Annotated in this window: 47 protein-coding genes and 7 pseudogenes (1 of these 54 only partly in view); 39 read left to right on the top strand and 15 right to left on the bottom strand. The window is 70.1% G+C overall.

Annotated elements, in window-relative coordinates:
• The first annotated feature begins 15 nt into the window (after positions 1-15).
• The 4 genes from ACKTSN_RS17090 (at position 16) to ACKTSN_RS17075 (ending at position 2,848) form a co-directional block, all read left to right on the top strand.
• Entirely contained in the window at positions 16-528 is a 513-nt protein-coding gene (locus ACKTSN_RS17090; protein WP_356656940.1) for a hypothetical protein, read from the top strand.
• A gap of 185 nt (positions 529-713) precedes the next feature.
• Complete coding sequence (locus ACKTSN_RS17085; protein ID WP_409469914.1) at positions 714-1,766, top strand: hypothetical protein; 1,053 nt, start codon at positions 714-716, stop codon at positions 1,764-1,766.
• A gap of 37 nt (positions 1,767-1,803) precedes the next feature.
• Positions 1,804-2,229: a hypothetical protein gene (locus tag ACKTSN_RS17080; RefSeq protein ID WP_409469913.1), complete on the top strand. Its 426-nt coding sequence runs from the start codon at positions 1,804-1,806 to the stop codon at positions 2,227-2,229.
• Positions 2,222-2,848, top strand: coding sequence for a hypothetical protein (locus ACKTSN_RS17075; RefSeq protein ID WP_409469912.1), 627 nt, complete (start codon positions 2,222-2,224; stop codon positions 2,846-2,848). Before ACKTSN_RS17080 ends, ACKTSN_RS17075 begins: the two co-directional genes overlap by 8 nt.
• 84 nt (positions 2,849-2,932) lie before the next feature.
• On the opposite strand, the gene ACKTSN_RS17070 is transcribed toward ACKTSN_RS17075, so the two are convergent.
• From ACKTSN_RS17070 to ACKTSN_RS17050, 5 genes and pseudogenes are all read right to left on the bottom strand, one after another.
• Positions 2,933-3,322, bottom strand: a complete 390-nt coding sequence (locus tag ACKTSN_RS17070) for a hypothetical protein (protein ID WP_409469911.1) — start codon at positions 3,320-3,322, stop codon at positions 2,933-2,935.
• The gene (locus ACKTSN_RS17065; RefSeq protein WP_356656928.1) at positions 3,319-3,570 is read right to left on the bottom strand and encodes a hypothetical protein; all 252 of its coding nucleotides are present in this window, start codon (positions 3,568-3,570) and stop codon (positions 3,319-3,321) included. Before ACKTSN_RS17065 ends, ACKTSN_RS17070 begins: the two co-directional genes overlap by 4 nt.
• Positions 3,571-3,740: 170 nt before the next feature.
• The gene (locus ACKTSN_RS17060; RefSeq protein WP_409469910.1) at positions 3,741-4,442 is read right to left on the bottom strand and encodes an AbiV family abortive infection protein; all 702 of its coding nucleotides are present in this window, start codon (positions 4,440-4,442) and stop codon (positions 3,741-3,743) included.
• Between the two features lie 350 nt (positions 4,443-4,792).
• Positions 4,793-5,029, bottom strand: a pseudogene (locus ACKTSN_RS17055) (DNA-binding protein); the annotation flags it as partial.
• Entirely contained in the window at positions 5,029-5,280 is a 252-nt protein-coding gene (locus tag ACKTSN_RS17050) for a hypothetical protein (RefSeq protein ID WP_409469909.1), read from the bottom strand. The gene ACKTSN_RS17050 and the pseudogene ACKTSN_RS17055, both read right to left, overlap by 1 nt.
• Positions 5,281-5,536: 256 nt before the next feature.
• Here ACKTSN_RS17050 and ACKTSN_RS17045 point away from each other — a divergent pair, with 256 nt between their 5' ends.
• The 5 genes from ACKTSN_RS17045 to ACKTSN_RS17025 are packed head-to-tail and all read left to right on the top strand — an operon-like array spanning position 5,537 to position 11,778.
• Positions 5,537-6,010 carry a hypothetical protein gene (locus ACKTSN_RS17045; RefSeq protein ID WP_409469908.1) on the top strand — a complete coding sequence of 158 codons (474 nt, stop codon included), beginning with the start codon at positions 5,537-5,539 and terminating at the stop codon, positions 6,008-6,010.
• The gene (locus ACKTSN_RS17040) at positions 6,007-6,666 is read left to right on the top strand and encodes a hypothetical protein (protein ID WP_409474850.1); all 660 of its coding nucleotides are present in this window, start codon (positions 6,007-6,009) and stop codon (positions 6,664-6,666) included. Before ACKTSN_RS17045 ends, ACKTSN_RS17040 begins: the two co-directional genes overlap by 4 nt.
• Before the next feature lie 3 nt (positions 6,667-6,669).
• Positions 6,670-7,482, top strand: a complete 813-nt coding sequence (locus ACKTSN_RS17035) for a putative T7SS-secreted protein (protein WP_409469907.1) — start codon at positions 6,670-6,672, stop codon at positions 7,480-7,482.
• Positions 7,371-11,375, top strand: a complete 4,005-nt coding sequence (locus ACKTSN_RS17030; protein WP_409474849.1) for an RHS repeat-associated core domain-containing protein — start codon at positions 7,371-7,373, stop codon at positions 11,373-11,375. The genes ACKTSN_RS17035 and ACKTSN_RS17030 overlap by 112 nt, the downstream gene beginning before the upstream one ends.
• A 4-nt stretch (positions 11,376-11,379) precedes the next feature.
• A complete protein-coding gene (locus ACKTSN_RS17025; protein ID WP_409469906.1) occupies positions 11,380-11,778 on the top strand; it encodes an Imm7 family immunity protein in 399 nt (132 codons plus the stop codon).
• Here ACKTSN_RS17025 and ACKTSN_RS17020 read toward each other — a convergent pair.
• Positions 11,705-12,091: an AAA family ATPase gene (locus tag ACKTSN_RS17020; protein WP_409474848.1), complete on the bottom strand. Its 387-nt coding sequence runs from the start codon at positions 12,089-12,091 to the stop codon at positions 11,705-11,707. The genes ACKTSN_RS17025 and ACKTSN_RS17020 overlap by 74 nt on opposite strands.
• A gap of 456 nt (positions 12,092-12,547) precedes the next feature.
• Here ACKTSN_RS17020 and ACKTSN_RS17015 point away from each other — a divergent pair, with 456 nt between their 5' ends.
• From ACKTSN_RS17015 to ACKTSN_RS16995, 5 genes and pseudogenes are all read left to right on the top strand, one after another.
• Positions 12,548-12,850 carry a hypothetical protein gene (locus ACKTSN_RS17015; protein WP_409469905.1) on the top strand — a complete coding sequence of 101 codons (303 nt, stop codon included), beginning with the start codon at positions 12,548-12,550 and terminating at the stop codon, positions 12,848-12,850.
• Positions 12,851-13,202: 352 nt separating this feature from the next.
• Positions 13,203-14,636 carry an ATP-binding protein gene (locus ACKTSN_RS17010; protein WP_409469904.1) on the top strand — a complete coding sequence of 478 codons (1,434 nt, stop codon included), beginning with the start codon at positions 13,203-13,205 and terminating at the stop codon, positions 14,634-14,636.
• Positions 14,637-14,888: 252 nt separating this feature from the next.
• Positions 14,889-15,103, top strand: a pseudogene (locus ACKTSN_RS17005) (hypothetical protein); the annotation flags it as partial.
• Positions 15,104-15,141: 38 nt separating this feature from the next.
• Positions 15,142-16,646: pseudogene (locus tag ACKTSN_RS17000) on the top strand (AAA family ATPase).
• Between the two features lie 224 nt (positions 16,647-16,870).
• On the top strand, positions 16,871-19,045 hold the full coding sequence (locus ACKTSN_RS16995) for a DEAD/DEAH box helicase (RefSeq protein ID WP_409469903.1): 2,175 nt from the start codon (positions 16,871-16,873) through the stop codon (positions 19,043-19,045).
• A gap of 31 nt (positions 19,046-19,076) precedes the next feature.
• On the opposite strand, the gene ACKTSN_RS16990 is transcribed toward ACKTSN_RS16995, so the two are convergent.
• Positions 19,077-20,321 carry a cytochrome P450 family protein gene (locus ACKTSN_RS16990; RefSeq protein ID WP_409469902.1) on the bottom strand — a complete coding sequence of 415 codons (1,245 nt, stop codon included), beginning with the start codon at positions 20,319-20,321 and terminating at the stop codon, positions 19,077-19,079.
• Positions 20,322-20,492: 171 nt separating this feature from the next.
• Between ACKTSN_RS16990 and ACKTSN_RS16985 the strand changes: the two genes are divergently transcribed.
• On the top strand, positions 20,493-21,725 hold the full coding sequence (locus tag ACKTSN_RS16985; protein WP_409469901.1) for an FAD-dependent oxidoreductase: 1,233 nt from the start codon (positions 20,493-20,495) through the stop codon (positions 21,723-21,725).
• A gap of 14 nt (positions 21,726-21,739) precedes the next feature.
• Here the strand turns inward: ACKTSN_RS16985 and ACKTSN_RS16980 are convergent.
• Positions 21,740-22,035, bottom strand: a pseudogene (locus ACKTSN_RS16980) (TetR family transcriptional regulator); the annotation flags it as partial.
• Here ACKTSN_RS16980 and ACKTSN_RS16975 point away from each other — a divergent pair.
• The 11 genes and pseudogenes from ACKTSN_RS16975 to ACKTSN_RS16925 form a co-directional block, all read left to right on the top strand.
• A pseudogene (locus ACKTSN_RS16975) lies at positions 22,029-22,754 on the top strand (SDR family NAD(P)-dependent oxidoreductase); the annotation flags it as partial. The pseudogenes ACKTSN_RS16980 and ACKTSN_RS16975 sit on opposite strands and share 7 nt — an antisense overlap.
• A pseudogene (locus ACKTSN_RS16970) lies at positions 22,751-22,963 on the top strand (thioesterase II family protein); the annotation flags it as partial. The pseudogenes ACKTSN_RS16975 and ACKTSN_RS16970, both read left to right, overlap by 4 nt.
• A gap of 4 nt (positions 22,964-22,967) precedes the next feature.
• Positions 22,968-23,180 (top strand): hypothetical protein, encoded by a 213-nt coding sequence (locus ACKTSN_RS16965; RefSeq protein ID WP_409469900.1) that lies wholly within the window; start codon positions 22,968-22,970, stop codon positions 23,178-23,180.
• An 87-nt stretch (positions 23,181-23,267) separates the two neighbouring features.
• A pseudogene (locus tag ACKTSN_RS16960) lies at positions 23,268-23,828 on the top strand (SDR family NAD(P)-dependent oxidoreductase); the annotation flags it as partial.
• A 228-nt stretch (positions 23,829-24,056) separates the two neighbouring features.
• On the top strand, positions 24,057-25,628 hold the full coding sequence (locus ACKTSN_RS16955; protein WP_409469899.1) for a S8 family peptidase: 1,572 nt from the start codon (positions 24,057-24,059) through the stop codon (positions 25,626-25,628).
• Positions 25,629-25,846: 218 nt separating this feature from the next.
• Positions 25,847-26,992, top strand: a complete 1,146-nt coding sequence (locus ACKTSN_RS16950; protein ID WP_409469898.1) for a DUF4190 domain-containing protein — start codon at positions 25,847-25,849, stop codon at positions 26,990-26,992.
• A gap of 170 nt (positions 26,993-27,162) precedes the next feature.
• On the top strand, positions 27,163-27,915 hold the full coding sequence (locus tag ACKTSN_RS16945) for a GntR family transcriptional regulator (protein WP_409469897.1): 753 nt from the start codon (positions 27,163-27,165) through the stop codon (positions 27,913-27,915).
• 333 nt (positions 27,916-28,248) lie between these two features.
• Positions 28,249-28,437: an SPOR domain-containing protein gene (locus ACKTSN_RS16940; RefSeq protein ID WP_409469896.1), complete on the top strand. Its 189-nt coding sequence runs from the start codon at positions 28,249-28,251 to the stop codon at positions 28,435-28,437.
• 41 nt (positions 28,438-28,478) lie between these two features.
• The gene (locus ACKTSN_RS16935; protein WP_385264820.1) at positions 28,479-28,880 is read left to right on the top strand and encodes a (deoxy)nucleoside triphosphate pyrophosphohydrolase; all 402 of its coding nucleotides are present in this window, start codon (positions 28,479-28,481) and stop codon (positions 28,878-28,880) included.
• 104 nt (positions 28,881-28,984) lie between these two features.
• Positions 28,985-29,446: an ATP-binding protein gene (locus ACKTSN_RS16930; RefSeq protein WP_409469895.1), complete on the top strand. Its 462-nt coding sequence runs from the start codon at positions 28,985-28,987 to the stop codon at positions 29,444-29,446.
• 426 nt (positions 29,447-29,872) lie between these two features.
• Positions 29,873-32,476 carry a SpoIIE family protein phosphatase gene (locus ACKTSN_RS16925; protein WP_409469894.1) on the top strand — a complete coding sequence of 868 codons (2,604 nt, stop codon included), beginning with the start codon at positions 29,873-29,875 and terminating at the stop codon, positions 32,474-32,476.
• Between the two features lie 86 nt (positions 32,477-32,562).
• Here ACKTSN_RS16925 and ACKTSN_RS16920 read toward each other — a convergent pair whose 3' ends face one another.
• Positions 32,563-34,137, bottom strand: coding sequence for a hypothetical protein (locus ACKTSN_RS16920; RefSeq protein ID WP_409469893.1), 1,575 nt, complete (start codon positions 34,135-34,137; stop codon positions 32,563-32,565).
• Between the two features lie 177 nt (positions 34,138-34,314).
• Between ACKTSN_RS16920 and ACKTSN_RS16915 the strand changes: the two genes are divergently transcribed.
• Positions 34,315-35,232, top strand: coding sequence for a class I SAM-dependent methyltransferase (locus tag ACKTSN_RS16915; protein ID WP_409469892.1), 918 nt, complete (start codon positions 34,315-34,317; stop codon positions 35,230-35,232).
• Here ACKTSN_RS16915 and ACKTSN_RS16910 read toward each other — a convergent pair.
• The 4 genes from ACKTSN_RS16910 to ACKTSN_RS16895 are packed head-to-tail and all read right to left on the bottom strand — an operon-like array spanning position 35,224 to position 39,137.
• A complete protein-coding gene (locus tag ACKTSN_RS16910) occupies positions 35,224-36,000 on the bottom strand; it encodes a succinate dehydrogenase/fumarate reductase iron-sulfur subunit (RefSeq protein ID WP_224734926.1) in 777 nt (258 codons plus the stop codon). The two genes, ACKTSN_RS16915 and ACKTSN_RS16910, sit on opposite strands and share 9 nt — an antisense overlap.
• A complete protein-coding gene (locus ACKTSN_RS16905; RefSeq protein WP_409469891.1) occupies positions 35,997-37,958 on the bottom strand; it encodes a fumarate reductase/succinate dehydrogenase flavoprotein subunit in 1,962 nt (653 codons plus the stop codon). Before ACKTSN_RS16905 ends, ACKTSN_RS16910 begins: the two co-directional genes overlap by 4 nt.
• A gap of 17 nt (positions 37,959-37,975) precedes the next feature.
• Positions 37,976-38,812 carry a hypothetical protein gene (locus ACKTSN_RS16900; RefSeq protein ID WP_409469890.1) on the bottom strand — a complete coding sequence of 279 codons (837 nt, stop codon included), beginning with the start codon at positions 38,810-38,812 and terminating at the stop codon, positions 37,976-37,978.
• Positions 38,813-38,846: 34 nt separating this feature from the next.
• The gene (locus tag ACKTSN_RS16895; protein ID WP_129801306.1) at positions 38,847-39,137 is read right to left on the bottom strand and encodes a hypothetical protein; all 291 of its coding nucleotides are present in this window, start codon (positions 39,135-39,137) and stop codon (positions 38,847-38,849) included.
• A gap of 297 nt (positions 39,138-39,434) precedes the next feature.
• Here ACKTSN_RS16895 and ACKTSN_RS16890 point away from each other — a divergent pair, with 297 nt between their 5' ends.
• From ACKTSN_RS16890 to ACKTSN_RS16860, 7 genes are all read left to right on the top strand, one after another.
• A complete protein-coding gene (locus ACKTSN_RS16890; RefSeq protein ID WP_409469889.1) occupies positions 39,435-41,678 on the top strand; it encodes an ABC transporter family substrate-binding protein in 2,244 nt (747 codons plus the stop codon).
• A gap of 163 nt (positions 41,679-41,841) precedes the next feature.
• Positions 41,842-43,749: a translational GTPase TypA gene (gene typA, locus ACKTSN_RS16885; protein ID WP_409469888.1), complete on the top strand. Its 1,908-nt coding sequence runs from the start codon at positions 41,842-41,844 to the stop codon at positions 43,747-43,749.
• A gap of 369 nt (positions 43,750-44,118) precedes the next feature.
• Entirely contained in the window at positions 44,119-45,165 is a 1,047-nt protein-coding gene (locus tag ACKTSN_RS16880; protein WP_129801309.1) for an ABC transporter permease, read from the top strand.
• A gap of 101 nt (positions 45,166-45,266) precedes the next feature.
• Complete coding sequence (locus ACKTSN_RS16875) at positions 45,267-47,060, top strand: ABC transporter substrate-binding protein (RefSeq protein WP_409469887.1); 1,794 nt, start codon at positions 45,267-45,269, stop codon at positions 47,058-47,060.
• A gap of 99 nt (positions 47,061-47,159) precedes the next feature.
• Entirely contained in the window at positions 47,160-48,137 is a 978-nt protein-coding gene (locus tag ACKTSN_RS16870; RefSeq protein WP_409469886.1) for an ABC transporter permease, read from the top strand.
• A gap of 15 nt (positions 48,138-48,152) precedes the next feature.
• A complete protein-coding gene (locus ACKTSN_RS16865; protein WP_409469885.1) occupies positions 48,153-49,214 on the top strand; it encodes an ABC transporter ATP-binding protein in 1,062 nt (353 codons plus the stop codon).
• Between the two features lie 14 nt (positions 49,215-49,228).
• The gene (locus ACKTSN_RS16860; protein ID WP_409469884.1) at positions 49,229-50,344 is read left to right on the top strand and encodes an ABC transporter ATP-binding protein; all 1,116 of its coding nucleotides are present in this window, start codon (positions 49,229-49,231) and stop codon (positions 50,342-50,344) included.
• Positions 50,345-50,356: 12 nt separating this feature from the next.
• On the opposite strand, the gene ACKTSN_RS16855 is transcribed toward ACKTSN_RS16860, so the two are convergent.
• The gene (locus tag ACKTSN_RS16855; RefSeq protein ID WP_409469883.1) at positions 50,357-51,094 is read right to left on the bottom strand and encodes a class I SAM-dependent methyltransferase; all 738 of its coding nucleotides are present in this window, start codon (positions 51,092-51,094) and stop codon (positions 50,357-50,359) included.
• Positions 51,095-51,339: 245 nt separating this feature from the next.
• Here ACKTSN_RS16855 and ACKTSN_RS16850 point away from each other — a divergent pair, with 245 nt between their 5' ends.
• From ACKTSN_RS16850 to ACKTSN_RS16830, 5 genes are read left to right on the top strand one after another with little or no spacing between them, the layout of a single operon-like run.
• Positions 51,340-52,968 carry a peptide ABC transporter substrate-binding protein gene (locus ACKTSN_RS16850; protein ID WP_409469882.1) on the top strand — a complete coding sequence of 543 codons (1,629 nt, stop codon included), beginning with the start codon at positions 51,340-51,342 and terminating at the stop codon, positions 52,966-52,968.
• Between the two features lie 9 nt (positions 52,969-52,977).
• Entirely contained in the window at positions 52,978-53,901 is a 924-nt protein-coding gene (locus ACKTSN_RS16845; RefSeq protein WP_409469881.1) for an ABC transporter permease, read from the top strand.
• On the top strand, positions 53,894-54,871 hold the full coding sequence (locus tag ACKTSN_RS16840; protein WP_409469880.1) for an ABC transporter permease: 978 nt from the start codon (positions 53,894-53,896) through the stop codon (positions 54,869-54,871). The genes ACKTSN_RS16845 and ACKTSN_RS16840 overlap by 8 nt, the downstream gene beginning before the upstream one ends.
• A gap of 9 nt (positions 54,872-54,880) precedes the next feature.
• Entirely contained in the window at positions 54,881-55,864 is a 984-nt protein-coding gene (locus tag ACKTSN_RS16835) for an ABC transporter ATP-binding protein (RefSeq protein WP_409469879.1), read from the top strand.
• Positions 55,857-56,894, top strand: coding sequence for an ABC transporter ATP-binding protein (locus tag ACKTSN_RS16830; RefSeq protein ID WP_409469878.1), 1,038 nt, complete (start codon positions 55,857-55,859; stop codon positions 56,892-56,894). Before ACKTSN_RS16835 ends, ACKTSN_RS16830 begins: the two co-directional genes overlap by 8 nt.
• A 122-nt stretch (positions 56,895-57,016) precedes the next feature.
• On the opposite strand, the gene ACKTSN_RS16825 is transcribed toward ACKTSN_RS16830, so the two are convergent.
• On the bottom strand, positions 57,017-57,142 hold the final stretch of the coding sequence (locus ACKTSN_RS16825) for a S9 family peptidase (RefSeq protein ID WP_409469877.1). The gene runs 1,995 nt beyond the window's last position; the window shows 126 of its 2,121 coding nt (coding positions 1,996-2,121); its start codon lies beyond the right edge, outside the window — the gene reads right to left on this strand; the stop codon is at positions 57,017-57,019.

Genomic DNA, 57,142 nt, shown 5'->3' with positions numbered 1-57,142 from the left:
TGGAGGCTCCACGGCATGAAGTACAAGAACGAAGCCGAGATCATGCGCGCGCTCGGGATCGACACCTGGAGGCACCTCTCCAAGGAGAAGACGGTCAGGTTCGCGGCCATGATGCCTGACATGGACACCGAAGTGGCCATGAAGATCGTCGAACAGTTCCCCGAGTTCAGGAAGTTCGCCACGGACGCCTTCGGCGCCATCGAGAAGGCCCACGAGGCCACTCTCGCGGACGGCAGGCACAGCCTGGATCAGGTCTACCAGGCCCTCCGGGAGAACCGGGAGATCTTCGAGCGGGAACTCCGCAGGGACGACCTGACCTGGGAGCAGAGGAAGCACCTCCTCGAACTCATCCAGGAAACGGCAAGACTTGCTTCTCAGAAGGACACCGAGCACAAGCGCCACGTGGACGGTCTGCTGAAGAAGACCATGGTCGGTGTCGGTTCCGCGCTCGCTCTGGGTGTGGTCTTCGTCGGAGGCCGGATCCTGGCCCAAGGCAAGGAAGAACCCAATGACTCCGGGGAGTCGTGAGACCCGGCGGGCGGCGCCGGTCCGTGATCTCGGTGACCGTCTCATCGACCGGGCCGCGCTGGGCTATGACCCGCGCTGAGCGCGGGGGCGTTGTCAGTGGTATGCGTCAGACTCGCAACACGGCACACACCTGTGCCGGCCATCTGTCCACGCACCTCACTCCCCTCCACCCGCAAGGAACGGTCATGGCACATCTGCACAAGCAGTTGGACGACCTGCTCACCCTGATCAACGTAGATCCCGACGTCCTCACGGCGACGCGCGAACGTCTCGCGCTGGCCCGCAAGTTGGCCGAGCAGCACCCCGAGGGCCGTACGTCGTACAGCTCGGGTTCGATCCCCGTTGGCACCCACATTCAGCCGCACGCGGGAGCGGTCAGCGACGGGGACGGCGGGATCATCCTGGACCGTGTCCGGCACCCGGAGCTCGGTCCTGACGGCGAAGGGGAGGCCCCGCATGCCGTCACCGACGAACTCATCGCGTTCATCGGTCCGAAGCTCCGCGACCCGGAGCGCACCCCGTCCTACCCCAAGGCGCGGGTGTGCACGTCCCGGCGGGGCCTCAAGATTCACTTCGGCGCTCCGGTCAACGGCACGGACGTCACGGTCGATCTCATCGTGGCGCTGCGCCGCCGCGAGGGGCGCGGGCTGTGGATCCCCGACCTGGAGCGGGCCCCGGGCTCCAAGAAGGCCTGGAGTGCCAGCGACCCCCAGGGCCACGTGGAGCTGCTGACGTCCGGCGCCGACGCCCTGCGGCGCACCCGGCGCCGCGCCATCCGCATCCTCAAGGCGTGGAATGCTCAGGCCACGAAGCCAGGCTTCTCCTCGCACCAACTCTCCGTGTGGGCCTACGAGTTCGTCGAGCCGAGAATGGGACTCGTCGGCGCGGTCCACGCGGTGCTGCTGGAGGCCGCCCTGCGCCTCCAGCGCGGCGAGCCGACCAAGGATCCGCGCTCCGTCTCGCCCGACCTCAAGCCGCTGATCCCCGACGCGGACGCCGAGCGGCGGCTGCGGGTCGCCGCCGACAAGCTCGCGAAGGCCATCGCCGACCCCGACGACATCGACACGGTGGCGGAGGTCCTGGAGCACCTCTTCCCCAAGACGATGCGTGAACGCGAGCGCGCCTTCTCCGCCGCCTCCACTCCCCTGAGCACCACCGCCAGCCTCGGTCTCGCGGGCGCGAGCCTGCTCCTCCCCAAGACGCGCTCGTGGCGGGAGGACACGGCCGTTGAGCGGTGACCGGCGTCCCGCGCGCCGTCCTTGGTTCGCCCGTCCTATGGCCCGCGCCGAGTTGCTGACCGGGATGCGCTCAACGGGGCTCGACGTGCGCGAGGTGGACAAGCCCGCCGACTTCGCGTCCGGGTTCACCGTCCAGGTGTACCCGCACGTGCGGATCCTGCCCTCGCATAGTCTCCGCATCGTCTTCGCCCCCGGCGATCCGGCGGTCCCCCGCGTCCACGCACGCGGACCCGACTGCCCCGCCCACCGCAACCCCGACGGTTCCCTGTGCCTCTGGTACCCGAAGGACGCGCCCTCGCGCCGCTGGTCGCCCGGTGACGGCGGGCGGCTCCTCGTCGCGATCATCGTCCGCCATCTGCGCTGGGAGTCTGCCTATCGCGCCACCAGCATCTGGCCGGGCTTCGAAGCACCCCACGGCCACGGTTCGCCGGGCCTCGACGAACAGGACCAAATCATTGGCTGACGCGATCAAGGCCTTCGGCCCCTACGCCGCCGTTCTCGCCGCACTCGTGACCGGCCTCATCCTCGGCGTCCAGGCGCGGATCAGCCGCCGCGCCCAGCTGCGGGAGCGGAAGCAGGAACTGTTAGCGAGCGCGTACGAGGTGAGCATCCAGTACGCGGAGATGGCGTACGCCGTGCGGCGCCGCCGCGCGGACGCCGCCGCCGAGGAGCGGGTCCGCCTGTCGGAGCAGCTGCGGGAGATCCAGGCCAGACTGACCTGGCACGAGGCGTGGGTCCGCTTCGAGGCCCCGGAGGTGGGCGCCGCGTATGACGAACTCGTCGCCCGTACGCGGACGGTGGCCGGGCGGAGCATGAAGGATGCGTGGCTCTCGCCCCCAGTGGCGGACGACACGGCGATGGTGATCCCGACGTCGGTCGTCGACCTGCGGGCGCTGGCGGATGTCCGCGAGCGGTACATGGCCGCGGTGGAGGCGCACCTTCGCCCCTGGGGCCGTGCCCGCCGCCTCCTCCCGCGCGTCCCGCGCCCGCGCCGCGCCATGCTACCCCCACCCGTGCCCGCTCCCCCGGCCGTTGGGACGGCCCCCGGTGCTCCCGGCGGCCCCGCGGGCGGCTCGCCGTGACAACTACCCGGTGAATTCCGTGCACTTGGGGAAGTGCTGGGATCACATCCACTGGTGAAGTCCGCCCCAACCCGGGCGGATCGCTCAGGGAGAAAGGTCGAGCACCCGGACGTCGGCCCCGTCCCAGGCCTTGGGCTGGACGGTGGCGACGCGTGCCCCATCCAGGCGCTCGGGGCCGGGCATGGCCACATGGTGGGTGTGGCACCAGCCCAGAGACCGCTCGTGGCCCGAGGCGGCCAAGACGGCGGCGAGATCGAGCGGATGAAAAACCACCTGGTCGAGCATGCCGAGGTGGCCGGCGAGTCCGGTGCGTACCCGGTCCGCTTCGGCGAGTGCGGCCAGCGCGACGTGGACGCGCCAGGCCCCGGTCTCGGCGGCCTGGTACAGAAGGCGGGAGGCCAGGACGTTGCCTGAGCCCAGAGCGAGCAGCGCGCTGTCGTCGAGGACTACATCGACAGGGGCGACAGGGTTCACGCGGCGCTGCCGAGCCGGCGCGTGAGCTCATCGTCCGCTGCGCGGTCCTGCTCGGGATCCGGGGCGTAGCCGGAGAGCGCGTGCAGGACTTCGAGGGTCTTCGCGACCTGCTCGTCCCGCTCGCTCTGCGTGAGGGTGTGGGTGGCGAATTCGCCGACGAGCCCCGCGATCGTGGTGTCCTTCTCGGCGGCCAGGATCGCCAGCCGGTCCCGGATGCTGCTCTCGACCTTGATCGTTGTGTGTGCCATGCCTGACAGAATACATCGGGTATACCCGCCCGGGGAGGTGATTGAGGTAGCTGCTTGCGCCTCCTCGGTCAGGGGCCGAGGGGACGGCCGGTAGGTATGATTTCGCAAGCGCGGCCCGGCAGTCCGACTCCTGAGCGACCTCCCTTCCGCCGGCGTGCGTCCGGTGCCGCTCAGGCCTCTGTACCCTTGAAGTAGTCGCCCCGCCTGAACTTCTCCGACGCCTCGCTCCAGTCCTCGGGGTGGGAAATGGGCAGCAGCCGGTGCTGCTGCTCGTGAGTGCTGTCGTACGGCGTCTGCGCCTCGAGCTTCATCCTGCTGTGGTCCTTGATGAGGAGCATCTCGACGACCTGCGCCGCGGTCTGCAGATCCGCGTCGATGGACCCCGCCGAGATGTCGGCGGGGGAGTGGACTGCGTCGCCGGACCCGTCGAGGTCGACGTAGAACCCGGCCATCTTCTCCTCGTTGGCGCGCCGGCCGGCGGTCTCCGTCTCGCTCTTCTTCTGCGCGAGGAAGGTATTCCAGCCGTCCTGCGACTCGTCCTCCGGGTGCTCGATCGCCCCGTAGTCGCCCCAGAACGCGGTGAGCTCCTGGCCGAAGACGAAGGACTCCATGTACTTCACCGCGTGGTGGCGACCGTCCGACGCGAGCCGCGGCACCTCCCGCGCATCCTCGGATCCGGTGCTCCAGGCCTGCTCGAAACCCTCGTAGATCCAAAGCGCCTTGCCCAGCTCCTCCTGCGCGAGGACCGTGAGCGAGCGGGCCCGGCCGAACGATCCCCGCTCGAGCAGGGCGTGGGCGTCCGCGATCAGCTCGGATGCGTTGTCCATGAGCGCCTTCCAGAAAGTGCGCGCTGTGTTCGGGTGTATTTCCACAGCGCGATTCTCCCGCAGTGCAGCTCTGGTCGGTCACGCATCAAGATGATGCAATCGGCAGGACTCACGAGTTCCGGTTCAACCTTTGATCGAGCAGCGGTCTGACCTGCGAGAACACTCGCTTACGAGCCGATGTGAGGGTCGCTCATGACCGTTACGGCACATGGTGGAGTTCCGCTTCAACGTCTGATTCCTCGTCAAGGAAAGTGCCTGTACTGCCTGTTGGGTGGGCGGGCGCATCTTCTGTCCGTGTGAAGTCCTCGGCTCACCGGGTGCGGTGGCGGTGGCAGGTCTGGGCGGCTGCCTGAGGAGCTGTCTCAGACCTTGACGACCTCTACGGAAGAGCCGCACAGGGCGGCAGCCTGGTCGATGATCTCCCTGGTGACGTCGTGAACGTCGGCACGGGAGAGGACCCACCTGATGCGGGCCGGGTGGATGCGCTCGTAGTCGGCCTCAAGGGTGGTCATGGCGCTGGTGGCCACGCGAATACCCTCTTCTGACGCTGCTTGGACCAGAGCCACGACGGCACGGTCCTTGCGGTAGAGCTTCGAGAGACCTTCGCTGTGGAGCAGGAGGGTGCCAGGCATCAGGCGGCGGCCCCGCCGGCCTGCCGGTGGTCGTGACGCAGCAGCGCGCGGGCGTCCTCGACCTCTTCAAGGGTGAGTGCTTCGTTGTCGGTCTCGAAGTCGGCGACGATCTCCCGGAGCTTGTCCATGGCGACTCGCTGTTCGAGGGCCTCGGCGACGTAGGCGGAGAAGCCGCCGGGGCCGACGTGGGCGCGTACGGCCTCGGCGAGGTCCTCGGGAAGGCTGATCGAATACTTCCTGCTACCGCTCATGGTGCTGATCCTGCCAGCGGTCGTAAGTTGTGGCCGTCCTGCCCAGACCGGACGGGCACCCCTCATGGGCCGGTGGGGGCGGTGGGAGGATGCGGGGACCGTGTGGCCCGGGAGCTTCCGGTGCCGAAGACGCTTCCCGCGTATCCCCTCCCCTGGCCGGGAACGGTATGGGGCAGTGGCCGGGAACCGTCGGATGTGGGTGGGACGTGGTTTCCTGGGAAGGCGCGCTGTCGTCGATGTCGGGGGAGGCAATGAAGTGCGTGACGGGGCTGCGCTCGCCGAGCAGATCGCTGAGCGGCGGGCCGGGACGGGCGATCCGCGGGCGCTCCTCGGGGAGCTGAGGCGGGCCCGGATGCTCGTACCGCTGGACCGGGGCGGGCTGTGGACGGGGCATTTCGGCGGTGTGCGCTGGGTGTTCGCGTTCACCGGCGAGGAGGCCCTCGCCCGCTTCGCGGGGTCGCGGGCGCGGGAGTCCGGGAGCGCCCAGGACAGCGCGCGCCCCTGGGAGTTCGCCGAACTGCTCGGCGCCCGGCTGCTCGACGAGATCATCCCGGCGATGGGCGAGCCCGCGGGCATCGCCGTCGACGTCGCGGACCCCGACGGGTCCATGCTCTTCCCGCCCGCCATGGGCATCGTTCCGGACGAAGCCGCCGTCGACACGCCGGACAAGCTCGTCGGCGGGACCGACGCGACCCTCGGGACCGACAAGACCGCAGGGGGCGCCGCCTGATGGGCGACGGGGCGAAGGATCTCGGTGTCGACCATTACACCGTCCAGCGGCTCACCCAGGGCCTGCGCAACGCGGTCGGTGAGCTGAAGGAGATCGGTACGAGCACCGGAGCGGTGCTCGGCAAGGGCTTCTCCGAACTGGCGATGACCGGCATGGAAGCCGGGCACCACGGCCTGTCCGTGGACTTCGAGGACTTCTGCGAGCGGTGGGAGTGGGGCGTACGAGCGCTGATCCAGGACGCCAACACCATCGCGGCGAAGCTCGGCCTGGCCGCGGGCGTGCTGTGGGAGGAGGACCAGTACGTCCAGAGCGCGCTGAAGTTCGGTGTCAACTCGATCGCCGGCGGCAGCCCGTACGCCTCCGAGGAGGACATCGCCCAGCAGGGCTGGGGCGACGTGTTCACACCGGACGCGCTGAACCCGGACTGGAGCGCCGAGTCGTGGGACCGCGCCGGTGACGAGATGGCCCAGACCTGGAAGGACACCGGGCGCGCGGTGCTCACCGAGGGGCAGGGCGGCGAGCGGTCGCGGATGCTCAACGACCTCCTCGGCATCGACCAGGAACAGTTCGACAAGGCCGTCGACGACACCTTCGGGCCGTCGCCCGAGGAGCGCGCCCAGCAGCAACAGCAGCAGAACGACGGCGGGGGGAACTGACGTATGGGCATCGGGGATTTCGTCAGTGACATCACGCCGGATGTCGTCGAGGACGCGGTCGAGGACGGCGCCGAGTGGGTCGGCAACCGGGTCGAGGACGCCGGCAACTGGACGGCGGACCGGCTCCAGGACGTCGGCTGGGAGTCCGGTGCGGACTGGGTGCGCGAGCAGTCGCGTTCACTGGCGAACCGGATGGGTGCCGAGGTCGACGAGATGGACCTCGGGCAGACCGAGGACAAGACCAAGCTCATCCACGGCTCGCCGGGCAAGCTGCGCTCCACCGCGTCCCACCTGCGTGACTTCACGGATTCGTTCAACGATGTCGGGCTCGGTCTCGAAGGGCTCGACTCGGACTCCCTACAGGGTCAGGCGGCGGACGCGTTCCGCCGGACGGTGAAACTGGAGCCGCCCAAGTGGTACAAGGGCGCGGACGCGTTCGAGGGAGCGGCGAAGGCGCTGGAGTCGTTCGCGGACACGGTGACCTGGGGCAGGGCCAGGCGCAGCTCGCGATCGACAAGTGGAAGGAAGGCACGAAGGCCTCGGCGGACGCCCTGGACGCGCACAACAAGAAGGTCGACGACTACAACAACGCCGTCGACAAGTACAACGCGACGCCCGCCGACAAGCGTGACCCCGCCACACTGCCGCCGAAGCCGGGCGAGTTCTCCGACCCCGGCAAGGCGAAGATGCAGGAGGCGCAGGACATCCTCGCCGAGGCGCGCAGGCAGCGGAACTCCGCCGCCGAGACCGCCCGTAAAGCCGTGCAGGAGGCCCGGGACGCGGCCCCACCCAAGCCTTCCTACGGCGAACAGCTGAAGGACGGGCTCGACGAGCTCGAACTGATGAAGGCCCACTTCACCATGGGCGCGGTCAAGGGCACCGCGGGCATCGTGAACTTCGTCCGGGGCATCAACCCGCTGGACCCGTACAACATCACGCATCCGGCCGAGTACGTCACCAATCTCAACAGCACCGTCGCCGGACTCGTCCAGGTCGCCAACGACCCCTGGGGCACCGGCAAGCAGATGCTGGACAACTTCATGAAGGACCCGGCGGAAGGGCTCGGCACGCTTGTGCCGGACGCGGTCCTCACCGTCGCGACGGGTGGCGCCGGAGCCGCCGTGAAGGGCGTGAGGCTCACGGACGAGCTCGCGGACGCCGCCAAGGCGCGCCGCGCCGACGACCTCAGGGAGACCGTCCGCAGGCCCGACGGCAAGCGGTGCGGCCGTGAGCCCGTCGACTTCGCGACCGGCCGCATGTTCCTGCCGCAGGAGGACGTGCTGCTGCCGGGCAGCCTGCCGCTGCTGTTCCGCAGGGACTTCGAGTCCTCGTACCGGGCGGGCCGCTGGTTCGGCGAGAGCTGGTCATCGACGATCGACCAGCGCCTGACCGTCGACCCGATCGGTGTCGTCTTCCACGGTGAGGACAACCTGCTCGTCCCGTATCCGCACCCCGCCCCCGGCACGCCGGTGCTCCCCGAGGCGGGGCCGCGTTGGCCGCTGGAACGGCACACCGACGGCAGTTACACGCTCACCGATCCGGACACGGGCATCGTCCGGCACTTTCTCGCCCCGCCCGGCGCCGAGCCGGGAGACAACGGCTCCGCACCGCTCGCCGAGATCGCTGACCGCAACGGGCGCACGATCACCGCCGAGTACGACGAGGAGGGCGCCCCGCTCGCCCTCACCCACTCGGGGGGCTACCGCCTCACGTTCACCACGGAGAACCGCCGGATCACCTCGCTGAGCCTCGGCGGCACCGAGATCGCCAGGTACGGATACAGCGAGGAAGGCCATCTCACCGAGGTCACCAAGTCCTCCGGCATCCCCACCCGGTTCGCTTACGACACCGAAGGCCGCATCGTCGCCTGGACCGACACGAACGGCTCCAGCTACAGCTTCGTGTACGACGACAGGGACCGGTGCGTGTCCCAGACCGGCGCCGAGGGACATCTGCGCTCGGAGTTCCACTACAGCGACCCGCACCCCGACACCGGCCTGACCACCACCACGGTCACCGACTCCCTCGGCCACACCTGGCGCTACACGGTCAACCGCCACCTCCAGGTCGTCGCCGAGACCTGGCCCACGGGCGCGACGATCCGGTACGCCTACGACCGCGACGACCGGCTGCTGTCCCGTATCGACCCTCCCCCGCGAGCGGGGGGACCCCCAGGCGCGCGCACCGAGTTCCGCTGGGACGACGAGGGCCGTCTCGTCTCGGTGACCCGCCCCGACGGCAGCGTGCAGACGGCGGCCTACGGCAGCGACGGCCGCCCGGTCGAGCTGGTCCAGCCGGGCGGGCTGCGCTGGAAGCAGGAGTTCGACGAACGCGGCAACCGGGTCGCGGTCACCAACCCCGCCGGGCGCACCACCCGCTACACCCACGACGCGCTCGGCCACGTCACCTCGGTCACCGACCCTCCCCCGCGAGCGGGGGGACCCCCAGGCGCCACGACCCTGCTGCGCCACAATGCCGCGGGCCTTCTCATGGCCCAGACGGCCCCGGACGGCGGTACGACGTCGTACGTGCGGGACGCCTTCGGCCGGATCACCGAGCGCACCGGACCGAGCGGCGGCACCGCCCGCTTCGAGTGGACCCCTGAGGGCCGGCTCGCGCGGTTCACGGGCCCGGACGGCGCCGTGGAGTCGTGGACGTACGACGGCGAGGGCAACTGCCTCAGCCACACCGACCCCGAGGGCCGCACCACGACCTTCGAGTACACCCACTTCGACCTGCTCACGGCCCGCACCGACCCCGACGGCACCCGCCACGAGTTCACGCACGACACCGAGCTGCGCCTCACCGAGGTCCGCAACCCCCTGGGCCTGCGGTGGAGCTACACCTACGACCCGGTCGGCAACCTCGTCGCCGAGACCGACTTCGACGGCCGCACCATCGCCTACGACGTCGATCCGCTCGGCCGGGTGCTGACCCGTACCACCCCGCTCGGCGCGGCCGTCCGCTACGAGCGGGACGTGCTCGGCCAGGTCGTCCGCAAGGACGCCGGCGGCGCCGTGACGACGTACGAGTACGACCCCGCGGGCCGGCTGCTGCGGGCCATCGGGCCCGACGCGGAGCTGATGTACGCGTACGACCGTCGGGGCCACGTCAAGACCGAGCTGGTCGACGGGCGTGCGCTGTCGTTCTCGTACGACGCGGCCGGGCGCCGCACCCGGCGTGTCACCCCGAGCGGCCATGTCACCTCGTACACGCACGACAGCGCGGGCCGTGTCGCCGCGCTGACCGTCGCGGGCCACGACATCGTGTTCACGCGTGATGCCGCGGGGCGCGAGCTGACCCGCAGCGTCGGGGAGACGCTGACGCTGACGTCGGACTGGGACGCCGCGGGCCGACTCACCGCCCAGGAGATCGCGCGCGGTGGCCACCGGCTGAACCTGCGGACGTACGCCTACCGCGAGGACGGCCATCTCGTCGCGGTCGACGACGCCCTGCGCGGCCCGCGCCGCTTCGGCCTGGACGCGACGGGCCGGGTCACCGCCGTCACGGCCGACCGGTGGAGCGAGTCCTACGCGTACGACAGCGGCGGCAACAACATCTCCGCCGCCTGGCCGGACCGCCACGCCAGTGGCGACGCGCGCGGCAAGCGCTCCTACACCGGCACCCGGATCACGGAGGCCGGGGCCAACCGCTACGCGTACGACGACGCCGGCCGGCTGATCCGCCGCTCGAAGACCCGGCTGTCGAAGAAGCGTGACGTGTGGACGTACGCGTACGACGCCGAGGACCGGCTCACCGAGGTCACGACCCCGGACGGCACTCTGTGGCGCTACCGGTACGACCCGCTCGGCCGGCGCATCGCCAAGGAACGCATGGCGGCCGACGGCCAGGCGGTGGCCGAGCGCACGTGCTTCGTCTGGGACGGTCCCGTGCTCGCGGAGCAGACCACGGAGATCCCCGGCGAGCTGCCTCACCACACCACGCTGAGCTGGGACCACGAGGGCCTGACCCCTGTCGCCCAGACCGAACGGCTCACCGACGCGGCCACCCAGCGGGAGATCGACGCGCGGTTCTTCGCGATCGCGACCGACCTCATCGGCACCCCGACCGAGCTCATCGGCGAGGACGGGCGCATCGCCTGGCAGAGCCGCACCACGCTGTGGGGCATCACGACGTGGAACGCCAACGCGTCCGCGTACACACCGCTGCGGTTCCCCGGCCAGTACTTCGACCCGGAGACCGGCCTCCACTACAACCACCACCGCTACTACGACCCGCAGACCGCCCGGTACACCACGCCCGACCCGCTGGGCCTCGCGCCCGCGCCCAACCCGACGGCGTACGTGCACAACCCGCACCGGTTCAGCGATCCGCTGGGCCTCGCGCCGTACGAGGACAACGGGGGGCTCGGCGAACTCATCGAGGTCAACAAGCCCGACGCCGACGCGGACAAGCTGGCCGAGAAGCTCGGCGGAGAGCCCCGCAGGAGATTCGCGAACGACCCGGACGGACGTGAGTTCGACGCGATCAGCGACGAGTACGTGGCCCAGGCGAAGCCCGCGGACTTCACCCTGAACAAGAAGTTCCGCAAGCAGGCGCAAGCCACGTTCGAGGCGGCGATCCAGAGTGGCCGCACGCCGTACTTCCAGTTCGACGGACCGCCCGGACCAGGCGTGATCGATAAGCTCCAGGAATACGGACGCCGGTACGGCGTCGAGCCGGTGATCGACACGACTCCGCTGGAGTGAGGGCATGTACGAGTTCCATGGCTGGTTCGGTATCTCCGAGGACCCGTACGAGGACGACCCGCAGTCTCTGAGGGCGGGTGTCGAGGAGCTGCGTGCGCGGATCGACGCGGTCCAGTGGTCCTCCAGCTGCAAGGTCGTGCTCGACGTCTTCAACGGGCTGGACGTCGTCACGGCCACCGGCCACACCAACCACATCGGCTACGAGGCCGGGCAGCTGGACGAACTGGTGGCGTACATCGCGCGCCGCTTCCCCGGCTCGTGGGGGCTGCTCTACGACCGCTCCGACGAAGGCGACATCCCGAACGCCGACAACGCGTTCCGGGTGCGCGTCATGCGCAGGGGGGTCGTCGAGGAGCGCCTGGATCCGTTCCTCTCGCCGTGCAATCCGGTGATCGAGGACTGAGCCCTACGAGGCCCGCCGGGAGCCGCCCGGACGAGGGGCCGGACCGACACGTACGGTCCGGCCCCTCGGCCTTCTCCGGTGTCCGCGCCTTCTCCAGGAGCTGGTGGTGATGGGTGCCGGCGACGACCAGGCTCTCAGAGGGAGCCTCGTCCAGGAACAACACGAACGAGTTCAAGATCCTGCGGGCCGCGCCGACGTCATTGCCCGCCGCTCGCTCGGCGCCAAGGGCGTCAAACTCGTCGAACAGGTAGACGGCTCGGGTCTGGGCTACCGCGTCGGACACCAGACGCAGCTTTGCGGCAGTCCCTCCCATAGACCGGCTGATCAGACCGTCCAACGCCGCGGCGGTCATGCTCCTGGGTGTCTGGGTGGCCCGCTGGTAAGAAGACTGATGAGTTCGCCGCGGGGCTGCGCTACCGGGGTTGCGGCACTCCGACTGCCGGCTCTGATCTGCTTCTGCTGGGCGACACTGTAGAAGAGGTCGTCGTCGGCTTCGGCGTGCGCGTGCACGAGAGCTTTCAGGTGCTCGGCGTTCGCTGCCATACGCCTGTCACTCTTCCGATGCCAGCCACCCGTTAGGGAGGACTCCCCAGGAGTTGGTGGACACCTGCGCACTCATCGCACGGCCCCGGGCTGAAGGCTGCTGCCCGGACTGCGTCTACTGGCTGAGAAGTCTGCGTACTGCAGATCATGCTCGACAGTTGCGGGTGTTCCTTCACGCACTGCGCCTCGCGTGAGCGAGAGCCGAGCCGGTCGGGGCCTACGGGAGATGCCGAGCTTCATCCGGGTGCGCTGGCAGGTCAGCTCGAAAGCACGCAGGGGCGACTGCCGTGCCACTTTCGTTCCGCTCAAAAACCGGGTCGAGGGCGAGTACCGCGACGTTCCCGCCGCCCCGAGCCTCGGAGAGGAGATCGACGCGGATCTGGCGCAGTGGGTTCCGGCGCCGGTCGCCTTGATCAGTCCGTCCCGCGGGCATCGGCGGCTGTCGGTGCTCTTCGCTCCCAGCGAGCGCGGCAAGGGCATGATGCCCATCGCGTCGGCGTACGACTACGTCTGGCACCGCTGCCGGTAGATCCTGCAGAACGCCATGCGGCCCGCGCCCCCAGTCGACCCTCCTCCGATACGGACGCCAGCCCGTTGCCTGCACGCAAGCCGCGCGGGGGACCAGTGGGGTGTCTGAGTTGCATGGTGCTGGGATGGAGCGCCCGTGCTGGGATGGTGCTGGGAGATCTGACGCGCCATCGCCTCGCGCCCCGTCCTCACGCCTCCCTGATCCGGTTCGCGCCGATCCGAGGGGTGCGCGTCCGAGTTGCCGTGCGGTTCTCAATCTCGGGGCCTGAGCCGCGAGGGTGCACTACGGTAAACGTAGATTCTATCTACGTAATATCGAAACTGCGTTTGCATTCCGGTCGAGGCGGTGGGCTGTGAGCGGCTTCAAGGGCAGGGCGCTGGACCTGGAGCGGCTGGATCGCCAGCTGGGTCGGGTGGCCCAGGGTGGTGGGACCACGCGCGGTCAGGCTGTGATCATGACGGGGCGGCGGCGGGTGGGGAAGTCGCGGCTGGCCCAGGAGTTCTGTGATCGATCCGGGCTGCCATACGTGGTCTTCCAGGCCACGCGAGGCCGTAACCCTGTGGCCGAGCGGGCTGATTTCATCGCTACGCTCGCGCAGTCGCCGCTGTCGGGGGCGGAGTTGGTGGCCGGGCTGCAGGCCGGCGACTGGAACCAGGCGCTGCGGTCCCTGGCCGTCGCGCTGCCCGACGACGCCCCGAGCATCGCGGTGATCGACGAGGTGCCGTGGTTGGTGGAGCAGGACCGAGAGTTCGAGGGCGCGCTGCAGACGGTCTGGGATCGCCACCTGTCCGCCAAGCCCGTGCTGCTGATCCTGGTCGGCAGCGATATCTCCGTGATGGAGGCGTTGCAGTCCCATAGTCGCCCGTTCTTCGGGCGGGCCACGATGACCGTCGATCCGCTGCACCTGGGGGACGTGCAGGCCGCCACCGGGCTGGGCGCGGCAGAGGCGGTGGACGCCCTGCTGATCACCGGGGGGTTCCCGGAGATCGTCCAGTCCTGGCGGCCGGGAATGAGCCGTACCGACTTCCTGGCCGAGGCCGTGGCCAACCCGCTCTCGCCGCTGCTGGTGGCGGGCGAGCTGTCGCTGCTGGGCGAGTTCCCCGAGGCGTCCCACGCCCGGGCGGTGCTGGAGGCTGTGGGCACCGGCGAGCGGACGTTCTCCACCATCGCGGCCCAGGCCGGCGGGGCCGGCGCACTGCCCTCCGGGGTGCTGACTCCGCTGCTGAACACGTTGCTGGGCAAGCGGGTGCTGACCGCCGACCTCCCGCTGTCGGCCAAATCCGACCGTAAGAACAAGCGCTACCGCATCGCCGACCCCTACCTGCGCTTCTGGCTGGCCTTTCTGCAGCGCGGCCTGCCGCTGATCGAACGTGGCCGGGGCGACCTGGCGCTGGAGCGCATCGAGCGGGGCTGGACCAGCTGGCGCGGACGGGCGGTGGAGCCGATCGTCCGCGAGTCGTTGCTGCGGCTGCTGCCCGACGAGGCGTGGCCGGGCACCGAGGCGGTAGGCGGCTGGTGGAACCGGCAGAACAACCCCGAGATCGACCTGATCGGCGCCGACCGGGAGCCGGTGGCCGGGCGGGTGCACTTCCTCGGCTCCATCAAGTGGCTGGAGGACCGGCCGTTCGACCGCCACGACTACGACGCCCTGGTCCGCGACATGCTCGCCGTGCCGGGCGCGGGAACGGACACCCCTCTCGTCGCGGTCGCACGCAGCGGCATTGCCTGCGGCCTGCCGCTCGCGGCGCACTGGGGTCCGGAGGACCTCGTACGCGCCTGGCGGTGACCAGTCGGCGCCTGCCCTCTGGGGTAGTGGCGGATGCCGGCACGCTCCCGTGCTGAGAGCGTGCTGGGATGGCCTGCTCCAGAACCGGGTCTTCGCAGGTGGGAACTCGGCGCAAGATATCCCGCTTCGGTGTATGGCCTCCACCATGTCGCTGACCTGGGGAAATAGGATTCCGAAGTACAAGTGGCTTGCGATGCCGGGTTGGGTCGGGCCGTCGCTGATCATTGACTGACGGCAACCAACAAGCTCCTCGTGTCGGTCGCGGGCGACCGGGCCAAGACCCGTAACCTGCGGCGCGATCCGCGATCCGCGATCCGCGATCCGCGATCCGCGATCCGCGAGGCGTGTACCACGTGAGCTCCGCCGCTGGCTGGTCATACGTCGTCGTCGAGGGCGCCGCCGAGCTGTCCCCCGTCGCGAAGGACCCACAGGACGAGACCGTCGAGGAGCTGGTCGCCTTGTACAAGTCCAGCGCGACGCATTTCGTCGGTGTGTAGGAGGTCGAGTGAAGAAGAGTCTGCCGGCCAAGCCGGATGACGTGGTCGACCGGGACCGGGAGTGGGAGCTGCTCACGGAGTTCCTCACCGATCCGGACCCGGCGATGCGGCTCGGTATCGTGTCCGGGCGGCGGAGGCACGGGAAGTCGTACCTGCTCCAGGCCCTGTCCGGGCAGGTCGGCGGCCTGTACGTCACAGCGGTGCGGGAGGAAGGGCGGCTGCCCGCGATCCAGCGGTTCAGTGACGCGGTCGCCACCCACGCCGGCCTGAGGCCGGGGAGTCTGCGGCTGACCGACTGGCGTGACGTCCTGTCCAACGCCCTTGATGTGACTGCCCGTTCGTCGTACCCGCTCCTGGTGATCGACGAGTTGCCGTACCTGCTCCGGCACTCGCCCGAAATCCCGGGTCTGCTTCAGCAGCTCTACGACGAGCGTCAGCGCGGCGCCCGGTCCGGTGCCGGTCCGGGGCCGCGGCTGATCCTGTGCGGCTCCGCGACGAGCGTCATGCGCGAACTACTCTCGGGGACCAAGCCGCTGCGGGGACGTGCCGTGGTCGATCTACGGCGGGGTGCCTTCGACTACCGGGACAGCCGGGCCTTCTGGCAGATCGCCGACCCGCTGACCGCGCTGAAGGTGCACGCGGTCCTCGGCGGGGCCCCGGCTACCGGCCGGTGGCTGCCCGTCCGCACCCGGACGACGGCTTCGACGCCTGGCTCACCCGGACGCTGCTCGCCCCGGGGAGGGCGGTGTACTCGCGGATCGAGACCGAGTACCTGCTGCGCGAGGACCCGAGGATCACGCAGCACACGCTGTATTACGGCATCCTCACCGCGATCGCGCACGGGGCCACCACCCCCAGCAAGATCGGTGCCGCCCTGGAGCGCCCGCGCAACGCCGTTGCCCACCCCTCGGAGGACTGGAATCCACCGGCTACATCCAGCGGGAACAGGACATTCTCCGCTCCAGGCACCCCGTCATCACCCTCGCCGACCCCGTCATCCGCTTCAACCAGCTCATCACCCCGCCCGTGCCGCGGCCGTGGAGCAGGGCTTCGCCGAGCAGGTGTGGCAACAGGCCACTCCGACCTTCAACTCCAAGATCCTTGGCCCGCACTTCGAGGACCTGGCCCGCGACTTCACCCGCCGCTACGCCCACACCCTGCTGCCCGGTGGGCTGCCCGGCCCGGTCGGCACCACCGAGGTCGCCGACCAGGCCGCCCGGACGAAGCACGAGGTCGACGTCATCGCCCTGGCCGCCGACGAGCGCCCGCAGGCCCCCCCCGCGCGAAGATCGCGCTCCTGGGTGAGGCCAAGGCGACCGTGGCCCGCCGGGGGATCGGTGACCTGGAGCGCCTGGAGCGCATCAGGGCCCTGCTCGCGGATCAGGGATACGACACCGCCGCCACCACCCTGGCCCTGTACTCCCTGCACGGCTTCTACCCCGACCTGGTCGACCTGGCCGACCGCCGAGAAGACCTCCTTCTGGTCGATCTGCCCACGCTTTACGGCAGCTGACACCAAGAGCGGCCCGGCCTCCGGAAAAGCCACACCTTCGCAGGCGGGAGCTCTGCCGTAGGCGTTCCGCTGCAACGTGTGACCGATGCGCAGGTCGGAAGGGGGCGGGCGTGGGTGAGTGCGATCCCTTCCGTGTTCCCGGTCGAAGCTGATCTCGAAGGGCAGCGGCCCGCCCCTCGGGCAATGGCACCATGCCCTGGACAGGGTGAGAGAGGCGGGGCGGGATGGGGCGCGCGGAGCGCGAGGTCGTCGGGCGGGGGACGCGGCTGGCGGAGGCTGCCGGGCGGGTCGTCGAGGACTACGAACGGGCCGTCCGTGAGGTGCGGGAGGCGCTGCGGCCGATTCACGACGGGCTGGCCGAGCAGGAGCTGAAGGGCATCCCCGTCGCCCGGCTGCGGGACGTCACCGAGGGGCGGCTGAGGTTCGGGGAGCTGGAGAAGGGCGGCTTTGGGACCGTCCAGGACGTGCTGGACGCCGGGACGTACCGGCTGCGGCAGACGCCCGGAGTCGGGCAGCGTACCGCGGACCAGGCCATCGCGGCGGCCCGGCAGATCGCCGACGCCGTACGGGAGTCCGTCGCCGTGCGGATCGACGTGGACCGTCCCGAGCCCCGCACCACCGCGTTGGTCGTCGCCCTCAACGTGCTGGTGGAGGCCGGCCCGCAGGCGCGGCGCGCGGCCGAGGCGGGTTCGGCGCTGGCGGCGCGGCTCGGGACGGTGCTGGAGGACGCGCGGCCCGCCGCCGGGCGGTGGCGGATGCTGCTCGCCGGACGCGAGGGGCGCGAGCGGGCGCTGGCCGCCGTGGCCGAGGTGCGGCGGCTGACCGAGGAGGCCGAGCGGGACGGCGTACCGGAGCAGTGCGCCCAGGCCTCGGTCGACCTGTTGCGCCACCCCGACGACATCGCCGCCTGGGTCGACTTCGAGCTCCGCTCGGCCGAGTACTACAGCCTCCTCGCGGAGATCTCGGGCCGCGGCCCCGACACGGCCGCGGCCGAGGGGTACCTGCCCGACGAGGTGGCCGAGCGGGTGCGGGAGCAGCGGCTGGACGACGCCAACTGCCGGGTCTCGCTGCGCGGTTACCAGGCGTTCGGCGCCCGCTTCGCGCTGGCCCAGCGCCGCGTGCTGCTCGGCGACGAGATGGGGCTCGGCAAGACCGTGCAGGCCATCGCCGCCCTCGGGCACCTCGCGGCCGAGGGGCAGAGCCACTTCATGGTCGTGTGCCCGGCGAGCGTGCTGATCAACTGGACCCGGGAGATCGAGGCCCGCAGCACTCTGCGCGCAATGCCGCTGCACGGGCCCGACCGGCAGGAGGCGTTCGCCGACTGGAAGGGGCGCGGCGGCGTCGCGATCACCACCTTCGACGCGCTGCGCGGATTCCCCACGCCCGGCGGCGGCGAACTCGGCATGCTCGTCGTCGACGAGGCGCACTACGTGAAGAACCCGCTGACCCTGCGGGCCGAGGCGGTGACCGCGTGGGCCGAGCACTGCGAGCGGGTCCTCTTCCTGACCGGCACCCCCATGGAGAACCGGGTCGCGGAGTTCCGCAACCTGGTGCGGATCCTCAGGCCCGACTTCGCCGACTCGGTCGACGACCAGGACTCGGTGGCCGGATCCAAGGCCTTCCGCAAAGCGGTCGCGCCCGTGTATCTGCGCCGCAACCAGCAGGACGTGCTCACCGAACTTCCCGTGCTCCAGCACACCGACGAGTGGGAGGAGCTGAGCGCCGCGGACGAGGAGGCGTATCGAGAGGCCGTCCGGGCCGGCAACTTCATGGCGATGCGCCGTGCGGCGTACGCGCGGTCGGAGCGCTCCGCGAAGCTCCAGCGGCTGCGGGAACTCGTCGAGGAGGCCGCCGACAGCGGGCTGAAGGTGGTGGTCTTCTCCGCCTTCCGGGATGTGCTCGGCGTCGTCCGGGACGCCCTCGGTGGCGCGGCTGGACGCGGGCGCCCCTTCGGCCCGATCACGGGGAGCGTGCCGCCCGCGCGGCGGCAACAGCTGGTGGACGAGTTCTCCAGCGCGCCGGGCCACGCGGTGCTGCTCGCCCAGATCGAGGCGGGCGGGGTCGGGCTCAACATGCAGGCCGCCTCCGTCGTCATCCTCTGCGAACCGCAGGTCAAGCCGACCATCGAGCACCAGGCCGTGGCCCGCGCCCACCGCATGGGGCAGGTCCGCCCGGTCCAGGTGCACCGGCTGCTCGCGACGGGCGGTGTGGACGAGCGCCTGGTGCGGATCCTGGAGAACAAGACGCGCCTGTTCGACGCCTACGCGCGGCGCAGCGCGGTCGCCGAGTCGACGCCGGACGCCGTCGACGTCTCGGACGTCGACCTGGCCCGCCGGATCGTGGCGGAGGAGCAGGCCCGGCTGGGAGTGACGGAGGCTGGTGCGGCAGGGGACGCGTGAGGGGCGGTGCGACCTGGGACCGGCGTCCGGGTCAGGGTGAAGCGGCTGGGCGGCGCGGGGCGGTGGGAGTGAACGTGACCGGCAGATGCTCGGGGCCGCGTAGGCCGCCGGGCCGCCAGCGGAGTTCGCCGGGCGGTACGGCGAGGGCGAGGTCGGGCAGGCGGCGCAGGGTGGTGCCGATGGCGACCTGGCCCTCCAGCCGGGCCAGCGGCGCCCCGAGGCAGTAGTGCAGGCCGTGGCCGAAGGCGAGGTGGGCGTTGTCCCGTCGGGTGATGTCCAGGCGATCGGGGTCGGGGAACCGCGCCGGATCGCGGTCGGCGATGGCGGAGGCGATCAGCACGGTCGCGCCCCGCGGGACGGTCACGCCCCCGATGGTGACGTCCTCGCGCGCGAACCGGGCGATGCCGGGGTTGACCGGTCCGTCGTAGCGGAGGAACTCCTCGATCGCGTCCGGCAGCAGTGCCGGATCGTCCTGCAGCATCCGGAGCTGGTCGGGGTGGGCCAGCAGTGCGGCGATGCCGCCGCCGATCAGGTTGACCGTGGTGATGTATCCGGCCACCAGCAGCAGGAACGCCATCGCGATGAGCTCGTCCTCGTCGAGGCGCTGCTCTTCGTCCCGGGCGGTGATCAGTGCGCTGAGCAGGTCCTCCTGTGGCCGGGCTCGTTTGGCTTCCAGGAGCTCGGTCAGGTACGAGCGCATGTGCTGCCATGCCTCGTTCACCACGGCCGGGTCCGGTGGCTGTGTCCCGCGCAGGATCATGTCGTCGGTCCACCGCTGGAAGTCGTGCCGGTCCGCCGTGGGCACGCCGAGCAGTTCGCTGATCACGGTGACCGGAAGCGGCAGCGCGAAGTCCTCGACGAGGTCGGCGGCGCCGGCCGGTGCGATCGCGTCGAGCAGCCGGTCGGTGATCTCCTGGACGCGGGGGCGCAGCTCGGCCACCTTGCGGGCGGTGAACGCCCTGGAGACCAGGCGGCGCAGACGGGTGTGCTCGGGCGGGTCGGCGCGGAGCATGTTGCGCAGCATGGACTCGCGCTCCGTCGCGGGCAGCTGCTGCAGCAGCCGGGGGTCCGACGCTTCGCGGACGTCGCTGCTCAGCCGGGGGTCGGACAGGGCGGCGAGGCCGTCTTCGTACCGCGTGACCAGCCAGGCCTCCAGGCCGCCGGCGATGACCGCGCGCCGCACGGGGCCGTCCTCGCGCAGCTGCCGGTAGAACGGGAAGGGATCCGCCACGAAGGCCGGGTCGGCATAGGGCAGAAGGACCGGCTGCCGATTCATGGCGGCCTCCCGGAGCGTCGCTGACATCTGCGGAGAAATTACGGCACTTTGGGATTATATGGTCCGGTCCGGTTGGCTTCGGGAACGGCTCGGTCGGCTTCGAGGACGGCCTGGTCGGCTTCGGGAATCCCCGACAGGGCGGCGTGTGATGGACCGACAGGGAGGCGCGTGATGGAGCGGACGACGTGCTGTGTGGTGGGTGGCGGCCCCGCCGGAATGGTCCTCGGCCTGCTGCTGGCCCGGGCCGGCGTTGCGGTCACCGTCCTGGAGAAGCACGGTGACTTCCTGCGCGACTTCCGCGGCGACACCGTGCATCCGTCCACCCTGGCGCTGCTGGAGGAGCTGGGTCTGGCCGAGCGGTTCGCCGAACTGCCGCAGCGGCGGGTGACGACGGTCCAGCTGCCGCTCGGCCGGGACCGTTCGCTGGTCACCGTCGGAGACATCGGTGCGCTGCGCAGCACGTACAACTACATCGCCATGGTGCCTCAGTGGGACCTGCTCAACCTCCTGGCGGACGAGGCCCGGCGGGAGCCGTCCTTCTCCGTGCGGATGAGCACCGAGGCGACCGCCTTCCTGGTGGAGCGCGGACGCGTCACAGGGGTGCGGTACCGCACGTCCGACGGCCGTACCGGTGAGCTGCGGGCCACCCTCACGGTCGCCTGCGACGGCCGGGGCTCGCTGGCCCGGTCGCGGCCCGAACTGGGACTGCGGAGGTTCGACTGCCCGATGGACGCCTGGTGGTTCCGGCTGCCGCGGCGGGAGGGCGACCCGCACGGGCTCGTGGGAGGTGTCGGCGACCGGTTCCTCACCGCCATGATCGACCGCGGGGACTACTGGCAGTGCGCCGCGCTGATCCCCAAGGGAACCGACGCCCGCCGCCGCGCCGCCGGTCTCGACCGGTTCATGGCCGATTTCACGGCCGCCGTCCCGTGGCTCGGGGACCGTGCGCAGGCGGTGCGGTCGTGGGACGAGGTGAAGCTGCTGGACGTACGGCTCGACCGCCTGAGGCGCTGGCACCGCCCGGGGCTGCTGTGCATCGGCGACGCGGCGCACGCGATGTCGCCGGTCTTCGGCATCGGCATCAACCTCGCCGTCGAGGACGCCGTGGCCGCCGCCCGGTATCTCGTCGAGCCGCTGGGCGCGGGGGCGGTGGGCCTGCGGGACGTACGCGCCGTCCAGCGCCGTCGGTGGCCGACCACGGCCCTGACGCAGGCGCTGCAGCGGACGGCTCACGCCCGGGTCATCGAGCCGCTGCTGGCGGGACGCTCCCCCTTCGGCAACCCCAGGCGGGCGCAGCGGATGACCGAGCTGATCACCACCTCGCGGTGGCTGAACCGGGTGCCTGCCTACTTCCTGGCCTACGGCGCCGTACGAGAGCGTCCGCCCGCCGCGTCTGTCCGGTGAGCGCGGAGCGTGCCTTACGCCTGCGCGGCTCTGTCCAGCGCGGGGGCGATGATCGCGAAAGCCCGGTCGGACAGGCCGTGGGGTCCTCGGCGCCGTCGCTGTCGCTCCAGCGTTGCAGGACGGTGTCGAAGGCGGTCAGGGCCATTCCGGCGGCCAGCTGGGGGTAGAGGTCGGTGGCGCGGTCGAGGTCGAGGCGGTGCGCCAGTTCCGTCGCCAGTTCGTCCCGCCAGTGGGCCTGGCGTTCCAGGAAGCGGGCGTGCAGAGCGGGAGTGCCCAGGATCAGCTGGACCACGCGCAGGGCGCGGTCCGAGCCTGGAGGTGCGCCGGGTCGACCTGGCCGACCTCGACTCGGTGCGGGCCTTCGCCGACCAGGTGCGCTTCGACCACGCGCGGCTGGACGCCCTGGTCAACAACGCCGGTCTGATGGCGCCGCCCCGGTCCCTGAACCGGCAGGGCCAGGAGCTGCAGTTCGCCGCCAACCACCTCGGCCACTTCGCGCTCACCGGCCTGCTGCTCGATCTGCTATCCGTCGGCACCGACCCCCGGGTGGTCTCGGTGACGTCGACCAACCACCGGCAGGCGGCGATCTTCTTCGACGACCTCACCGGTGAGCGCAAGTACTCGCCCATGGGCTACTACAACCAGTCGAAGCTCGCCAACGCCGTCTTCGGCTGGACCCTCCACCAGCGACTGACCGCCGCCGGCAGCCCGGTGCGCAGTGTGCTCGCCCACCCCGGCTACACCTCCACCAACCTGCAGACGAGCTCGCCGACCGGCATGGTGAAGCTGCTCTTCGGCACCCTCCGCTCGCCGCTCGCCCAGTCCCTGGACCAGGGAGCGCTGCCACAGCTGTACGCGGCCACCGAACAGACCGTGGCGGGCGGCGAGTTGATCGGGCCGGACGGCATGGGCGAGCTGCGCGGTGCACCGAAGCGGGTCCAGCCGGCGCCCCGCGCGACCGACGCCGAGACCGGCCGCCGGCTGTGGGGGCTCTCGGAGCGGCTGACCGACGTCCGGTTCGCGCTGTGACGGGGAACCGCGCCGACACGGGCCGCTGGATCCGCCGCTACCACCCGGCTCCGGACGCGCCGGTGCGGCTGCTGTGTCTGCCGCACGCCGGCGGCTCCGCGTCGTACTACTTCCCCTTCTCCCAGGGCCTTTCACCCGCCGTCGACGTGCTCTGCGTCCAGTACCCGGGCCGTCAGGACCGCCGTGACGAGCCGCTGATCGACTCCATACCTGTTGTCCGGCAGCGACAACCGCTTCTGGTACGACTCCAACAAGCTGTGCCACGAGGTCCTGTCGAGCCGCTACCCCGACATGGACGTCCGCTACGTCGAGGTCCCGGGCTACGGCCACCTCGACACGTTCATCGGGCGCAACGCGGCTCTGGACGTGTTCGGACACATCGTGGACTTCCTGGACGAATGCCGAGCCGTGCACACCGGCGTGTGACACCGTGCGACCAGGGCCGAAGTGGGCAAAGGGAGCTGTATGAGCAGGATCTGGCTGATCACGGGCGCGAGCAGCGGGTTCGGCCGCGCTCTCGAGGAGACGACGGACGCCGAGCTGCGCGCCCTGTTCGACGTGCACGTCCTCGGTCCGGCGGCGCTGGTGCGGGCGGTGCTGCCGCATCTGCGCGAGCGGCGTTCGGGCGCGATCGTGCAGATGAGCAGCGTGGGCGGGCAGCTGTCGTTCGCGGGCTTCTCGGCGTACAGCGGAACGAAGTTCGCGCTGGAGGGCATGTCGGAGGCGCTCGCGGACGAGGTGCGGGAGTTCGGCATCAAGGTGCTGATCGTCGAGCCGGGCGCCTTCCGCACCTCGCTGTTCGAGGGCAGCCGGGCCGGTTTCAGCGCCGACAGCGGCGTGTACCCCAAGGTGGCACAGACGCGTGCGTACGTCTCCGGCGGCGACGGCACCCAGGCCGGCGACCCGGCGAAGGCGGCGGCGGTCATCCTGGCCGCCCTGGACGCGCAGGAGACGCCGCTGCGCCTGCCGCTCGGCGACGACTCGGTCACCGCCGTCCTCGACCACCTCGAGCAGGTGCGGGCCGACGTCACCGCCTGGGAGAAGAGCACCCGGAACACCGCGTTCGACGAGTGATCCGGCGCGGGCCCTCCTGGAGTCGGCTTCGTCTTCAGGAGGGCCTTGACGGTTCGTCATGTCGCCCGTATGGCCTGCCGGTTACATCCGTGCAGGGCCCTTGTGCAATTCCTGTGGAAGCCTCAATCTTTCGGCTGACGCACAGGTGAGCCACCCTGAATTGACATGTTCCTGCTCATCTGGCGCCACCCCACACCAGCGCACCACCGATTGAGGAGGACCCCTCAGATGGCAGTGATGCGTCATACCCGGCGAAGACTGGCGGCCACAGCCCTCGCGACCACCGCGGCACTCGCCGCGAGTCTGGTCGCCGCCCTCCCCGCCGGTGCGGCCCCGGCAGCCGAAGGCCGTATCCAGTACGAAGGCGCGGCGAACGCCGTCGCCGACAGCTACATCGTGACCCTCAAGGCGGACCGGGCCCGTTCGGGCTCCGCCGAGGGACGCGCCCTGGCGAAGAAGTACGGCGCCACCATCGAGCGCACGTACAAGAAGGCCCTGAACGGCTACGCGATCGAGGCCTCCGAGACCGAGGCGAAACGTCTCGCCGCCGACCCGGCCGTCGCCTCCGTGGTCCAGAACCGCACCTTCACCGTCGCCGCGACCCAGCCCAGCCCGCCCTCCTGGGGGCTGGACCGCATCGACCAGCGCAACCTCCCGCTGAACAGCTCGTACACCTACCCGGACTCCGCCGGCCAGGGCGTCACGGCGTACGTCATCGACACCGGCGTCCGCATCACCCACGGCGACTTCGGCGGCCGTGCCTCCTACGGCTACGACGCCGTCGACAACGACAACACCGCCCAGGACGGCAACGGCCACGGCACCCACGTCGCCGGCACGGTCGCCGGAAACGCCTACGGCGTCGCCAAGAAGGCGAGGATCGTCGGCGTCCGCGTGCTGAACAACTCCGGCTCCGGCACCACCGCCCAGGTCGTCGCCGGCATCGACTGGGTGGCCCAGAACGCGGTCAAGCCGGCCGTCGCCAACATGTCCCTCGGCGGCGGCGCCGACACCGCCCTCGACACCGCCGTACGGGGCGCCATCGCCTCCGGCGTCACCTTCGCCGTCGCGGCCGGCAACGAGACCACCAACGCCTCCACCCGGTCCCCCGCCCGCGTCACCGAGGCCATCACGGTCGGCGCCACCACGTCCGGCGACGCCAAGGCGAGCTACTCCAACTACGGCACGGTGCTGGACCTGTTCGCGCCGGGCTCGTCCATCACCTCGTCCTGGCACACCAGCGACTCGGCCACCAACACCATCTCCGGTACGTCGATGGCGGCCCCGCACGTCGCCGGAGCGGCGGCGCTGTACCTGGCCGGCAACCCCACGGCCACGCCCGCCCAGGTGTCCACCGCGCTGACGTCCGCGGCCACCCCCAACGTCGTCACCAGCCCCGGCACCGGCTCGCCCAACCGGCTCCTGTACGTCGGCGGCGGCACCCCGACCCCGCCCGGCCCGCGCTTCGAGAACACCGGTGACTACACGATCAGCGACAACTCCACGGTCGAGTCCCCGGTGACCGTCTCCGGCGTCTCCGGCAACGCGCCCTCCGCGCTCGCCGTCGAGGTCCACATCGTCCACACGTACATCGGCGACCTCCAGGTCCAGCTGATCGCCCCCGACGGCACCGCGTACACGCTCAAGGGGTACGGCACCGGCGGCAGTGCGGACAACATCGACACCACGTACTCCGTCAACGCCTCCTCGGAGGCCGCGAACGGCACGTGGAAGCTGAGGGTCAGCGACAACGCGAACATCGACACCGGGCGGATCGACGCCTGGGCGCTCCAGTTCTGACATTCCTGACGTACCGTCATCTTCGTCCTCGTGGAAGGGCTTCGGGTCGGTGACCCGGCCCGAAGCGAGGACGAGGTTCGTCTGCCAGGTGTGCGAGCAGATCGTGCTCGGCGTCCGAGCGTGAAGGGGAGCCCCGCCACGGCGCCCGTCCAGCGCTTACCATGCGCCAAGTCGTACGACTGTTCTGCATCCTCGGCCGAACCAGGAGCCCGGTACCCGTGTCCATCCCTCCACCGCCTGGGCCCTATCAACCCCAGGGCACCCAGGGTCAGTACCCGGCTCCCCATCCGCAGGGCCCCTACGCGCCGCCGCCGTACGGCGCCTGGGGTCCGTACCCGCCGCAGGCGCCGGTCAACGGTGTCGCCATCGCCGCCCTCGTCCTCGGCATCCTGTGCTTTCTCCCCGCCGTCGGGCTCGTGCTGGGCCTGATCGCGCTGCGTCAGATCAGGCGCAAGGGCGAGCGCGGGAAGGGCATGGCGGTCGCCGGGTCCGTGCTGTCGTCCGTCGGGCTTGCGCTGTGGGTCCTGTCGCTCTCGACGGGCTTCGTGTCCGACTTCTGGGAGAGCTTCAAGGAGAGCGCGCGGGAGAGCGCGACCGTCTCGCCGGACAAGGGCGAGTGCTTCGACGCGCCCAGCGGCTCCCTGGAGGGCATGACCTACGACGTCGACGTGGTGCCCTGCACGGGCAGGCACGACGGCGAGGTGTTCGCCACCGTCCGGCTGCCGGGCGGCAGCTTCCCCGGCGACGACCACATCACGAACGTCGCCGACGACAAGTGCTATGCCCTGCGCGGCGACTACGCCATGGACACCTGGGCCCTGCCGGACAACGTCGACGTCTACTACCTGACCCCGACCCGCCAGAGCTGGGGGCTCGGCGACCGCGAGATCACCTGCATCTTCGGCAACACCGACGAGAAGGGCACCCTGACCGGCTCCCTGCGGGCCGACGCGACCACGCTCGACGCGGACCAGCTCGCCTACCTGAAGGCCGCCCGCGCCATCGACGTCGTACTGGAGAAGGAGCCCGAGGAATTCCCCGAGGAGGACCTGGCGGCGAACCGCACCTGGGCGGGCGAGGTCGGCGACGTGCTCGCCCGGCAGAGCGTCACACTGGGTGAGTACAACTGGCCCGCCCGGGCCGAACGGCCCCTCGCCGACCTGGTGAAGGAGCTGGACTCCGCGCGCGGTCAGTGGGCGAAGGCGGCCGCCGCCGGTGACGCGGACACCTTCTACGTGCACTACGACGAGGGGTACGCCTTCTACGACGGGCAGGTCACCATCACCGCCCGCAAGGCTCTGGGCCTGGACGCCAGCCCGCCCGAGTACGCCACTGACCCGGGCGACTCCGACGCCGACGTGTGACCGCCCCCCGCAGCGGGGAGGAAGTGGGGAGAACGCGGGGAGAAAGTGCCTGGACACAGCCCTTCCCGCGCGCGAGTCATCACATCGAGTGATTCTCTGACCTTCGCTTGCCTGGCGGAACCCAGGGTTGCCACGCTGTTGCTGTCTGTGCAACCTGATGGGAGCGGCCAGTGACATTCGGTGAGCAGCCGGCGTACCTGCGTGTCGCGGGTGATCTCCGCAAGAAGATCGTCGACGGTCTGCTGCCACCGCACACCCGCCTGCCGTCACAGGCCAGAATCCGCGAGGAGTACGGCGTCTCGGACACGGTCGCGCTCGAGGCGCGCAAGGTCCTGATGGCCGAGGGGCTGGTCGAGGGCCGCTCCGGTTCCGGGACGTACGTACGGGAGCGGCCCGTGCCCCGGTCCGTCGCCCGCTCCGGATTCCGCCCGGACGGCGGCGCCACACCCTTCCGGCAGGAGCAGGCGGACGCCGCCGCGCGCGGCACCTGGGAGTCCAGCAGCGAACAGACCGTGGCAAGTGGCGCGATCGCCGAGCGGCTCGGCATCCGGCCCGGCGACCGCGTGATGTGCACGAAGTACCTGTTCCGGGAGAGCGGCGAGCCGTTGATGCTCTCCACCTCCTGGGAGCCGATCGCCGTCACCGGCCGCACGCCCGTGATGCTGCCCGAAGAGGGCCCCCTCGGCGGCATGGGTGTCGTCGAGCGCATGGCGGCCATCGACGTGATCGTCGACAACGTCACCGAGGAGGTCGGCGCCCGCCCCGGCCTCGCCGAGGAACTCCTCGCCCTGGGCGGCGTCCCCGGGCATGTCGTCCTCGTCGTCCAGCGCACCTTCTACGCCTCCGGCCGCCCCGTCGAGACGGCCGACCTGGTGATCCCGGCCGACCGCTACCGGGTCTCGTACCACCTCCCGGTGAGATAGCGCACACCTTTCCGACCTCTGCCCGGCGGCGCACGCCCCTGCGGCAGTTGCTCCCGGCATGCGCGCGCCGGGAGCCGGTGCGCGCGCCGGTCGATTCCGGACGTTTTCGCAGATGACCCCGGACGTGCCCGCCATGCCGCCGACCGGATGCGCGGATGCGTACGCACGGCGCGTTCGACGCCGTGCGCCCCCTCGCGTCTGGCTTGTTGCGTACCTCTTTGTGAAAAGCCGTATTCGCTGCGTGAAGGTTAGGCGTAGGCTCGGGCATATGCGGATTGCGGTTTCCTTAGCGGGCGGGGCGCGCGGGCCGAGGGCGGGAAGCGGAGGGGCGCGATGAACGACAGCACGGTGACTCTTCCCTGGCTCGTCATACGGCAGGACGACGGCGGCAATCGCTACCGCGTGGGCAGGTACGCGACCCGGGCCGAGGCCCAGAAGATCGCCGACAGCCTCGACAACCGCGGGCACAAGCAGCTCTATTGGGTCGAGCGCATCGGCCAGGACACCGACGACGACACCTGAGCCGCGACGCTCCCCTCGACCCCTGACGTAGGCTCCGGCGCATGAAGGAACGGATCGTGGTGGTGGGGGCCGCCCTGTTCGACGGTGGCCGACTGCTCGCCGCGCGCCGTAGTGCGCCCCCTGAACTGGCCGGGCGTTACGAGTTGCCCGGCGGCAAGGTCGAGCCGGGCGAAGCGCCGGATGCCGCGCTGGTGCGTGAGCTGCGGGAGGAACTCGGCGTCGAGGCCGAGGCTGTTGAGCGGGTGCCGGGGGAGTGGGACCTGAAGCCGCCGTATGTTCTGCACGTGTGGACCGCCCGGCTGCGCCCCGGTTCTCCCGACCCCAAGCCTCTCGAGGACCACGACGAACTGCGCTGGCTCGCGCCCGGCGAACTCTGGGACGTCGACTGGCTGGACCAGGACGTTCCGGCCGTACGTGAGGTGGCCGCCCGCCTGAGTGGCTGACTCGTTGACGCCGGCCTGTGCCACCCCGCGTGCAGTGTCGTACCCGTACGCCGTTCGTGCCACAGTGCGCGCCCCCCGGTGGTACCGGGTCCCGCATATCGGGTATGTGCCAATTAACCCCACGAAACCAGGCATGGGTGGGTTCTCTGGCCCGGGAAGTGATCGGCGTGATCGACACCGAAGGTGACCGCGCCGAGTGGACCTTTCCCGCCGACCCGGGTGCCGTGCGCACCGCACGCTCCACCGTCCGCCACCAGCTGCACGGCTGGGGTCTCGACAGCGTCGGTGACATCACGGCCCTGCTGGTCAGCGAACTCGTGACCAACGCCCTGCGGCACGCCACCGGCCCCATCGGCGTCCGCCTGGTACGCCCGCCGGACCTGCCCGACGTGCTGCTGGTGGAGGTCTCCGACCCGTTGCCCGACCCGCCCCACGAACGGGTCGCCCGGCCCGAGGACGAGCACGGGCGCGGCCTGCAACTGGTGGCCTCCTCCTCACGCCGCTGGGGCACCCGGCCCGGGGAGTCCGGCAAGACGGTGTGGTTCGAGCTCGCGGTACCGACCTGAATCCGGACCGGACTTGGGCCTGTCCGGCGGATCATGCCTCAGACGCGGGGCGTGGCACGCCCATCTGCGGCGTTGTCGTCGGTTGCCGACTCCCCCACGCTCGGCTTCGCTCGCGCGGGGGACCCCATCGCGTCGTCGCCCTCCTCCGCCTTGCAGCTGGACGCACCACGCCCCGCTCACCTGCGCTGACGGGATGCCGCCGTTTCCCTCCGACCTGAATCCGGACAGGCCCTGCCGGAAGGCGTGATTCGAGGGCGTGTCCCCTGGTTAGAAGAGTGGAAGTGTTCTCGCAGGACGGTCCGAAAACCAACTGGACCGTTCTGTGATCGTGAACACCGTGTTGTGCGGCGCCGTAGTGCTGGATACTGCGGGCAGCCGCCCCCGGTGACCGGTGCCGGACGCGGTGAGCTGGAGGGGACGGTTCGCGTGAGCGAGATACCAGCGAAGGCCACGGAGTCCGAGGACCCGTCGGACGGCGCGAGGACGGAGGTCGCGGATGCCTCCGGTGAGGTGCGGCCCGGCGACCCCATGTGGCAGAGCAGTCCACCCGGCTCGATCTACGACTACATCAAGGTCGCGTCCTTCTCCATCGGCCCCGACGGGCTCGTCGACCAGTGGAGCCTGCGCGCCGAGCATTTGTTCGGCATCCCCGTCGAGCGGGCCGTCGGCATGGACCCCATCGCGGCCTTCATCGACCCCGACCTGCGCGAGCAGGGCCACCGGAAGATGGCCGAGATCCTCGACGGGCGGGAGTGGACCGGCGTGGTCCCCTTCCGGCTGCCGGAGACGGTGGACGGCGGCGGGGGCGAGGGGCTCGCCGAGGTCTATGTGATGCCGACGCAAACCGAGGACGGTGAGAAGGCGGCCGTCTGCATCGTCGTCGACGTCCGGGTACTGCGCAGCATCGAGACGGATCTCGCCGCCTCGCAGGCCATTTTCGGCCAATCTCCGTTCGGCTTCCTGCTGATCGACGCCGAACTCCGGGTGCGGCGCGCCAACCAGCGGTTCGCCTCGACCTTCGGCGGCACACCCGACGACCACCGCGGCAAGGGCGTCCACGACTATCTGCCGCGCGGCGAGGCCGAGCGGGTCGCCGCGGCGCTGCGCCGGGTCCTCGAGACCGGCGACAGCATCACGGACATGCACGTCACGGGCTTCGTGCCCGGTTCCGAGGACCGCCGTCACTGGTCGGTCAACCTCTACCGCGTGCACAGCGGAAGCGGGCGCCCCATCGGGATCGCCTGGCTCGGAACCGACATCACCGCCCGCCGCGCCGCCGCCCGCGAAGCCGCCGCCGCCCGGCGCAATCTCGCCCTCCTGAACGAGGCCGGCGCCCGCATCGGCAACTCCCTCGACCTGGAGACCACCGCCCGCGAACTCCTCGACGTCGTCGTCCCCGGCTTCTGCGACCTGGCCACCGTCGACCTCTACCAGGGCCTCCTGGCCGGCGACGAGACCCCGCCCGGCCTCGCCGACGGCAGCGCCGAACTGCGCCGCGTCGCCTTCGCCAGCGCCGTCTCCGACGCTCCCTTCGCGGGCACCGGCACGCCGGTCAAGGTCGGCGCGGTCCACCACTACCCCTTCAACTCGCCCTGCGCGGACGCCCTGCGCACCGCCCGCCCGCAGATCGTCCCCGCCGAGGAGGGCGGCCTCGTCCAGTCCACCCTCGCGGTGCCGATGGTCGCCCACGACACCGTCGTCGGGCTCGCCCAGTTCTCCCGTACGAAGGGCAGCGAGCCGTTCGGCGACCGGGACCGCGCCCTCGCGGTCGAGCTGGCCGCGCGGGCCGCCGTCTGTATCGACAACGCCCGCCTCTACCGGCGCGAGCACGAACGCGCGTTGATACTGCAACGGTCCCTGCTCCCGCCCGGCGACCCGGTCGCCTCCGGCCTGGACATCGCCTGCCGTTACCTTCCCGGGAACGCCTCCACCGGCCGCCCCAGCGAGGTCGGCGGCGACTGGTTCGACGTCATCGAACTGCCCGGCCACCGCACGGCGTTGGTCGTCGGCGACGTCATGGGCCGCGGTCTGCGCGCCGCCGTCGCGATGGGCGAACTCCGCACGGCGGTACGGACACTGGCCCAGCTGGACCTCGAACCGGCCGAAGTCCTCTCCCAATTGGACGAGATCGCCCGCGGCCTCGGCACCCCCGGAGGCATCCAGCAGGCCACCCGCGCCGCCCGACGCCCCCGCGAGGCGGACCTGTCCGAGGTGTATCTCGCGACCTGCGTGTACGCGGTCTACGACTCCGTCACCCGGCGCTGCACCTTCGCCAACGCGGGCCACCTCCCGCCGGTCCTGGTCGAACCCGGCGAGCCGGCCCTGATGCTCGACGTACCGCCCGGCATGCCGCTCGGTGTCGGCGGGGAACCCTTCGAGGAGGTCGAGGTCGAACTCCCCGAAGGCGCACTGTTGGCGCTCTACACGGATGGACTGGTCGAATCCCGCGACCACCCCCTCGACGAGGGCCTCCAGGCCTTCGTGGGCGCGCTGACCGACCCGTCCCGCCCGCTGGAGGACGTCTGTGACCACGTCCTCAACACCCTCGACAGCCACCACGGCGAGGACGACATCGCCCTGCTCATGGCCCGCGTCCAGGGCCTGCCCGCCGAGTCCGTCGGCGACTGGACGCTGCCGCGCGAGCCGCGCAGCGTGGGCCGCGCCCGCGAGTACGCGCGCGGCCAGCTGCTCAGCTGGGACATGGAACCGCTGGTCGACACGACGGAGCTGCTGGTCAGCGAGCTGGTGACGAACGCCCTGCGGTACGGCGAGGGCGAGATCCGGCTGAGACTCCTGCTGGACCGCACCCTGGTCTGCGAGGTCTGGGACTCCGGCCTCGTCCAGCCCCGTCGCCGCCGCGCCCGCGACACCGACGAGGGCGGCCGCGGCCTCCAGCTCGTCGGCCTGCTGTCGGCCGCGTGGGGCTCCCGGCGCACGCATCGCGGCAAGACGGTGTGGTTCGAACTCCCGCTCCCGGACGGCGAGAACGGCGTGGCGGATCCGGCGGAGGCCCTGCTGAGCCTGTTCTGAGCGCCGGAACGGCGTTGCGGCTGAGCGGGGGTGGGTTCGCGCAGCCCGGCGCCGGCGGGGTGCCTCCCCCCAGAGGGGGGACAGGCCTACGGGTTCGGCCGCCTGCGTGCCCGGGTGCGCGGACCTCCGAAGCTCGCGGGCGGGCCGCCGTCCGGGTCGCCGCCCAGGAGGATCCCGCCGAGGACCGCCCCGCCGACGCCGATCGCGTGCGCGCCCGCACCGGCGTACGGCGTGCCGTGAGCGCGTACGTCCTGCTCGGCGAGGTGCCGGGCCTCGCCGGCGCGGGCGTCGGCCGCCAGGTGGTCGTCGTCCGCGAGCAGCGCCTCGGCCGCCGCCAGCCGGGTCCGGGCCGCGGCACCCACCGCCCCCCGGTGCGTGCTGACGAAGTCGGCCGCGGCGCCGGTGCTGCTGCGCGCGACCAGCAGGGCGGCGGCCGGAATCACCCCGGCCCGCCCGGCCGCGAGCGGCGTGACGGCCTCCGCGATCCGCCGCAGGGCGTCGAGCGGGTCGTAGGGCCCGGCGGTCAGCTCCTCCCGTACGGCGGCCAGGACGATGTCGGCGCGCGCGAGACGGGCGCGCACCTCACCCACGGGCACATCCGGCCCGCCGCCGGCTCCCTTCTCCCCCCTGAGCCACTCCCGCACGCCCGCGAGCTCCGCCTCCGCCCCCGTGAGCGCCCCCGGCACCAGGCCCGCAGCCGTCGTCAGCTCCTGCGCGAGCCGGTCGACGCCGTCCACGAAGACAGCGGCCTGCGTGATCGCGCCCTCGGCGGCGCGCAGATGGGCGGCGGCCAGGTCGGCGTTGCCCAGGTCGGCCTGCTGACGGGACTGGTTGAGGCGGACCGTGGCGAACACGAGGCGGTCCTTGGCCTGTTCGACGTACCCGACGACCGAGGCGGTGGCGCCGGGCGGGTACCGCTCGGCGAGGTCGCGGAGGGTGGTCTCCGTGGTCCCCGTACGCCCCGCCAGCTCCCGGAAGCGCGCCTCCGCGACCTCCAGCGCCGCACCGATGCCCAGCTCCAGGCCGCGCAGCACATCGAACCCGGCGGCCTCCGTGTCCAGCCGTCGCCCCGCCTCCGCGCACCGCCCGACGATCCCGGCGAGCACCTGCCGACGGGCCGACTCCTCGCCCGGCACTCCGTCGTCGTAGCGCTGCCGCATCCGGAAGGCGGCCGACAGCTCGGCCTCGGCCTCCCGCAGGGCCCGCCCGAAGGGTTCGGCGTCCGACGCGTCGAACCGGGTCCCGGCGAAGGCGAGTTCCTCCCGGCTGGTGCGTACGCAGTCGTCCGCCTCGACCAGCGCCGCCCGGGACTGCCGGTCGAACCGGGCGAGCGTCGGCTGGGGCGGCGGGCCGGGGAGCGAGCCGCCGGGGGTCGTCCGGGTGCGGGTGCGCCGGGTGCGCCGTACGTACCCGTACGCGGCGAGCGCGACCGCCGTGACCGCCGCGATCAGCGGCAGCACCAGGTCGGCGGTGTACGTCCCGTCCTCCTCCTGCGCGACCGCCCCCGGCCCGGGCCCGCCCCTGGCGCCGGTGTCCGTCGCCGGCACCAGCAGACACAGCCACATCACCGCGATCGCACCACCGAGCACCGCCTGCGCCAGGCGCGCCCCTGTGGGGGGTCCGGCCTGCCGCGGCCGGCCCCGGAACCGGGATGACGTCACGTTTCGGAGCGTATGGCCGGGAATGCGGGCCCGCGACCGGGGTGCGTCCGATGCGGTCACCGACTTGTTGTTCGGATGTCATACGGGCTTTCCCTCCACAGGTGCCCTAGTTTGTTGTGGACCACCTGTGGGAGGCCTAGGGTCCACTTCTCCTATTCCTGTGAGGGTCAGACATCCATGCGAGCGTTACTCACCAGCAAGGCGGCCCGGCGTGCCCTGCGTCCGATCGCCGACCTCATAGACCAGCGCATCGAGCGGCAGATCCGCCGGGCCGTCGGGCAGGCCTCCCGCGACGCCTCGCAGCAGGAGCTGAAGAGGCTGCGCGCCCGCCAGCGCCCGCTGGAGCTGTTCTTCGACGGGATCGGCCGGGGTGCGTCGCGGCTGCCGTCCGTCCCCCATCTCAACCGCACGATCAAAGAGCTGACCGACGTGACCGGGGACGCGGACGGCGCGGAGCGGAACGTCGCCCAGGCGTTCCGGCTGCTCATCGCGATGGAGGCGCTCGGGGTCGGCCGGATCGCCGGCGGCACCATGAACATCTGCGGCAAGCTCTCCGCCGTACCGCTGCTGGACCCGCCGAACGACGACATCCTGGAAATCGGCACCCTCTACGGGATGTTCGGCGCGGCCCTGATCCGGATGATGGAGCGCGCGGGACGCGACCCGCGCCTGACGATCGTCGACCCGCTCGCCGGGACCCAGCTCCAGCCCGGCGCCACCATGGGCAAGGACGCCTCGGGCACCCCGGTGCGCGAGGCCGCGGTGCGCACCAATCTGGCGCTGGTGGGCGCACCGGGTGCCGAAACCCGGATCCAGCAGGGCTTCTCCGAGGACCCCGAGGTGCGTGCCCTGGTCTCCGACCGCTCCTACGGCGTGATCATCGTCGACGGCGACCACTCCGCCGAAGGCGTCGCCAAGGACCTGGAGTGGGCCGAGCAGATCGTCGCGCCCGGCGGCATCGTCGTCCTGGACGACTTCGGGCACCCCAAGTGGCCCGGCATCAAGGAGGCCTTCGAGAAGCACATGACCACCGACACCCGTCTGAAGTTCCTCGGCCAGGTGGCCCACTCGGGGTATCTGCGGGCCTCACGCTGACGACGACCGGCGACGGATCTTGTCGCCGAGCCACACGAGCGGGTCGTACTTGCGGTCCACGGCCCGTTCCTTCAGCGGGATCAGCGCATTGTCCGTGATCTTGATGCCCTCGGGGCAGACCTCCGTACAGCACTTGGTGATGTTGCAGTAGCCGAGGCCGTGTTCGTCCTGGGCGGTGCGCTTGCGGTCGAGCCCCGTGTCCGCCGCCGCGTCCAGGGGGTGCATGTCCAGTTCGGCGACCCGCATCAGGAAACGCGGCCCGGCGAACGCCTGCTTGTTCTCCTCGTGGTCACGGACCACATGGCAGGTGTCCTGGCACAGGAAGCACTCGATGCACTTACGGAACTCCTGTGACCGGTCCACGTCCTCCTGCATCATGCGGTACTCGCCCGGCCCGAGCCCGGCGGGCGGCACAAACGCCGGGACCTCACGCGCCTTGGTGTAGTTGAAGCCGACGTCGGTGACGAGATCCCGTACGACCGGGAAGGCCCGCAGCGGAGTGACGGTGATCGTCTCCTCGCGGTCGAACACCGACATCCGGGTCATGCACAGCAGCCGGGGCCGCCCGTTGATCTCCGCCGAGCACGAACCGCACTTGCCCGCCTTGCAGTTCCAGCGCACGGCCAGGTCGGGGGCCTGGGTGGCCTGGAGGCGGTGGATGATGTCCAGGACCACCTCTCCGTCGTTCACCTCGACCTTGAAGTCCTCCAGGCCGCCCCCGTCGGCGTCCCCGCGCCACACCTTGAAGCGCGCCTCGTAGCTGCTCATTCGTAGAGCTCCTCTTCGGCGAGGTACTTGACCAGCTCCTCCTTGTCGAAGAGGGCGAGCAGGTCGGGACGGATGGGTTCGGTGGTCTCGCGGGTGAGGGCGATCTGGCCGCGGACGGGGTCCGTGGCCGCCAGCCCGCCCGTGGGGTCGGTGAGTTGGCAGAGCAGGTTGATACGGCGCCACCGGCGGTCCATCGTCGGATGGTCCTCGCGGGTGTGGCCACCGCGCGACTCCGTGCGCTCCAGCGCGGCCCGTGCCACGCACTCGCTGACCAGCAGCATGTTCCGCAGGTCCAGGGCGAGGTGCCAGCCCGGGTTGAACTGGCGGTGGCCCTCGACGCCCGCCCGCCGGGCCCGTACCCGCAGCTCGGCCAGCTTCTCCAGGGCCTGCTTCATCTCCGGCTCACGGCGGATGATGCCGACCAGGTCGTTCATCGTCTGCTGGAGTTCCTGGTGGAGGGTGTACGGGTTCTCCGGCGGCCCTCCGGCCGGCTCCTCCGCCTCCGCCTCGGCCGAGAACGGGCGCAGCGCCTCCGCGGCCGCGGCGTCCACCTGGACGTCGTCCATCCGCGGACGATCCGCCGCCCCCGTCGCGTACTCGGCGGCGTGCAGTCCCGCCCGGCGGCCGAACACCAGCAGGTCGGACAGCGAGTTGCCGCCGAGCCGGTTGGAGCCGTGCATCCCGCCGGCCACCTCACCGGCCGCGTACAGCCCCGGCACCCCGCGTGCCGCCGCGGTGTCGGAGTCGACGGCGATACCGCCCATCACGTAGTGGCAGGTGGGCCCGACCTCCATCGCCTCGGCCGTGATGTCGACGTCGGCCAGCTCCTTGAACTGGTGGTACATCGACGGCAGCCGGCGTTTGATCACCTCGGCGGGCATCCGCGTCGACACATCCAGGAAGACACCGCCGTGCGGGGAGCCGCGGCCCTCCTTGACCTCGGCGTTGATGGCCCGGGCGACCTCGTCGCGGGGGAGCAGCTCCGGGGGACGCCGGTTGTTGTCCGGGTCCTCGTACCAGCGGTCGGCCTCGTCCTCGGTCTCGGCGTACTTCTCCTTGAAGACGTCCGGGATGTAGTCGAACATGAACCGCTTGCCGTCGGAGTTCCTGAGCACCCCGCCGTCGCCGCGCACCGACTCGGTGACGAGGATGCCCTTCACCGAGGGCGGCCAGACCATCCCCGTCGGGTGGAACTGCACGAACTCCATGTTCAGCAGGGGAGCGCCCGCCAGCAGGGCCAGCGCGTGGCCGTCGCCGGTGTACTCCCACGAGTTCGACGTGACCTTGAAGGACTTGCCGATGCCGCCCGTGGCGATCACGACCGCGGGGGCCTCCAGGACGAAGAAACGGCCGGACTCGCGCTCGTATCCGAAGACCCCGGAGACGCGGGACCCCGCGGCGGAGCCGCTGTCAGACACAGTCTTGAGCACCCGCGTGACCGTGCACTCCTGGAAGACCTTCAGCCGGGACTCGTAGTCCCCGGTCTCCTTGAAGTCCTCCTGCTGGAGGGCGACGATCTTCTGCTGCAGAGTCCGGATCAGCTCAAGACCCGTACGGTCGCCGACATGCGCCAGCCGCGGGTACTCATGGCCGCCGAAGTTGCGCTGCGAGATCCGGCCGTCCTTCGTACGGTCGAACAGGGCGCCCCAGGTCTCCAGCTCCCACACCCGGTCCGGGGCCTCCTGCGCATGCAGCTCGGCCATCCGCCACTGGTTGAGGAACTTGCCGCCGCGCAGGGTGTCACGGAAGTGCACCTGCCAGTTGTCGTGCGGGTTCGCGTTGGCCATCGCGGCGGCGATACCGCCCTCGGCCATCACCGTGTGCGCCTTGCCGAACAGCGACTTGCAGATCACGGCCGTACGGGCGCCCCGCTCGCGCGCCTCGATCGCGGCCCGCAGCCCGGCGCCGCCCGCGCCGACCACGACGACGTCCCACTCCTGTCGCTCCACCACGGACATCAGAAGGCCCCACTCATCTAGAAGAAGCGCGGATCGTCGAAGACACCGGACGCGACGAGATAGACGTAGAAGTCGGCGAGCGCGACGCTCACCAACGACGTCCAAGCGAGCAGCATGTGACGGGCATTCAGTTTCCCGACCCACTGCCACATCCGGTAGCGGACGGGATGCTTGGAGAAGTGCTTGAGCTTGCCGCCGACGATGTGCCGGCAGGAGTGGCAGGAGATCGTGTACGCCCAGATCAGCACGATGTTCACGAGGAACACCAGCGTGCCGAGGCCCATGTGGCCCCAGTCGTAGTGCTCGTCGCGGAACGCGAGCACGGTGTCGTAGGTCAGGATGCCGGCCACCGGGATCGCCGCGTAGAAGAAGTACCGGTGGATGTTCTGCAGGATCAGCGGGAAGCGGGTCTCGCCGGTGTACTTCTTGTGCGGCTCGGCCACCGCGCAGGCCGGTGGGGACGCCCAGAAGCCCCGGTAGTAGGCCTTGCGATAGTAGTAGCAGGTCAGGCGGAAGCCGAGCGGGAAGATCAGGATGATGATCGCGGGGGAGATCCCCCACCAGCTGCCGAAGATCTCCCAGTTGGGGCCCGCCTTCATCGGCTCGCAGTTCTCCGCCAGACAGGGGGAGTAGAAGGGCGAGACGTACGGGGCCGCGTAGTAGTCGGCGTTCGCGAAGGCCCGCCAGGTCGAGTACACGACGAAGGCGAGCAGCCCGGCGGCCGTGGTGGCCGGCGCCAGCCACCAGCGGTCGGTGCGCAGGTGCGGGGCGGCGATCGCGGCGCGCGCGGTGGCGCGGACGCCGCCGCCGGGCGGATGGGGATCTGTGGTTGTGGGTTCCGTACCAGTGGCCAACGTATGACTCCGGTCGGTTCGGGATGCTGCGGGCTCAGGGTGCGTGCCGGTCGCGGGCGCCGAGACCCTCGTCGTCCGAGTCCGTCCACAGGGAGTAGTCGTAGGGGGCGTCGGAGATCGTGACGAGCTCGGGGCGCCGGGCCGAGGGCGAGGCGTGCGTCGCCTCGCGCAGCAGCGCGACGCTCTCACGCAGGTGCTCGCAGTCGGTGCGGACCCGTCGTATGTCGAGCCCGCCCCTGCCGAGCTGCTGTTCCAGGCGGTTCACCGACCGGGACATGTCGTCGAGACACCGCTGGACTGACATCAGTTCGTCGTGCACGGACATGACGTGACCTCACTTCCGTCGGCTGTGCGGCCGTGGGTGGCAACGGTCATGCGCCTGCGAGTGTTGCGCGTCACACCGGCCGGTGGGAAGGGATGTGCACCGATTGGCCGAGGCGTGTGGGTGCACCCCGTGGTGCGTTGCGCCACACGGGTGAGCTTCCGGGCCGTCGCCGCCGTGTCGCCCTGTGTTGCCGAACCCTTTCCTCTTCAGTGACGGCATACCGCTGAATACATCTGATCAGCACCATATACCGCCAAAAGTGATCGTAACCCCCGCGGCTCCCGGAGGTAACCAGAGATGTCCCATGACGGCGTCGGATCCAGGCCCGCTCGTCAATCTCCCGCCTGCCGCGCGACGAGAGGGCCCGGCGCGGTCATGCGCTCGGTCGCCTTCCTCACCGCGGGAGCGCTCGCGGTGACCGCCCTGGCCGGGTGCAGCTCCGAGGACCCGGCCGGCAAGCCCCTGGCCGGCCAGGACATCGCCCCCGCCGCCCGGTCCCAGGTCGCCGACGGCGGCACCCTGCGCTGGGCCGTGGACGCCGTACCGGAGACCCTGAACACCTTCCAGGCCGACGCCGACACGACCACCAGCCGCATCGCCCAGGCCGTCCTGCCGTCGATGTACCGGCTGAACGAGAGCGGCCGGCCGGAGATCAACCCCGACTACCTCGAATCCGCCGAGGTCGTCGACACCGAGCCCCGGCAGGTCGTCCTCTACAAGCTCCACCAGCAGGCCGTCTGGAGCGACGGCCGTGAGATCGGCGCCGCCGACTTCGCCGCCCAGTGGCGCGCCCTGTCCGGCAAGGACACCGCCTACTGGACCGCCCGCAACGCCGGGTACGACCGCATCGAGCGGATCGAGCGCGGCGCCAACGACCTCGAGGTCAAGGTCACCTTCGCCCGGCCCTACGCCGACTGGCAGTCGCTGTTCTCGCCGCTGTACCCCAAGGAGGTCATGGGCACGCCCGACTCCTTCAACGACGGGGCCCGCAAGAAGCTCAAGGTCACCGCCGGCCCCTTCACCGTGCAGAAGGTCGACCGCAAGGACGACGAGGTCACCCTTGCCCGCAATCCGCGCTGGTGGGGCCGCCCGGTCAAGCTCTCCGAGATCGTGCTGCGGGCCGTACCGCGCGAGGAGCGCTCCGCCGCGCTGGCCGCCGGAGCGGTCGACCTCGCCGAGATCGACGCCCCCGCGGCCCGGCGCATCGCCCTCGCCGCCGGGCCGGGCGGCACCGGCGCGGCCCGCCAGGGCGGCGGCCGGAACACCGACGACCCCAAGGCGCCGAGCCCCTCGGCCGACCCGAGCGGCGTCGACGAGAACACCGGCGACGAGGAGAGCGGCGTCGACGAGAACACCGGCGACGAGGAGAGCGGCGCCCGCGCGCAGGGCAGCCAGTCCGCCGCCGACGCCACGCGGACCCTGCGCGGCTTCGAGGTGCGCAAGTCCCTGGAACCGGCCTACACCCAGCTCGCCCTCAACGGCGCCGACGGTCCGCTCGCCGACGAACGGGTCCGTCGGGCCGTGGCCCGCGCCCTCGACCGGGAGGAGCTGGCGAAGGCCGTCCTCAAGCCGCTGGGCCTGCCCGCGGAGCCGGTCGGCTCCCACCTCGCCCTGGCCGGCCAGGCCGCCTACGCCGACAGCAGCGGCGCGCTCGGCGGCCAGGACGCCGACGAGGCGCAGGCGCTGCTCGCGGACGCCGGATGGGTACCGGGCGGACCGGTCAAGCAGCAGAAGAAGGAAGAAGAGGCGGCAGGACCGAACGGGGAGACGGCCACCGAGACGCCCATCGACGAGGACGGCACGTACATCGTCGGCGAGGACAACAAGGGCCGCACGGACGCCGAGCTCGAGGAGGCCGAGGAGTACCGCCGGCAGCTCGCCCAGGACGGAAAGCAGAACCACCAGGGCGGCGGGGCACCCGGCGCGTACGCCCCCAAGGGCACCGCCGCCCCCGCGGGCGCACCGGCCGGTCCCCTCGCCAAGGACGGCCGGCCACTCACCCTGCGCTTCGTGCTCCCCTCCGGGCCGGGCTCCCGGGCGCTGCACACGGTCGCCGACCGCATCTCACGCATGCTGGAACGGGTCGGCATCCAAACCGAGACGACGAAGGTCCCCGAGGAGAGCTACTTCAAGGACCACATCGCCTCCGGCGAGTACGACCTCGCTCTGTACTCCTGGCCCGCGTCCGCCTTCCCCGCCACCGACGCCCGCCCCATCTACGCCAAGCCGGTCCCGGCCGCCGACGGCTCCCTCACCGTCGAGCAGAACTACACCCGGGTCGGCACCGACCAGGTCGACCAGCTCTTCGACCAGGCCGTCGCGACCCTCGACCAGGAGGAGTCCCGCGACCTGGTCCGCAAGGCCGACGCCCGCATCTGGGCAGCCGCCGGCTCCATCCCCCTCTACCAACGCCCCCAACTGATCGCCGTGAGAAAGAACCTCGCCAACACGGGCGCCTTCGGCTTCGCGACTCCGGTGTACGAGGACATGGGGTTCCTGAAGAAGGGCGTGAGGCGGGCAGCCGGCCCTTCGGGGTCGTAGCGGCCCCAAAGCCCACCTGACCTGCACCGACGCAACCCGTCCAGCCCTCACCCCGGCGGCCCCGTACCATGGGGTGAGGCCGTGGCGTGTCAAGCCCGGCAGGGCCCGCGTAACACAGATGTACGCGCAGGCCGTCCTCACCACTCCGGGAGTACGCCACACCATGGCCACGCGCCACGACATCCGCAACGTCGCCATCGTCGCCCACGTCGACCACGGCAAGACCACCATCGTCGACGCGATGCTCAAGCAGGCCGGTGCCTTCGCCGCGCACCAGCTCGACTCCGTCGACGACCGCATGATGGACTCGAACGACCTGGAGCGTGAGAAGGGCATCACGATCCTGGCCAAGAACACGGCGGTGAAGTACCACCCGAAGGACGGCGGGGACCCGATCACCATCAACATCATCGACACCCCCGGCCACGCCGACTTCGGTGGCGAGGTCGAGCGCGGTCTGTCGATGGTCGACGGTGTCGTCCTGCTGGTGGACGCCTCCGAGGGCCCGCTGCCGCAGACCCGCTTCGTGCTGCGCAAGGCCCTCCAGCAGCGGCTGCCCGTCATCCTCTGCATCAACAAGACGGACCGCCCGGACTCGCGGATCGACGAGGTCGTCAACGAGACCTACGACCTCTTCCTCGACCTGGACGCCGACGAGGACCAGATCGAGTTCCCGATCGTCTACGCCTGCGGCCGCGACGGCATCGCCTCGCTGACCAAGCCGCAGGACGGCACGGTCCCGGCCGACAGCGACAGCCTGGAGCCGTTCTTCTCCACGATCCTGGAGCACATCCCGGCCCCGACCTACGCCGAGGGCGCCCCGCTCCAGGCCCACGTCACCAACCTCGACGCCGACAACTTCCTCGGCCGTATCGCGCTGCTGCGCGTCCAGCAGGGTGAGCTGCGCAAGGGCCAGACGGTGGCCTGGATGAAGCGCGACGGCAGTGTGCAGAACGTCCGTATCTCCGAGCTGCTGATGACCGAGGCCCTCACCCGCGGCCCGGCGGAGAAGGCCGGCCCCGGTGACATCTGCGCGGTCGCCGGTATCCCGGACATCATGATCGGCGAGACCCTGGCCGACACCGAGAACCCGGTCGCGCTGCCGCTGATCACGGTCGACGAGCCCGCGATCTCGATGGTCATCGGCACCAACACCTCCCCGCTGGTCGGCCGTGGCGCCACCGGCAAGGGCGCCGACAACAAGGCGGCCGTGAAGGACCGCAAGGTGACGGCCCGTCAGGTCAAGGACCGCCTGGACCGCGAGCTGATCGGCAACGTCTCGCTCCGCGTCCTCGACACCGAGCGTCCGGACGCCTGGGAGGTGCAGGGCCGCGGCGAGCTGGCGCTGGCGATCCTCGTCGAGACCATGCGCCGCGAGGGCTACGAGCTGACCGTCGGCAAGCCCCAGGTCGTCACCAAGGACGTCGACGGCAAGACGTACGAGCCGGTCGAGCGGATGACGATCGACGTGCCCGAGGAGCACATGGGTGCCGTCACGCAGCTCATGGGTGTCCGCAAGGGCCGGATGGACAACATGTCCAACCACGGCTCGGGCTGGGTCCGTATGGAGTTCGTGGTCCCGTCCCGCGGCCTGATCGGTTTCCGGACGGAATTCCTCACCCAGACCCGCGGTACGGGCATCGCCCACTCGATCCACGAAGGCTTCGAGCCGTGGTTCGGCGCCCTCCAGACCCGTAACAACGGCTCGCTCGTCGCCGACCGCTCCGGCGCCGTCACCGCCTTCGCGATGACGAACCTTCAGGAGCGCGGCGTGCTCTTCGTGGAGCCGGGCACCGAGGTCTACGAGGGCATGATCGTCGGCGAGAACTCCCGCTCCGACGACATGGACGTCAACATCACCAAGGAGAAGAAGCTCACCAACATGCGCTCCTCCACGGCCGATGTGACCGAGTCGATCGTCCCGCCGCGCAAGCTGTCGCTGGAGCAGTCGCTGGAGTTCTGTCGCGACGACGAGTGCGTCGAGGTGACCCCGGAAGCCGTTCGCATCCGCAAGGTGAACCTGGACGCCCGTGAGCGGGCCCGCGCCGCGAGTCGCGCCAAGCACGGCTGACGCGCCCTCACCGGCACGTCAGGAAGACCCGGTCCTTCCCCTGGGGGAGGGCCGGGTCGTCGCGTTCAGACGGCTTTCAGATGCCTTTGGTGGGCTGTTCGCATATCGGTGCCTCGGCGATCAAGTTTCGGACATGTAAACAAAAATCCCTCCCGGTATGCCTGATTCGCCGATTTACCGTCTCACCTGTCAAGCGCGCGCAGGTGTCAATCTTTGCAATTTTTGCTCAAAAAATGGGCGGTAGGGAGATCCCTGTGTCTTCCGCCCTTGACGCGCGTTGATGCACTTGGCGAAAGTTCCCCCAAACCACAGAACCTGCCGGTATCTGTGCTGCGCTCAACTCTCCAACCCCCCGGGGGAAGAACACACATGACCAGTCCAACCAAGGCCGAGGACTCGGGGTCCGCGGTCGCCTTGGACCCAGAGCTCGCGGCGACCTCGGAAGTCGCCAAGGGTGCCAAGAAGCTTGAGGGTCGTTCCCCCGGGCAGTTGATGTGGCAGCGCTTCAAGCGTGACCGTACAGGGATGTTCTGTGCCGGCGTAGTGATTTTCTACTTCGTCGTCGCGCTGTGTGCCCCGCTGCTCACCGCGATCAGCGGCACCAACCCGTACACCCTCTACGGGCAGGACCCCACGTACGCGGACCAGCCCGTGCTGGACGACTTCGGGCTGCCGCTCGGCTACTTCGGCGGAGTCTCGGCGGACCACTGGTTCGGTGTGGAGCCGCAGTACGGCCGTGATCTGTTCGCCATGCTGGTGTACGGCATGCGCACCTCGCTGTTGATGGCGCTGGGCGTGACCACGCTGCTGATGCTGACCGGCATCATCATCGGCATGGTCGGCGGCTACTTCGGCGGGCGGACCGACTACTGGCTCGGCCGGGTCACCGACTTCTTCCTCTCGTTCCCGCAGCAGCTGTTCTTCATCGCCTTCATGCCCGTCGTGACCGCGTTCTTCGTGGACCCGCGGGAGGAGACCCCCACGTACTTCCGCGCGTTGGCGATCCTGATCGTGCTGTGGCTGCTGGGCTGGATGGGCATGGCGCGCATCGTCCGCTCCACCGTGCTGTCGCTGCGCGAGCGGGAGTTCGTCGAGGCCGCCAAGGTCGCCGGCGCCTCGCCGGGGCGGATCGTCCGCAAGGAGATCCTGCCGAACATCGTCTCGCCGATCCTGATCCAGTTCACGTACCAGCTGCCCAGCACCATCCTCACCATCGCCTTCCTCTCCTTCGCCGGTGTCGGTTTCGTCGAGCCGACTCCGGACTGGGGACGACTGTTCGCCGCCGGCGCCAAGTACGCCGAGCAGGACCCGGCGTTCATGTTCTTCCCCGGAGTGGCGCTGGTGATCTTCATCCTGTGCTTCAACCTCCTCGGAGACTCCGTACGGGATGCCTTCGACCCCAAGTCCGGGCGGTAATCGTCCATTGGTGGGGGGTGACTGCCGCCCCCGCGACGGCCTACCAGCCGCGTCAGGCAGTACTCATGGATAACAACCGACAGGTAGGTGCATTCACCGCTATGAAGTCGTTCACCTCGCGCAGAGCGCGCGCCATAGTGGTCGCGATCGCGGCCGGCTCCCTCGCGCTCACGGGCTGCTCGGAGAACAAGGGCACGAACTCCAACAAGGACTCCAAGGAGGACCAGAAGGAGGCGGCCGCCCAGTCGAAGGCCGTCACCTACGCCGACGCCGCGGCCTCGACCGGCCCGGCCGAGGAGGTCCCCGGTGCCAAGAGCGGCGGCACGATCACCGTCTACCAGGAGGCGGGCCTCTCCCACCTGGACCCGGGCCAGATCTACGTCTCCGACGCCGGCCAGGTCGCCAACCTGCTCTTCCGCGGGCTGACGAACTTCGAGGAGGACGGCAAGGGCGGCGTCTCGGTCGTCGGCGACCTCGCCACCGACTCCGGCAAGTCCTCCGACGGCGGCAAGACCTGGACGTTCACGCTCAAGGACGGCATCAAGGACCAGAACGGCAAGGAGATCACCTCCGCCGACGTCCGCCACACCGTCGAGCGTCAGTACGCCGAGTTCATCTTCGACGGCCCGACGTACCTGCAGACCTGGCTGAGCGGCGCGGACTACCGCAAGGCGCTGCCGGACGGCGGCTTCGGCAGCAAGCACCTGCCGGACTCGGTCCTGGAGACCCCGGACGACAAGACGATCGTCTTCCACTTCGACACGGCGCGTCCGGACCTGCCCCAGACGCTGGCCATGCCGGGCTACTCCATCGTCCCGGAGGAGACCGACACGAAGGAGAAGTACGACAAGGCCCCGGTCTCCACCGGCCCGTACAAGATCGCCGAGTACAAGGTCGGCAAGTCCCTCAAGCTCGTCAAGAACGACCAGTGGGACCCGAAGACCGACGCCGTGCGCCACCAGTATGTGGACGGCTGGAACGTCGACTTCGGTGTCACCGAGTCGACGCAGACGAAGCGTCTGATCGCCGACCAGGGCGACGCCAAGAACGCCATCCAGCTCACCGGTGCCGTCGAGTCCACGCAGATCCAGGACGTCATCGGCGACGCGGCCGTCAACAAGCGCACGATCAAGGGCTACCAGCCCTACGTCATGGTGCTCAACTTCAACCTGGACCGCGTCAAGAACAAGAAGGTCCGCGACGCCGTCACCTACGCGATCAACTCCAAGTCGCTCATCGCCGGTGAGGGCGGCGCGTACGGTGGTGACCCGGCCCCGAACCTGTTCGCCCCGACGCTGCCGGGCTACGAGGCGGACTACGACCCGTACGGCCGTCTGAAGACGCCGCAGGGCAACATCGAGAAGGCCAAGGAGCTCCTCGCGGACGTCCCGGCCGCTGAGAAGAAGCTGGTCCTCGCCTACCGCAACAGCGAGAACGAGCAGAAGCGCAAGGTCGCCCTCGAGGACGCCCTGAGCAAGGTCGGCATCGACCTCGTCGCCAAGGAGGTCGACGCGGCGAGCTTCACCGAGCAGATCGGCAAACTCGACAACCCGTACGACGTCTACATCACCGGCTGGGGCCAGGACTGGCCGTCCCCCGGCACGGTCGTCACGCCGATCTACGACGGTGACCAGATCGCCGACGGTTCGCCGAACTACTCGCACGTCAATGACCCGAAGGTCCAGGAGCTGATCAAGAAGGCCCTGACCCAGGAGCCGACCGAGGCCCTGAAGACCTGGCAGGAGGCGCACCACTACATCCTGGAGGAGATCAACCCGGCCGCTCCGCTGTGGTACGCCAAGCAGTTCCAGCTCTACGGTTCGAACATCGGTGGTGCCCGCTACAGCACCGAGTCGAGCTACATCGACGTCACCCGACTGTTCCTGAAGTCGTAACTCTCTACGGCTGATCGCGGGGGTGCGCACCAGGCGGAGCGCACCCCCGCGGTTCCGCGCAAACCTCCCACCGTCTCCGCAGAGAGCAGCCTTCCCGCCATGCTTCAGTTCATCATCCGGCGCTTGGCCGGTGCCGTCGTCACCTTGTTCCTCATCGGCGCCGTCACCTTCTTCCTCTTCGTCGCCGGGCCCTCCGACTACGCCTCCCTGGCCTGTGGCAAGGACTGCTCGCCCGAGAGGGTGGACGCCATCCGTCAGGCACTCGGCCTCAACGAACCGGTCACCCAGCAGTTCTGGGAGTTCATGTCCGGCATCGTGCTGGGCCGTGACTTCCCCGACGGCCACTGCGCCGCCCCGTGCCTCGGCCAGTCGTTCTACTCGGGCGACATGGTCTGGGACACCATCATGGACCGCTTCCCGCTGACCATCTCGCTGACGGTCGGCGCCATGGTCGTCTTCCTGACCATCGGCATCGGCGCGGGAATGATCGCCGCCTACCGCCGCGGCTCCATGATCGACAAGGTCGCCACCGGCGCGTCCATGGTGCTCAGCTCGTTCCAGATCTACTTCCTCGGCCCGATCGTGCTGCTGATCTTCGTGTACAGCACCGGCTGGGTGGAGGCCCCCAAGTACGTGCCGTTCACGGAGAATCCCTTCGGCTGGCTGGCCGGGCTGTGGATCCCGATGGTCGTGATGGCCACCATCTTCACCGCGCAGTACACGCGTATGGCGCGCGCCTCCCTCGTCGAGCAGCTCGCCGAGGAACACGTCCGCACGGCTCGGGCCAAGGGCATGCCGAAGAACTACGTCTTCTTCCGTTACGCCTGGCGCGGTTCGCTCATCCCGATCGTTACCGTCCTCGGCATCGACCTCAGCTCGCTGCTCGGCGGCGGCGTGGTCACCGAACTGACCTTCTCCCTCCAGGGCATCGGACGCCTCGCGGTGGAGGGCGCGGTCAACAAGGACCTCCCGCTGACGATGGGCGTCATGCTGGTCGGAGCCTTCTTCATCCTGCTCCTGAACATCCTCGTCGACATCGTGTACGCCTGGATCGACCCGCGCGTCCGGCTCTCCTAGGAAGAACGAACCACCGTGACCACACTGACCAAGACCGAGGACGCCCCGGCCCCGACCGGGCCCGAGAGCTTCCTCTCGGTCCGTGACCTGCGGGTGCAGTTCTCCACCGAGGACGGCATCGTCAAGGCGGTCGACGGACTGTCCTTCGACGTCGAGCGCGGTAAGACCCTGGGCATCGTCGGCGAGTCCGGCTCCGGCAAGTCCGTCACCAACCTGACGATCCTGGGCCTGCACAACCCGCGGACCACCACCGTCGACGGCGAGATCGTCCTCGACGGCAAGGAACTCGTCACCGCCACCGAGAAGGAGCTGGAGAGGCTCCGCGGCAACAAGATGGCGATGATCTTCCAGGACCCGCTGACCGCCCTCTCCCCGTACTACACGGTGGGCCGCCAGCTGTCCGAGCCGTACATGAAGCACACCGGCGCCTCCAAGAAGGAGGCCAAGGACCGGGCGATCCAGATGCTGGAGAAGGTCGGCATCCCGCAGCCCAAGGTGCGCTTCGACGACTACCCGCACCAGTTCTCCGGCGGTATGCGCCAGCGCGCGATGATCGCCATGGCGCTGATGTGCGACCCCGACCTGCTGATCGCCGACGAGCCGACCACCGCGCTCGACGTGACCGTGCAGGCGCAGATCCTGGACCTGCTCAAGGACCTCCAGCAGGAGTTCGGCTCCGCGATCATCTTCATCACCCACGACCTCGGCGTCATCTCCAACATGGCCGACGACCTGCTGGTGATGTACGCCGGCCGGGCCGTGGAGCGCGGCAGCGTCAAGGAGGTGCTGCGCACCCCGAAGCACCCGTACACCTGGGGCCTGCTCAGCTCCATGCCGCGTCTGGACGGCGACATCCACACGGAGCTGACGCCGATCCCGGGCACTCCGCCCTCCCTGCTCAACCCGCCGTCGGGCTGCCCCTTCCACCCGCGCTGCGCCTTCAAGGACAAGGTGCCGGGCACGCTCTGCACGGACGTACGGCCGCCGCTGGGCGAGGGCCGTGACTCCGCGTGCCACCTCACGGCCGAGCAGAAGCAGACCATCTTCATCGACGAGATCCAGCCCCGGCTGCGCTAGGGAGAACCGAGATCATGAGCGAGAACCTCACCCTCCCCGCACAGCAGGGCTCCACCGACCAGACCCCGACGGAAACCCTCCTCGAGGTCAAGGGGCTCACGAAACACTTCCCGATCTACGGCGGCTTCCCGATCAAACGGAAGGTCGGCGCGGTGCAGGCCGTCGACGGGGTCGACCTGACCGTCGGCGTCGGCGAGAGCCTCGGCCTGGTCGGCGAGTCGGGCTGCGGCAAGTCGACGACCGGCCGGCTGATCACCCGGTTGCTGGAGCCGACGGCCGGACAGATCACCTACGCCGGGCAGGACATCACGCACGCCTCCCGCCGGCAGCTCGCGCCGGTGCGGTCCGAGATCCAGATGATCTTCCAGGACCCGTACTCCTCGCTGAACCCGCGGCAAACCGTCGGCACCATCATCAAGTCGCCGATGGAGGTCAACGGGATCGAGCCGGCGGGCGGCCGGGAGAAGCGCGTCCGGGAGCTGCTGGAGCTGGTCGGCCTCAACCCCGAGCACTACAACCGCTTCCCGCACGAGTTCTCCGGCGGCCAGCGCCAGCGCATCGGCGTGGCCCGCGCGCTCGCGCTGAACCCGAAGCTGATCGTCGCCGACGAGCCGGTCTCCGCGCTGGACGTGTCGATCCAGGCGCAGGTGGTGAACCTGCTGCAGAAGGTGCAGCAGGAGCTGGGCATCGCCTTCGTGTTCATCGCCCACGACCTGGCCATCGTGCGGCACTTCTCGCAGCGTGTCGCCGTCATGTACCTCGGCAAGGTGGTCGAGGTCGGCGACCGGGACTCGATCTACAACCGGCCGCGGCACCCGTACACACACGCCTTGCTGTCCGCGGTCCCCGAGGTCGAGATCAGCGACGAGAGCGAGAGCCGTGAGCGGATCCGCCTCGCAGGCGACGTGCCCTCGCCGATCCACCCGCCGTCCGGCTGCCGCTTCCGCACCCGCTGCTGGAAGGCGCAGGACAAGTGCGCCACCGAGGAACCGCCCCTGGTCCAGCTCTCCGGCAACCGGGCCGGCCACCTGACGGCCTGCCACTTCCCGGAGGACCCGACCACGGAGGCCCGCGACGAGGACGTCGTTCTCGACCCGGCGCTGAAGGCGCTGGAGGAGGACCAGGACTGACGCAGATGTCAGCTAGGCCCGCCGTACGACCGTGATGATCTCGGGGCTGGCGGGGGTGAGCGGCCCCCGCCCCCAGTCCCCGAACCGCTGCCGTACGGCGAGCCCGGCCTCGTCCAGGAACCGGTCCAGGGCGTCCACGCCGAGGAACCTGAGCGTGTTGCGGCTGACCTGGGGTTCGTCCCAGCGCGGACCGTCGAAGGTCCCGGTGAACGACACCCTGTCCCCGTGGACCGGGGTCTCGGTCTCGTGCCACAGGCGCACCACGTCCCCGTCCGGGCCGCGGGCCTCGTGGATCCGGTCCGGGGTCCAGGACTCCCAGGCGCGGGCGGCCGGATTGCGCGTCTCGAACACGAACGCGCCGTGCGGGGCGAGGCTCCGGCGGACCGCGGCGAGCGAACGCCGCAGCTCCTCGTCGCCGAGCAGCTCCTGAAAGGCGTGCCCGGTCATCACGACCAGGTCGAACTCCTCGTGCCACCAGGTGGAGGACAGGTCCCCGAGCACCCACTCGACGTCCCGGGTGGCGCGTCGGGCCCGTACGAGCATCGCGGCGGCCGGATCGAGGCCGGTGAGCCGCCCCTCGTGCCCCGCCTCCCGCGCCTGCCGCAGCAGCCGCCCGGTTCCGCAGCCGACGTCGAGCACGGCACCGGCGGACATCACCAGATCGAGGTAGAAGTCGTCACCCGCTCCCCACGGGTTGAGGGCCTCATACAGTTCGACGAGAGCGGCGTCACGGTAGGAACGATCACCCATCCGGGCAGTGTGCCTGCTGTACGGCGGATCAGTACACGAATCCGGGATTTACGCGGAAAGAACGAGCACACCGCATCGGCTCGCAGCCCCATCACCCCCAGCCGCCCCGCATTTCACCCGCACCCCTCCCTCACTAGCCCAAAGAGCCGCACGCCTATGCATGGCGCGCCGTTTGGACGGATATTGGCCGTTATGGGGCCGGCGTCCCGGCGACGGCGGTAGGGCACTGCATGAGGAGGGACTCCATGCGTAGAGCCACGCACGCCACATGGGCCGTGTGTGCGGTCGCGGCAACCCTCGTGGCGACCGCCTGCGGCGGGGGCGTCGGCAGTGCCGGCGACAGCGGTGCGGTGCTGAGCTCCTCCTGGGGCGACCCGCAGAACCCGCTGGAGCCGGCCAACACCAACGAGGTGCAGGGCGGCAAGGTCCTCGACATGATCTTCCGGGGCCTGAAGAAGTACAACCCCGAGACCGGCAAGGCCGAGGACATGCTCGCCGAGAGCATCGAGACGACCGACTCGCGGAACTTCACCGTCACCATCAAGGACGGCTGGACCTTCAGCAACGGCGAACCGGTCACCGCCCGGTCCTTCGTCGACGCCTGGAACTACGGCGCGAGCCTGAAGAACAACCAGCGCAACGCCTACTTCTTCAGCTACATCGAGGGCTACGACAAGGTCCACCCCGAGGACGGCGACAAGCAGAGCGCCGACACCCTGTCCGGCCTGAAGGTCACCGGCGACCGCACCTTCACCGTCCGGCTCAGCCAGAAGTTCTCCACCTTCCCCGACACCCTCGGCTATCCCGCCTTCGCCCCGCTGCCCCGGGCGTTCTTCGAGGACCACGACGCCTGGCTCAGCAGGCCCGTCGGCAACGGCCCGTACAGCGTCGACTCGTACATCAGGGGCTCCCAGATGTCCCTGCGCGCCTGGGACGCCTACCCCGGCCCCGACAAGGCCCAGAACGGCGGCGTCGACCTCAAGGTCTACACCGACAACAACACCGCCTACACCGACCTGCTGGCCGGCAACCTCGACCTCGTCGACGACGTCCCCGCATCCCAGCTCAAGAACGTCCGCAACGACCTGGGCGACCGTTACCTCAACACCCCCGCCGGCATCCTCCAGACCCTCGCCTTCCCCTACTACGACAGGAACTGGAACCGGCCCGGCATGGACAAGGTCCGCAAGGGCCTGTCCCGGGCGATCGACCGCAAGCAGATCACCGAGACCATCTTCCACAAGACCCGCACCCCCGCGACCGACTGGACCTCCCCGGTCCTCGGCGAGGAGGGCGGATACAAGCCCGGGCTGTGCGGGCAGTGGTGCGAGTACGACGCCGCGGAGGCGAAGAAGCTGGTCCGCGAGGGCGGCGGACTGCCCGGCGGTCAGGTCAGGATCACGTACAACGCGGACACCGGCTCCCACAAGCAGTGGGTCGACGCGGTGTGCAACTCCATCAACAACGCCCTCGACAACGACCACGCCTGCGTCGGCAACCCGATCGGCACCTTCGCCGACTTCCGCAGCCAGATCACCGACCGCAAGATGGCCGGCCCCTTCCGCGCCGGCTGGCAGATGGACTACCCGCTGATCCAGAACTTCCTCCAGCCGCTCTACTACACCAACGCCTCCTCCAACGACGGCAAGTGGTCCGACCAGAAGTTCGACGACCTCGTCGACCGGGCCAACGCCGAGTCCGACACGGCCAAGGCGATCAAGACCTTCCAGCAGGCCCAGGAGGTCGTCCGGGACAACATGGCCGCCATCCCGCTCTGGTACCAGAACGGCAGCGCCGGCTACTCGGAGCGCCTGTCGGACGTGAAACTCAACCCGTTCAGCGTCCCCGTCTACGACCAGATCAAGGTCAGCTGAGGCGGCGCCATGGGACGGTATGTCGTCCGGCGCCTGCTGCAGATGGTCCCGGTCTTCGTCGGGGCCACCCTGCTGATCTTCCTGATGGTCAACGTGATGGGTGACCCCATCGCCGGCCTGTGCGGTGAGCGGGAGTGCGACCCGGCGACGGCCGCCCGGCTCAGGAAGGAGTTCGGCCTCGACAAGCCGGTCTGGCAGCAATACCTGACCTACATGGGCAACGTCTTCACCGGCGACTTCGGCACCGCCTTCAACGGCCAGCCGGTCATCGAGCTGATGTCGACCGCGTTCCCGGTCACCATCCGGCTCACCATCGTGGCGATCCTGTTCGAGATCGTCATCGGCATCACGCTGGGCGTCGTCACGGGTCTGCGCCGGGGCCACCCCGTCGACACCACGGTCCTGCTGATCACCCTCGTCGTCATCTCCGTGCCCACCTTCGTCACCGGCCTGCTGCTCCAGCTTCTGCTCGGCGTCCAGTGGGGCTGGATCAAACCGTCGGTGTCCCCCGAGGCCCGGTTCGACGAGCTGATCGTGCCCGGTCTCGTGCTCGCCTCCGTATCCCTCGCCTACGTCACCCGTCTGACCCGCACCTCCATCGCGGAGAACCGGCGCTCCGACTACGTCCGTACGGCCGTCGCCAAGGGCCTGCCCCGACGCCGGGTGATCACCCGGCATCTGCTGCGCAACTCCCTGATCCCCGTGGTCACCTTCATCGGCACCGATGTCGGCGCGCTGATGGGCGGCGCGATCGTCACCGAGCGGATCTTCAACATCCACGGCGTCGGCTACCAGCTCTACCAGGGGATTCTCCGGCAGAACACCCAGACCGTCGTCGGCTTCGTGACCGTCCTCGTCCTCGTCTTCCTGCTCGCCAACCTCCTCGTCGATCTCCTGTACGCCGTACTCGACCCGAGGATCCGCTATGCCTGAACGCAGGGAACCCGGCGGCGCGATCGCCGGCACCGGCATGGGAGGAGCGATGGACCTGGCCGCGAGCGAGGCGGAGACGCTGGAGAACCGTCCCAGCCGCCCGGACGGTGCGGGCCCGTCCGGCAAACCCCGTTCCCTCTGGTCCGACGCCTGGCACGACCTGCGCCGCAACCCGGTCTTCATCATCTCGGGCCTGGTGATCTGCTTCCTGGTCGTCATCTCCCTGTGGCCGTCCCTGATCGCCTCGGGCAATCCCCTCAAGTGCGACCTCGCCAAGGCCCAGGAGGGCTCACAGCCCGGGCATCCCTTCGGCTACGACGGCCAGGGCTGCGACGTGTACACGCGCACGGTCTACGGCGCCCGTACGTCCGTCGTGGTCGGCGTCTGCGCCACGCTGGGGGTCGCGATCCTGGGGAGCGTGCTCGGCGGGCTCGCCGGGTTCTTCGGCGGGATGTGGGACTCGGTCCTGTCGCGGATCACCGACATCTTCTTCGCGATCCCCGTCGTGCTCGGCGGCCTCGTCCTGCTGTCGGTCGTGACCAGCAACTCCGTCTGGCCGGTCATCGGGTTCATGGTGCTGCTCGGCTGGCCGCAGATCTCCCGGATCGCCCGCGGCTCCGTCATCACCGTCAAACAGAACGACTACGTCCAGGCAGCCCGCGCCCTCGGCTCCTCCAACTCCCGGCTGCTGCTGCGGCACATCGCACCCAACGCCGTCGCACCGGTGATCGTCGTGGCGACCATCGCGCTCGGCACGTACATCGCGCTGGAGGCGACCCTGTCGTACCTCGGTGTCGGCCTGAAGCCGCCCAGCGTCTCCTGGGGGATCGACATCTCGGCGGCCTCCCCGTACATCCGCAACGCCCCGCACGCGCTGCTGTGGCCCTCCGGAGCGCTGGCGATCACCGTGCTCGCGTTCATCATGCTCGGCGACGCGGTGCGCGACGCCCTCGACCCGAAGCTGAGGTGAGGTGCCGGCATGCTGCTCGAAGTACGCGATCTGCAGGTGGAGTTCCGGACCCGGGACGGGATCGCCAAGGCCGTCAACGGTGTCACCTACAGCGTGGACGCCGGCGAGACCCTCGCCGTGCTCGGCGAGTCCGGGTCCGGCAAGTCCGTCACCGCCCAGGCCGTCATGGGCATCCTCGACATGCCGCCGGGCCGGATCACCGGCGGGGAGGTCCTCTTCCAGGGGCGGGACCTGCTGAAGCTCAAGGAGGACGAGCGGCGGAAGATCCGCGGCGCCGAGATGGCGATGATCTTCCAGGACGCGCTGTCTGCACTCAACCCCGTGCTGTCCGTGGGCGACCAGCTCGGCGAGATGTTCGTGGTCCACCGGGGCATGTCGAAGAAGGACGCGCGGGCCAGGGCCGTGGAGCTGATGGACCGCGTCCGCATCCCGGGCGCCAAGGAACGGGTGAAGCAGTACCCGCACCAGTTCTCCGGCGGTATGCGCCAACGCATCATGATCGCGATGGCCCTCGCCCTCGAACCGGCCCTGATCATCGCCGACGAGCCCACCACCGCCCTCGACGTCACCGTGCAGGCCCAGGTCATGGACCTGCTGGCGGAGCTTCGGCGCGAACTGAACATGGGGCTGATCCTCATCACCCACGACCTCGGCGTGGTCGCCGACGTCGCCGACCGGATCGCGGTGATGTACGCGGGCCGGATCGTGGAGTCGGCGCCGGTGCACGACATCTACAAGGCGCCGGCCCACCCCTACACCAGGGGCCTGCTCGACTCCATCCCGCGTCTGCACCACAAGGGCCAGGAACTCTACGCCATCAAGGGGCTGCCGCCCAACCTCATGAACATCCCGCCGGGCTGCGCGTTCCACCCGCGCTGCCCGATGGCCCAGGACGTGTGCCGCACCGACGTACCCCCGCTGTACGAGGTGACCCCATCGGACGGGGCCCGGAGGAGCGCCTGTCACTTCTGGAGGGAGTGCCTGCATGGCTGAGCCGATTCTGGAGGTCAGCGGGCTCGTCAAGCACTACCCGCTGACGCGGGGCGTCCTCTTCAAGAAGCAGGTCGGCTCGGTGAAGGCCGTCGACGGCGTCGACCTCACCCTCGACCGCGGCGAAACCCTCGGCATCGTCGGCGAGTCCGGCTGCGGCAAGTCCACGGTCGCCAGGATGCTGGTCAGCCTGGAGAAGCCGACGGCCGGAGTGATCAGGTACAGGGGCGAGGACATCACCCAGCTGTCCGGCAAGGCCCTGAAGGCCGTACGGCGCAACATCCAGATGGTGTTCCAGGACCCGTACACCTCCCTCAACCCCCGTATGACGGTGGGCGACATCATCGGGGAGCCGTACGAGATCCACCCCGAGGTGGCCCCCAAGGGCGACCGGCGCAGACGCGTCCAGGAACTGCTGGACGTCGTGGGCCTCAACCCCGAGTACATCAACCGCTATCCGCATCAGTTCTCCGGCGGTCAGCGTCAACGCATCGGCCTCGCACGGGGCTTGGCGCTGCGCCCGGAGATCATCGTCGCCGACGAACCGGTCTCCGCGCTGGACGTGTCCGTCCAGGCCCAGGTCATCAACCTGATGGAGCGCCTGCAGAACGAGTTCGACCTCTCGTACATCTTCATCGCGCACGACCTGTCGATCGTCCGGCACATCTCGGACCGGGTCGGCGTCATGTACCTCGGCAGGATCGTGGAGACCGGCAGGGACGCCGAGATCTACGACCACCCCACGCACCCCTACACCCAGGCGCTGCTCTCCGCGGTCCCCGTGCCCGACCCGGAGGCCCGTGAACACCGCGAGCGCATCATCCTCTTCGGCGACGTACCCTCCCCGACGAACATCCCCTCCGGCTGCCGCTTCCGCACCCGCTGCTGGAAGGCGCAGGAGCGCTGCACCCTGGAGGTGCCGGCGCTCGCGGTGCCCGCGGAGTTCAGGCCGACGGGCGGTCCTGCGGCCCACGACTCCGCTTGCCACTTCGCGGAGGAGAAGCAGGTGGTGCCGCCGGAGGAGACGCGGTAACACGGAGGCAACTCCACTGACCTGATTCCGATATACGGACGCGTCAGTCTGTGGAGCGTACGGCCGTGCGGGTGCCGTAAACGGGCCGGGGTGCGCCATGTCATCCCGGCCCGTTGCCGTGCCTACGCCAGCCCCAGCGACCTCTTCAGGAAGTCCAGCTGGAGCAGCAGCAGGTTCTCCGCGACCGTCTCCTGCGGGGTCATGTGCGTGACGCCGGAGAGCGGCAGGACCTCGTGGGGGCGACCGGC

The organism is Streptomyces flavusporus, from assembly GCF_046267975.1.
Classification (GTDB): domain Bacteria; phylum Actinomycetota; class Actinomycetes; order Streptomycetales; family Streptomycetaceae; genus Streptomyces; species Streptomyces flavusporus.
The sequence above is the reverse complement of the archived record's forward strand: the minus strand, read 5'-3'. Positions and strand labels throughout refer to the sequence as shown.

Bases quoted from the DNA above. Each gene is read 5' to 3' on its own strand.
- ACKTSN_RS17090 (WP_356656940.1), top strand. From the start codon at position 16: ATGAAGTACAAGAACGAAGCCGAGATCATGCGCGCGCTCGGGATCGAC.
- ACKTSN_RS17085 (WP_409469914.1), top strand. From the start codon at position 714: ATGGCACATCTGCACAAGCAGTTGGACGACCTGCTCACCCTGATCAAC.
- ACKTSN_RS17080 (WP_409469913.1), top strand. From the start codon at position 1,804: ATGGCCCGCGCCGAGTTGCTGACCGGGATGCGCTCAACGGGGCTCGAC.
- ACKTSN_RS17065 (WP_356656928.1), bottom strand. From the start codon at position 3,570: ATGGCACACACAACGATCAAGGTCGAGAGCAGCATCCGGGACCGGCTG.
- ACKTSN_RS17050 (WP_409469909.1), bottom strand. From the start codon at position 5,280: ATGAGCGGTAGCAGGAAGTATTCGATCAGCCTTCCCGAGGACCTCGCC.
- ACKTSN_RS17035 (WP_409469907.1), top strand. From the start codon at position 6,670: ATGGGCATCGGGGATTTCGTCAGTGACATCACGCCGGATGTCGTCGAG.
- ACKTSN_RS17025 (WP_409469906.1), top strand. From the start codon at position 11,380: ATGTACGAGTTCCATGGCTGGTTCGGTATCTCCGAGGACCCGTACGAG.
- ACKTSN_RS17020 (WP_409474848.1), bottom strand. From the start codon at position 12,091: ATGGGAGGGACTGCCGCAAAGCTGCGTCTGGTGTCCGACGCGGTAGCC.
- ACKTSN_RS17015 (WP_409469905.1), top strand. From the start codon at position 12,548: ATGCCGAGCTTCATCCGGGTGCGCTGGCAGGTCAGCTCGAAAGCACGC.
- ACKTSN_RS16995 (WP_409469903.1), top strand. From the start codon at position 16,871: ATGGGGCGCGCGGAGCGCGAGGTCGTCGGGCGGGGGACGCGGCTGGCG.
- ACKTSN_RS16990 (WP_409469902.1), bottom strand. From the start codon at position 20,321: ATGAATCGGCAGCCGGTCCTTCTGCCCTATGCCGACCCGGCCTTCGTG.
- ACKTSN_RS16985 (WP_409469901.1), top strand. From the start codon at position 20,493: ATGGAGCGGACGACGTGCTGTGTGGTGGGTGGCGGCCCCGCCGGAATG.
- ACKTSN_RS16955 (WP_409469899.1), top strand. From the start codon at position 24,057: ATGGCAGTGATGCGTCATACCCGGCGAAGACTGGCGGCCACAGCCCTC.
- ACKTSN_RS16940 (WP_409469896.1), top strand. From the start codon at position 28,249: ATGAACGACAGCACGGTGACTCTTCCCTGGCTCGTCATACGGCAGGAC.
- ACKTSN_RS16935 (WP_385264820.1), top strand. From the start codon at position 28,479: ATGAAGGAACGGATCGTGGTGGTGGGGGCCGCCCTGTTCGACGGTGGC.
- ACKTSN_RS16930 (WP_409469895.1), top strand. From the start codon at position 28,985: ATGTGCCAATTAACCCCACGAAACCAGGCATGGGTGGGTTCTCTGGCC.
- ACKTSN_RS16915 (WP_409469892.1), top strand. From the start codon at position 34,315: ATGCGAGCGTTACTCACCAGCAAGGCGGCCCGGCGTGCCCTGCGTCCG.
- ACKTSN_RS16910 (WP_224734926.1), bottom strand. From the start codon at position 36,000: ATGAGCAGCTACGAGGCGCGCTTCAAGGTGTGGCGCGGGGACGCCGAC.
- ACKTSN_RS16905 (WP_409469891.1), bottom strand. From the start codon at position 37,958: ATGTCCGTGGTGGAGCGACAGGAGTGGGACGTCGTCGTGGTCGGCGCG.
- ACKTSN_RS16895 (WP_129801306.1), bottom strand. From the start codon at position 39,137: ATGTCCGTGCACGACGAACTGATGTCAGTCCAGCGGTGTCTCGACGAC.
- ACKTSN_RS16890 (WP_409469889.1), top strand. From the start codon at position 39,435: ATGTCCCATGACGGCGTCGGATCCAGGCCCGCTCGTCAATCTCCCGCC.
- typA (WP_409469888.1), top strand. From the start codon at position 41,842: ATGGCCACGCGCCACGACATCCGCAACGTCGCCATCGTCGCCCACGTC.
- ACKTSN_RS16880 (WP_129801309.1), top strand. From the start codon at position 44,119: ATGACCAGTCCAACCAAGGCCGAGGACTCGGGGTCCGCGGTCGCCTTG.
- ACKTSN_RS16875 (WP_409469887.1), top strand. From the start codon at position 45,267: ATGAAGTCGTTCACCTCGCGCAGAGCGCGCGCCATAGTGGTCGCGATC.
- ACKTSN_RS16870 (WP_409469886.1), top strand. From the start codon at position 47,160: ATGCTTCAGTTCATCATCCGGCGCTTGGCCGGTGCCGTCGTCACCTTG.
- ACKTSN_RS16860 (WP_409469884.1), top strand. From the start codon at position 49,229: ATGAGCGAGAACCTCACCCTCCCCGCACAGCAGGGCTCCACCGACCAG.
- ACKTSN_RS16855 (WP_409469883.1), bottom strand. From the start codon at position 51,094: ATGGGTGATCGTTCCTACCGTGACGCCGCTCTCGTCGAACTGTATGAG.
- ACKTSN_RS16850 (WP_409469882.1), top strand. From the start codon at position 51,340: ATGCGTAGAGCCACGCACGCCACATGGGCCGTGTGTGCGGTCGCGGCA.
- ACKTSN_RS16845 (WP_409469881.1), top strand. From the start codon at position 52,978: ATGGGACGGTATGTCGTCCGGCGCCTGCTGCAGATGGTCCCGGTCTTC.
- ACKTSN_RS16840 (WP_409469880.1), top strand. From the start codon at position 53,894: ATGCCTGAACGCAGGGAACCCGGCGGCGCGATCGCCGGCACCGGCATG.
- ACKTSN_RS16835 (WP_409469879.1), top strand. From the start codon at position 54,881: ATGCTGCTCGAAGTACGCGATCTGCAGGTGGAGTTCCGGACCCGGGAC.
- ACKTSN_RS16830 (WP_409469878.1), top strand. From the start codon at position 55,857: ATGGCTGAGCCGATTCTGGAGGTCAGCGGGCTCGTCAAGCACTACCCG.